This window comes from Pseudomonas sp. NY15435 (genome assembly GCF_048068295.1).
GTDB lineage: Bacteria > Pseudomonadota > Gammaproteobacteria > Pseudomonadales > Pseudomonadaceae > Pseudomonas.
This window is the reverse complement of record NZ_JBLUQA010000006.1, coordinates 171,289-228,959: the sequence shown is the minus strand read 5'-3', so window position 1 is coordinate 228,959 and position 57,671 is coordinate 171,289. Positions and strand designations below refer to the sequence as shown.

51 protein-coding genes (1 of these 51 running past the window's edge) are annotated in these 57,671 nt (G+C 60.2%); 31 read left to right on the top strand and 20 right to left on the bottom strand.

Annotation, left to right across the window (positions count from 1 at the left end):
* From dnaE to rpsB, 16 genes are all read right to left on the bottom strand, one after another.
* Positions 1-3,348 carry the 5' portion of a DNA polymerase III subunit alpha gene (gene dnaE / locus ACNFH5_RS16430; protein ID WP_416747683.1) on the bottom strand. 183 nt of this gene lie to the left of the window's left edge, so only the first 3,348 of its 3,531 coding nucleotides appear in the window; its start codon is at positions 3,346-3,348; its stop codon lies beyond the left edge, outside the window.
* 154 nt (positions 3,349-3,502) lie between these two features.
* The gene (rnhB, locus tag ACNFH5_RS16425) at positions 3,503-4,114 is read right to left on the bottom strand and encodes a ribonuclease HII (RefSeq protein WP_416747681.1); all 612 of its coding nucleotides are present in this window, start codon (positions 4,112-4,114) and stop codon (positions 3,503-3,505) included.
* Entirely contained in the window at positions 4,114-5,256 is a 1,143-nt protein-coding gene (gene lpxB / locus ACNFH5_RS16420; protein WP_416747679.1) for a lipid-A-disaccharide synthase, read from the bottom strand. The genes rnhB and lpxB overlap by 1 nt, the downstream gene beginning before the upstream one ends.
* 2 nt (positions 5,257-5,258) lie before the next feature.
* On the bottom strand, positions 5,259-6,035 hold the full coding sequence (gene lpxA / locus ACNFH5_RS16415) for an acyl-ACP--UDP-N-acetylglucosamine O-acyltransferase (RefSeq protein WP_416747677.1): 777 nt from the start codon (positions 6,033-6,035) through the stop codon (positions 5,259-5,261).
* Positions 6,032-6,472 (bottom strand): 3-hydroxyacyl-ACP dehydratase FabZ, encoded by a 441-nt coding sequence (fabZ, locus tag ACNFH5_RS16410; RefSeq protein ID WP_138522697.1) that lies wholly within the window; start codon positions 6,470-6,472, stop codon positions 6,032-6,034. Before fabZ ends, lpxA begins: the two co-directional genes overlap by 4 nt.
* Before the next feature lie 48 nt (positions 6,473-6,520).
* Positions 6,521-7,582 (bottom strand): UDP-3-O-(3-hydroxymyristoyl)glucosamine N-acyltransferase, encoded by a 1,062-nt coding sequence (lpxD, locus tag ACNFH5_RS16405; protein WP_416747675.1) that lies wholly within the window; start codon positions 7,580-7,582, stop codon positions 6,521-6,523.
* On the bottom strand, positions 7,582-8,085 hold the full coding sequence (locus tag ACNFH5_RS16400) for an OmpH family outer membrane protein (protein ID WP_138522701.1): 504 nt from the start codon (positions 8,083-8,085) through the stop codon (positions 7,582-7,584). The genes lpxD and ACNFH5_RS16400 overlap by 1 nt, the downstream gene beginning before the upstream one ends.
* 48 nt (positions 8,086-8,133) lie before the next feature.
* Positions 8,134-10,521 (bottom strand): outer membrane protein assembly factor BamA, encoded by a 2,388-nt coding sequence (bamA, locus tag ACNFH5_RS16395; protein ID WP_416747673.1) that lies wholly within the window; start codon positions 10,519-10,521, stop codon positions 8,134-8,136.
* A gap of 73 nt (positions 10,522-10,594) precedes the next feature.
* A complete protein-coding gene (gene rseP, locus ACNFH5_RS16390) occupies positions 10,595-11,947 on the bottom strand; it encodes a sigma E protease regulator RseP (protein ID WP_416747671.1) in 1,353 nt (450 codons plus the stop codon).
* Between the two features lie 16 nt (positions 11,948-11,963).
* Positions 11,964-13,154 (bottom strand): 1-deoxy-D-xylulose-5-phosphate reductoisomerase, encoded by a 1,191-nt coding sequence (ispC, locus tag ACNFH5_RS16385; RefSeq protein ID WP_416747669.1) that lies wholly within the window; start codon positions 13,152-13,154, stop codon positions 11,964-11,966.
* On the bottom strand, positions 13,151-13,966 hold the full coding sequence (locus ACNFH5_RS16380) for a phosphatidate cytidylyltransferase (protein ID WP_416747667.1): 816 nt from the start codon (positions 13,964-13,966) through the stop codon (positions 13,151-13,153). Before ACNFH5_RS16380 ends, ispC begins: the two co-directional genes overlap by 4 nt.
* Positions 13,960-14,715, bottom strand: a complete 756-nt coding sequence (gene uppS, locus ACNFH5_RS16375; protein WP_416747665.1) for a polyprenyl diphosphate synthase — start codon at positions 14,713-14,715, stop codon at positions 13,960-13,962. Before uppS ends, ACNFH5_RS16380 begins: the two co-directional genes overlap by 7 nt.
* Before the next feature lie 16 nt (positions 14,716-14,731).
* Positions 14,732-15,289: a ribosome recycling factor gene (frr, locus tag ACNFH5_RS16370; protein ID WP_045210004.1), complete on the bottom strand. Its 558-nt coding sequence runs from the start codon at positions 15,287-15,289 to the stop codon at positions 14,732-14,734.
* Between the two features lies 1 nt (position 15,290).
* Positions 15,291-16,028, bottom strand: coding sequence for a UMP kinase (gene pyrH, locus ACNFH5_RS16365; protein ID WP_017521181.1), 738 nt, complete (start codon positions 16,026-16,028; stop codon positions 15,291-15,293).
* Between the two features lie 206 nt (positions 16,029-16,234).
* Positions 16,235-17,104, bottom strand: coding sequence for a translation elongation factor Ts (gene tsf / locus ACNFH5_RS16360; protein WP_416747662.1), 870 nt, complete (start codon positions 17,102-17,104; stop codon positions 16,235-16,237).
* A 125-nt stretch (positions 17,105-17,229) separates the two neighbouring features.
* A complete protein-coding gene (gene rpsB / locus ACNFH5_RS16355; protein ID WP_054908326.1) occupies positions 17,230-17,970 on the bottom strand; it encodes a 30S ribosomal protein S2 in 741 nt (246 codons plus the stop codon).
* Positions 17,971-18,273: 303 nt separating this feature from the next.
* On the opposite strand from rpsB, the gene map reads away from it, so the two are divergent.
* The 3 genes from map (at position 18,274) to dapC (ending at position 23,156) form a co-directional block, all read left to right on the top strand.
* Positions 18,274-19,071, top strand: a complete 798-nt coding sequence (map, locus tag ACNFH5_RS16350) for a type I methionyl aminopeptidase (protein ID WP_416748080.1) — start codon at positions 18,274-18,276, stop codon at positions 19,069-19,071.
* Positions 19,072-19,214: 143 nt separating this feature from the next.
* Positions 19,215-21,914, top strand: coding sequence for a [protein-PII] uridylyltransferase (locus tag ACNFH5_RS16345; protein WP_416747660.1), 2,700 nt, complete (start codon positions 19,215-19,217; stop codon positions 21,912-21,914).
* Positions 21,915-21,953: 39 nt separating this feature from the next.
* Complete coding sequence (dapC, locus tag ACNFH5_RS16340) at positions 21,954-23,156, top strand: succinyldiaminopimelate transaminase (protein ID WP_416747658.1); 1,203 nt, start codon at positions 21,954-21,956, stop codon at positions 23,154-23,156.
* 93 nt (positions 23,157-23,249) lie between these two features.
* On the opposite strand, the gene ACNFH5_RS16335 is transcribed toward dapC, so the two are convergent.
* Positions 23,250-24,911, bottom strand: coding sequence for a Na+/H+ antiporter (locus tag ACNFH5_RS16335; protein ID WP_416747656.1), 1,662 nt, complete (start codon positions 24,909-24,911; stop codon positions 23,250-23,252).
* A gap of 170 nt (positions 24,912-25,081) precedes the next feature.
* Between ACNFH5_RS16335 and ACNFH5_RS16330 the strand changes: the two genes are divergently transcribed.
* The 5 genes from ACNFH5_RS16330 (at position 25,082) to ACNFH5_RS16310 (ending at position 28,851) form a co-directional block, all read left to right on the top strand.
* The gene (locus ACNFH5_RS16330) at positions 25,082-25,432 is read left to right on the top strand and encodes an ArsC family reductase (RefSeq protein ID WP_205339634.1); all 351 of its coding nucleotides are present in this window, start codon (positions 25,082-25,084) and stop codon (positions 25,430-25,432) included.
* A gap of 11 nt (positions 25,433-25,443) precedes the next feature.
* Positions 25,444-26,070, top strand: a complete 627-nt coding sequence (locus ACNFH5_RS16325; RefSeq protein ID WP_416747653.1) for a LysE family translocator — start codon at positions 25,444-25,446, stop codon at positions 26,068-26,070.
* Between the two features lie 41 nt (positions 26,071-26,111).
* On the top strand, positions 26,112-27,146 hold the full coding sequence (gene dapD / locus ACNFH5_RS16320) for a 2,3,4,5-tetrahydropyridine-2,6-dicarboxylate N-succinyltransferase (RefSeq protein WP_416747651.1): 1,035 nt from the start codon (positions 26,112-26,114) through the stop codon (positions 27,144-27,146).
* 95 nt (positions 27,147-27,241) lie between these two features.
* A complete protein-coding gene (locus tag ACNFH5_RS16315; RefSeq protein ID WP_416747649.1) occupies positions 27,242-28,447 on the top strand; it encodes an aminotransferase class V-fold PLP-dependent enzyme in 1,206 nt (401 codons plus the stop codon).
* Positions 28,444-28,851, top strand: coding sequence for a SufE family protein (locus ACNFH5_RS16310; RefSeq protein ID WP_416747647.1), 408 nt, complete (start codon positions 28,444-28,446; stop codon positions 28,849-28,851). Before ACNFH5_RS16315 ends, ACNFH5_RS16310 begins: the two co-directional genes overlap by 4 nt.
* Before the next feature lie 100 nt (positions 28,852-28,951).
* On the opposite strand, the gene tcdA is transcribed toward ACNFH5_RS16310, so the two are convergent.
* Positions 28,952-29,758, bottom strand: coding sequence for a tRNA cyclic N6-threonylcarbamoyladenosine(37) synthase TcdA (tcdA, locus tag ACNFH5_RS16305; protein WP_416747645.1), 807 nt, complete (start codon positions 29,756-29,758; stop codon positions 28,952-28,954).
* Positions 29,759-30,041: 283 nt separating this feature from the next.
* Here tcdA and ACNFH5_RS16300 point away from each other — a divergent pair, with 283 nt between their 5' ends.
* The 5 genes from ACNFH5_RS16300 to ACNFH5_RS16280 all read left to right on the top strand — a co-directional run bounded on the left by ACNFH5_RS16300 (position 30,042) and on the right by ACNFH5_RS16280 (position 35,348).
* On the top strand, positions 30,042-32,639 hold the full coding sequence (locus tag ACNFH5_RS16300) for a glycosyltransferase (RefSeq protein ID WP_416747643.1): 2,598 nt from the start codon (positions 30,042-30,044) through the stop codon (positions 32,637-32,639).
* A 184-nt stretch (positions 32,640-32,823) separates the two neighbouring features.
* On the top strand, positions 32,824-33,981 hold the full coding sequence (gene dapE, locus ACNFH5_RS16295; RefSeq protein ID WP_416747641.1) for a succinyl-diaminopimelate desuccinylase: 1,158 nt from the start codon (positions 32,824-32,826) through the stop codon (positions 33,979-33,981).
* Positions 33,978-34,157 carry a hypothetical protein gene (locus ACNFH5_RS16290; RefSeq protein WP_416747639.1) on the top strand — a complete coding sequence of 60 codons (180 nt, stop codon included), beginning with the start codon at positions 33,978-33,980 and terminating at the stop codon, positions 34,155-34,157. The genes dapE and ACNFH5_RS16290 overlap by 4 nt, the downstream gene beginning before the upstream one ends.
* A complete protein-coding gene (locus ACNFH5_RS16285) occupies positions 34,157-34,966 on the top strand; it encodes a putative RNA methyltransferase (protein ID WP_416747637.1) in 810 nt (269 codons plus the stop codon). The genes ACNFH5_RS16290 and ACNFH5_RS16285 overlap by 1 nt, the downstream gene beginning before the upstream one ends.
* Before the next feature lie 10 nt (positions 34,967-34,976).
* The gene (locus ACNFH5_RS16280; protein ID WP_416747635.1) at positions 34,977-35,348 is read left to right on the top strand and encodes a hypothetical protein; all 372 of its coding nucleotides are present in this window, start codon (positions 34,977-34,979) and stop codon (positions 35,346-35,348) included.
* A gap of 68 nt (positions 35,349-35,416) precedes the next feature.
* On the opposite strand, the gene ACNFH5_RS16275 is transcribed toward ACNFH5_RS16280, so the two are convergent.
* Both ACNFH5_RS16275 and ACNFH5_RS16270 read right to left on the bottom strand, forming a co-directional pair.
* Positions 35,417-35,626, bottom strand: a complete 210-nt coding sequence (locus ACNFH5_RS16275) for a cold-shock protein (protein WP_015476243.1) — start codon at positions 35,624-35,626, stop codon at positions 35,417-35,419.
* Positions 35,627-36,181: 555 nt separating this feature from the next.
* Positions 36,182-36,652 (bottom strand): hypothetical protein, encoded by a 471-nt coding sequence (locus ACNFH5_RS16270; RefSeq protein ID WP_416747633.1) that lies wholly within the window; start codon positions 36,650-36,652, stop codon positions 36,182-36,184.
* 168 nt (positions 36,653-36,820) lie between these two features.
* Here ACNFH5_RS16270 and plsB point away from each other — a divergent pair, with 168 nt between their 5' ends.
* The 18 genes from plsB to ACNFH5_RS16180 all read left to right on the top strand — a co-directional run bounded on the left by plsB (position 36,821) and on the right by ACNFH5_RS16180 (position 57,630).
* Positions 36,821-39,331: a glycerol-3-phosphate 1-O-acyltransferase PlsB gene (gene plsB / locus ACNFH5_RS16265; RefSeq protein ID WP_416747631.1), complete on the top strand. Its 2,511-nt coding sequence runs from the start codon at positions 36,821-36,823 to the stop codon at positions 39,329-39,331.
* 88 nt (positions 39,332-39,419) lie between these two features.
* A complete protein-coding gene (locus tag ACNFH5_RS16260) occupies positions 39,420-39,866 on the top strand; it encodes a low molecular weight protein-tyrosine-phosphatase (protein WP_416747628.1) in 447 nt (148 codons plus the stop codon).
* A 150-nt stretch (positions 39,867-40,016) separates the two neighbouring features.
* On the top strand, positions 40,017-41,075 hold the full coding sequence (locus ACNFH5_RS16255) for a glycosyltransferase family 4 protein (protein WP_416747626.1): 1,059 nt from the start codon (positions 40,017-40,019) through the stop codon (positions 41,073-41,075).
* A 301-nt stretch (positions 41,076-41,376) separates the two neighbouring features.
* Positions 41,377-41,823, top strand: a complete 447-nt coding sequence (locus ACNFH5_RS16250) for a low molecular weight protein-tyrosine-phosphatase (RefSeq protein ID WP_416747623.1) — start codon at positions 41,377-41,379, stop codon at positions 41,821-41,823.
* A 23-nt stretch (positions 41,824-41,846) separates the two neighbouring features.
* Positions 41,847-44,081 (top strand): polysaccharide biosynthesis tyrosine autokinase, encoded by a 2,235-nt coding sequence (locus tag ACNFH5_RS16245; RefSeq protein WP_416747621.1) that lies wholly within the window; start codon positions 41,847-41,849, stop codon positions 44,079-44,081.
* A 40-nt stretch (positions 44,082-44,121) separates the two neighbouring features.
* Positions 44,122-44,622, top strand: a complete 501-nt coding sequence (rfaH, locus tag ACNFH5_RS16240) for a transcription/translation regulatory transformer protein RfaH (protein WP_416747619.1) — start codon at positions 44,122-44,124, stop codon at positions 44,620-44,622.
* 185 nt (positions 44,623-44,807) lie between these two features.
* Complete coding sequence (locus ACNFH5_RS16235) at positions 44,808-46,106, top strand: oligosaccharide flippase family protein (protein ID WP_416747617.1); 1,299 nt, start codon at positions 44,808-44,810, stop codon at positions 46,104-46,106.
* Positions 46,107-46,176: 70 nt separating this feature from the next.
* Positions 46,177-47,277: a polysaccharide pyruvyl transferase family protein gene (locus ACNFH5_RS16230; protein WP_416747615.1), complete on the top strand. Its 1,101-nt coding sequence runs from the start codon at positions 46,177-46,179 to the stop codon at positions 47,275-47,277.
* 25 nt (positions 47,278-47,302) lie between these two features.
* The gene (locus tag ACNFH5_RS16225) at positions 47,303-48,307 is read left to right on the top strand and encodes a glycosyltransferase family 2 protein (RefSeq protein ID WP_416747613.1); all 1,005 of its coding nucleotides are present in this window, start codon (positions 47,303-47,305) and stop codon (positions 48,305-48,307) included.
* Positions 48,304-48,963 (top strand): glycosyltransferase family 32 protein, encoded by a 660-nt coding sequence (locus tag ACNFH5_RS16220; protein WP_416747611.1) that lies wholly within the window; start codon positions 48,304-48,306, stop codon positions 48,961-48,963. Before ACNFH5_RS16225 ends, ACNFH5_RS16220 begins: the two co-directional genes overlap by 4 nt.
* Complete coding sequence (locus ACNFH5_RS16215) at positions 48,941-50,128, top strand: hypothetical protein (protein ID WP_416747609.1); 1,188 nt, start codon at positions 48,941-48,943, stop codon at positions 50,126-50,128. The genes ACNFH5_RS16220 and ACNFH5_RS16215 overlap by 23 nt, the downstream gene beginning before the upstream one ends.
* Position 50,129: 1 nt before the next feature.
* Positions 50,130-50,825 carry a WecB/TagA/CpsF family glycosyltransferase gene (locus ACNFH5_RS16210; protein ID WP_416747607.1) on the top strand — a complete coding sequence of 232 codons (696 nt, stop codon included), beginning with the start codon at positions 50,130-50,132 and terminating at the stop codon, positions 50,823-50,825.
* A 93-nt stretch (positions 50,826-50,918) separates the two neighbouring features.
* Positions 50,919-52,334: an undecaprenyl-phosphate glucose phosphotransferase gene (locus tag ACNFH5_RS16205; RefSeq protein WP_416747605.1), complete on the top strand. Its 1,416-nt coding sequence runs from the start codon at positions 50,919-50,921 to the stop codon at positions 52,332-52,334.
* A 163-nt stretch (positions 52,335-52,497) separates the two neighbouring features.
* Positions 52,498-53,604: a polysaccharide biosynthesis/export family protein gene (locus ACNFH5_RS16200; protein WP_416747603.1), complete on the top strand. Its 1,107-nt coding sequence runs from the start codon at positions 52,498-52,500 to the stop codon at positions 53,602-53,604.
* Positions 53,605-53,613: 9 nt separating this feature from the next.
* Positions 53,614-54,270, top strand: a complete 657-nt coding sequence (locus ACNFH5_RS16195) for a YjbF family lipoprotein (RefSeq protein WP_416747601.1) — start codon at positions 53,614-53,616, stop codon at positions 54,268-54,270.
* Positions 54,267-55,040 (top strand): capsule biosynthesis GfcC family protein, encoded by a 774-nt coding sequence (locus ACNFH5_RS16190; protein WP_416747599.1) that lies wholly within the window; start codon positions 54,267-54,269, stop codon positions 55,038-55,040. The genes ACNFH5_RS16195 and ACNFH5_RS16190 overlap by 4 nt, the downstream gene beginning before the upstream one ends.
* The gene (locus tag ACNFH5_RS16185) at positions 55,037-57,136 is read left to right on the top strand and encodes a YjbH domain-containing protein (protein ID WP_416747597.1); all 2,100 of its coding nucleotides are present in this window, start codon (positions 55,037-55,039) and stop codon (positions 57,134-57,136) included. The genes ACNFH5_RS16190 and ACNFH5_RS16185 overlap by 4 nt, the downstream gene beginning before the upstream one ends.
* Positions 57,137-57,231: 95 nt before the next feature.
* A complete protein-coding gene (locus ACNFH5_RS16180) occupies positions 57,232-57,630 on the top strand; it encodes a YbaY family lipoprotein (RefSeq protein ID WP_416747595.1) in 399 nt (132 codons plus the stop codon).
* Positions 57,631-57,671: the final 41 nt, after the last annotated feature.

The following is a 57,671-nucleotide window of genomic DNA, read 5'->3' as shown; positions in this document are numbered from 1 at the left end:
GCGCAGGCGGTCACCCTTGAGTGCATCGGCATGCACGCGCACGCGCAGGCTTTCCGCCAGCGAGGTGCGGGCCTCTTCCAGCCCCATTACGCGCTTGGCACGCAGACGCAGGCCGCCGGAGAAATCGTCCTGGCTGACTTCGCCCTCGATCACCACCAGCGCGTCAGTCTGCAGCAGCGCCTGGTTGGCGGCGAAGGCTTCGGCGAACAGCGAGGCCTCGATACGGCCGGAGCGGTCGTCCAGCGTCACGAAGCCCATCTTGTCGCCACGCTTGTTCTTCATCACCCGCAGGTTGACGATCAGGCCAGCAACGGTCTGGGTATCACGCGCAGGCTTCAGCTCGACGATGCGCTGGCGGGCAAATCGTCGCACCTCGCCCTCATACTCATCGATCGGGTGACCGGTCAGGTACAGGCCGAGGGTGTCCTTCTCGCCTTTCAGGCGCTCCTTGAGGTTGAGTTCCTTGACCTTGCGGTGGTTGGCGTAGACGTCCGCCTCAGGCTCGGCGAACACGCCGCCGAACAGGTCCATGTGGCCGCTGTCATGGCTGCGCGAGGTCTGCTCTGCGGCTTTCACGGCTTCTTCCATGGACGCCAGCAGCACGGCACGGTTGATGTCGACGTGGGCGTGGTAGGCCTTCTGTTCCTCATGGAAGTGCGGGCCGAGGCGGTCCAGCGCACCGGCGCGGATCAGCGCTTCCAGGGTGCGCTTGTTGACGCGCTTGAGATCGATACGGTCGCAGAAGTCGAACAGGGTCTTGAACGGCCCGCCTTCGTTGCGGCATTCGGTGATGGCTTCCACCGGGCCTTCACCGACGCCCTTGATCGCGCCCAGGCCGTAGACGATCTGGTTGTCCTCATCGACGGTAAAGCGGAATTCGGAGTTGTTCACATCCGGCGCCAGGATGCGCAGCTTCATGTGGCGGCACTCTTCGATGAGCGTCACCACCTTGTCGGTGTTCTGCATATCCGCGGTGAGTACCGCGGCCATGAACGGGGCTTTCCAATGGGTCTTCAGCCAGGCGGTCTGGTACGACACCAGGCCGTAGGCAGCGGAGTGCGACTTGTTGAAGCCATAGCCGGCGAACTTTTCCACCAGGTCGAAGATGTTGCCCGAGAGGTTGGCGTCGATGCCGTTGTTGGCACAACCTTCGATGAAACCGCCGCGCTGCTTGGCCATTTCCTCGGGCTTCTTCTTACCCATGGCACGACGCAGCATGTCCGCGCCGCCGAGGCTGTAGCCCGCCATCACCTGGGCGATCTGCATCACCTGTTCCTGGTACAGGATGATACCGTAGGTGGGCTTGAGCACCGGTTCGAGGCCAGCGTACTGATAGTCAGGGTGCGGATAGGAGATTTCTTCACGACCGTGCTTACGGTTGATGAAGTCATCCACCATGCCCGACTGCAGCGGGCCGGGACGGAACAGCGCCACCAGTGCGATAAGGTCTTCCAGGCAGTCCGGCTTGAGCTTCTTGATCAGCTCCTTCATGCCGCGCGATTCAAGCTGGAAGACCGCGGTGGTCTCCGCCTTCTGCAGCAGGTCGTAGGTCTTCTTGTCGTCCAGCGGGATGCGGTCGATATCGACCAGCTCGGTCTCGCCATTCTTCTGCTGGATGCGATGGATGATCTCCATCGCCCATTTGATGATGGTCAGGGTACGCAGGCCGAGGAAGTCGAACTTCACCAGGCCGGCGGCTTCCACGTCGTCCTTGTCGAACTGGGTCACCAGGCCGGCGCCCTCTTCGTCACAGGCGATAGGAGCGAAGTCGGTCAGCTTGGTCGGCGCGATCACCACGCCGCCGGCGTGCTTGCCGGTACCACGGGTGACGCCTTCCAGCTTGAGCGCCATGTCCCAGATTTCCTGGGCTTCCTCGTCGGTCTTGAGGAAGTCGCGGAGCATTTCCTCCTGCTCGAAGGCCTTCTCCAGGGTCATGCCCACTTCGAAGGGAATCATCTTCGACAGCTTGTCGGCCAGGCCGTAGGACTTGCCCTGCACCCGCGCCACGTCGCGTACCACCGCCTTCGCGGCCATGGAGCCGAAGGTGATGATCTGGCTCACCGCATTGCGGCCGTAGGCGCCGGCCACGTAGTCGATCACCCGGTCACGGCCTTCCATGCAGAAGTCGACGTCGAAGTCGGGCATGGAAATACGTTCGGGGTTCAAGAAACGTTCGAACAGCAGGTCATAGGCCAGCGGGTCGAGGTCGGTGATCTTCAGCACGTAGGCGACCAACGAACCGGCACCCGAGCCCCGACCGGGGCCCACGGGCACGCCGTTGTTCTTGGCCCACTTGATGAAGTCCATCACGATCAGGAAGTAGCCGGGGAAGCCCATCTGGATGATGGTGCCCAGTTCGAACTCCAGACGATCGACGTAGATCTGCCGCTTCTCTTCGTAGTTCGGCGTGGTGTCCTTCGGCCAGAGCACCGCGAGGCGCTCTTCCAAGCCTTCGTAGGAGACATGGCGCAGGTAGTCGTTGATGTCCATGTCGTCGTAGGGGATCGGGAAGTTGGGCAGGAAGTACTTGCCCAACTGCACGTCGATGTTGCAGCGCTTGGCGATCTCGACGGAGTTTTCCAGAGCCTCGGGAATGTCGCTGAACAGCTCGGCCATTTCTTCCGGGCTCTTCAGGTATTGCTGGTCGGAATAGTTGCGCGAACGGCGCGGATCATCCAGGGCGCGGCCTTCGCCGATGCATACACGGGTCTCGTGGGCTTCGAAGTCCGCTTCCTTGATGAAGCGCACGTCGTTGGTCGCCACCAGCGGCGCGCCGCTGCGCGCGGACAGGGCCACGGCGGCATGCACATGCTCTTCATCATTGACCCGATTGGTGCGCTGGATGTCGAGGTAGAAGCGATCGGGGAAGACCTCCAGCCACTCAGCCAGCAGAGAATCGGCCAGGGCGTCGTCACCTTCGAGCAGAGCCATGCCGATCTCGCCTTCCTTCGAGCCGGACAGCGCGATCAGGCCTTCGGCGGCCTCCTTGACCCATTGACGCTCGATGATGATCTCGCCGTTGCGCTGGCCTTCCTGCCAACCACGGGAAATCAGCTCAGTCAGGTTGCGGTAGCCCTTGGCATTCATCGCCAGCAGGGTCAGGCGCGTCAGCGGGCCGTCCTCGTCGCGGTTGGCCAGCCAGATATCGGCCCCGCAGATCGGCTTGATGCCGCCGCCCATGGCCGTCTTGTAGAACTTCACCAGCGAGCACATGTTGCTCAGGTCGGTCACCGCCACCGCCGGCATGCCCGCCCCGCCGACCGCCTTGATCAGCGGCTTGACCCGCACCAGGCCGTCGACCAGGGAGAATTCGGTGTGCAGACGCAGGTGAACGAAGGTGGCGGTCATGGTGGTCCTTGGCAAACGCGAAAAACGGCAAGCCCCGGATTGTACCGGGGCTGTCCGCAAAGCTACAGGGATCAATGGGCCAGCCGTCGCACCGGGTGATTGAAGTCACCGGCGGCCCGCTGACCGAAAGGAATTCCAGAGTAATAACAGGGTGTTACAGGATGCCGACGGGGTTTTCCAGCAGATCGCGCACTGGGCCGAAGGAGCGCCGGTGGATGGGCGTCGGCCCCAGGCGCTTGAGCGCTTCGAGGTGCACTGGAGTGGGATAGCCCTTGTGCCCGCCGATACCGTAACCGGGGTACAGAGCTTCCATTTCCTGCATTTCGCGATCGCGGCTGACCTTGGCCAGGATCGAGGCAGCAGCGATGGCCGGCACCTTGGCGTCGCCCTGCACGACCGGCGCAGAGGGCACCTGCAGTTTCGGGCAGCGGTTGCCGTCGATCAACGCCAGCTTCGGCGTGACACTCAGGCCTTCCACCGCGCGCTGCATGGCCAGCATGGTGGCGTGGAGGATATTCAACTGATCGATCTCGTGCACATCGGCACGCGCGATGCACCAGGCCAGGGCCTTCTCGCGGATCTCGTCGAAGAGTTTTTCACGCTTGGCTTCGGAGAGCTTCTTGGAGTCGTTCAGCCCGCTGATCGGGCGCGCCGGATCGAGAATGACCGCTGCCGTGACCACGGGGCCGCACAGCGGGCCACGGCCGACTTCGTCAACGCCAGCTACCAGCTCTTCCACCAGCGTAAAGTCCAGGCCCATCTGCATCAGTGTTTCTCCACCAGGGCAAGGACCGCTTCGGCGGCCTGCGCGGACGCATCCTGGCGCAAGGCGCGATGGATGGCGTCGAAGGATTCAGTCTGCACGCTGCCATCATCAAGCAGCGGCAACAGCGTAGTGGCAAGCGCCTCGGGCGTGGCCGCATCCTGGATCAGTTCCGGCACCAGCAGTCGCCCGGCCAGCAGGTTCGGCAGGGAGATATAAGGGCTCTTTACCAGGCGTTTGAGAATGCGATAAGTCATGGGCGCCACCTTGTAGGCAACGACCATCGGGCGCTTGTACAGCAGCGCTTCCAGCGTGGCGGTGCCGGAGGCAATCAACACGGCGTCGCAGGCGGCAAGCGCCTCGTGGGAAGCGCCGTCGAGCAACTGCACCGGCAAGTTGCGGCCGGCCAGCATCGCTTCGATCTGTACGCGACGCTCAGGGCTCGCGCAGGGCAGCACGAAACGCAGGCCGGGGCGATCCTGCAGCAGGCGCTGGGCGGTATCGAGGAACAGCGCGCCAAGCTTGCCGACCTCGCCTCCCCGGCTACCGGGCAGGAGCGCGACAACGCTGGCATCGTGCGGCAGGTCGAGACGCTCGCGCGCACCGGCTCGGTCGGCTTCCAATGGGATGGTGTTGGCCAGCGGGTGGCCGACGAAACGCACCGGCACCGCATGCTCTTCGTAGAAGCGCGCCTCGAACGGGAAGAGCGCGAGCATCAGGTCGCAGGCTTCCTTGATCTTCAGCACGCGTTTCTGCCGCCAGGCCCAGACCGACGGACTGACATAGTGCACCGTGCGGATGCCCGCGCGGCGCAGCTTCAATTCGATGTTGAGGTTGAAGTCCGGCGCATCGATACCGATGAACACGTCCGGCTTCGCCGCGATCAGCATCTGCACCAGGTCCTTGCGGCGGCGCAGCAGTTCGCGCAGGCGCCCCAGGACTTCGAACAGCCCCATGACCGCCAGGCGCTCCATAGGGAAATGCGTCTTCAGCCCTTCAGCTTCCATGCGTGGACCGCCGACGCCGATGAACTCGATGCCGGGGTGGCGCTGCTTGAGCGCCTGCATGAGGCCGGAGCCAAGGATATCGCCGGACGCCTCGCCCGCGACCAGGGCGACGCGCAGCTTGCGTGCGGTCGGTTGCATGGTCAGCGGGTGATGCCGCGGGTGGAGCTCTGGATGGAATCGCGGAATACCGCGACTTCCGGGAACTGCTCGGAGACTTCGGCCAGTTCGGCCAGCGCCTCGTCCACCGTCAGACCCTGGCGATAGACCACTTTGTAGGCGCGGCGCAGCGCCTGGATCGATTCGGCGCTGAAACCACGACGGCGCAGCCCCTCGAAGTTCATGCTGCGCGCCTCGGCGGGGTTGCCGAAGACTGTGACATAGGCCGGAACGTCCTTGCCGATGGTGGTCCCCATGCCAGAGAAGGCGTGGGCACCGATGCGGCAGAACTGGTGCACCAGGGTGTAGCCGGAGAGGATCGCCCAATCATCCACGTGAACATGGCCCGCCAGCGCGGTGTTGTTCACCAGGATGCAATGGTTGCCGATCACACTGTCGTGGCCGATGTGCACATAGGCCATGAGCAGGTTGTGATCACCGATAGTGGTTTCCGAGCGATCCTGGATCGTGCCGCGATGGATGGTGACACCCTCGCGGATCACATTGTGGTCGCCAATCACCAGGCGAGTCGGTTCGCCCTTGTACTTCAGGTCGGGGGTATCTTCACCCACGCTGGAGAACTGGAAAATCCGATTGTGCTTACCGATCTTCGTGGGGCCTTTGACCACCACGTGCGGACCGATCACCGTACCTTCGCCGATCTCCACATCCGGCCCGACCATGGACCAAGGGCCCACTTCTACGTCGTCAGCCAGCTTTGCGCGCGGGTCGATGATGGCGCGAGGATCGATCAAACTCATAGTTTGCGTTCCGCACAGATGATTTCAGCCGAGCATACCGGCTTGCCGTCCACGGTGGCATTGCAGTCGAACTTCCAGATGCCGCGCTTGACGCTGATGAACTGGGCGTTCAGCTGCAGCTGGTCACCCGGCAGCACCGGCTGGCGGAAGCGCAGCTTGTCGGAGCCGACAAAGTAGTACAGGGTGCCATCGGCCGGCTTCACGTCGAGCATCTTGAAACCGAGGATACCGGCAGCCTGGGCCATGGCCTCGATAATCAGGACGCCCGGCATGATCGGATGCTGTGGGAAGTGGCCATTGAAGAACGGCTCGTTGATGCTGACATTCTTGTAGGCGCGAATGCGCTTGCCTTCAATGTCCAGCTCCACCACCCGATCCACCAGCAGGAAAGGGTAGCGATGAGGCAGGTATTCGCGAATCTCGTTGATGTCCATCATGTTCAGGGGAGCCTGTTCAGAAAAGGGAAACGCCAAAAAATGCGTGGATCACGCATCTGATGGAGCGTCTCCGCTTGGGGTCACGGCGGCCAGGCGCTTTTCCAGCTGCTGCAGACGACGGGCCATGTCATCCAGCTGACGAATGCGCGCGGCACTCTTCTTCCATTCAGCCGCAGGCTGCATGGCGGTACCGGAGGAGTAGGAGCCCGGCTCGGTAATCGAGCGGGTCACCATGGTCATCCCGGTGACGAAGACGTTGTCGCAGATCTCGATATGGCCAACCAGGCCCACGCCACCAGCGAGCATGCAATGCTTGCCGATCTTGGCACTGCCGGAAATCCCGCAGCAGCCGGCCATGGCGGTGTGATCACCGATCTGCACGTTGTGGGCAATCATGATCTGGTTATCCAGCTTCACCCCATTGCCCACCAGGGTATCGGACAGCGCACCACGGTCGATGGTGGTATTGGCGCCGATCTCGACGTCATCCCCCAGGGTTACGCCGCCAATTTGCGCGATCTTCTGCCAGACGCCTTTATGGTTGGCGAAGCCGAAGCCCTCACCACCAAGCACGGCGCCGGACTGGATCACCACGCGCTTGCCGATGCACACATCGTGGTAGAGGGTCACACGCGGCGCCAGCCAACCGCCCTCGCCGATCACGCTGCGCGCGCCGACGAAGCAATGGGCCCCAATGGTGACATTCGCGCCGATCTGCGCGCCTGCCTCGATCACGGCATAAGGACCGACACTGGCAGTCGCGTCGACCTGGGCACCTTCATCGACCACCGCAGTGGGATGAATGCCCACCGGCGCCTTGGGCTTGCGATCGAACTGGTGGGACAAGCCGGCGTAAGCCAGGTAGGGATTGGGAACGATCAGCGCATTGCCGGTATAGCCCTCGGCATCAGCGGCAGTCAGCAGGATGGCGCTGGCTTTGCTGCCTTCGAGGAACTTGCGGTACTGCGGATTGGCCAGGAAGCTCAGTTGACCGGCGCCTGCATCCTGCAGGGTAGCCAGCCCACTGATGACCTGAGCGGGATCGCCGCGCAACTCGGCATCGAGTTGCGCGGCCAGTTCGGCGAGGGTAAAGGACAGCTCGGTCATCATCAGCGCAGTTGGTTCATGCGCTCGATGACTTGACGGGTGATGTCGTACTGCGGCTTCACGTCGACCACGGCACCACGCTCGACCACGAGGTCATAACCACCTTTCTTGATGGTTTCCTCGACGGCCTGGTCCAGCTTCGGCTTGAGCTTCTTGAGCATGTCGCGGTCAGCGACGGCCTTGGCTTCGTTCAGTTCCTTGGACTGGAACTGGAAGTCACGGGCCTTCTGCTTGAAGTCGCCCTCGGCCTTTTCACGCTCGGCGTTGGACATTTTGCTGCCGCCGTTGACCAGCTTGTCCTGCAGGGACTTGGCGTCGGTTTCCAGCGCCTTGAGCTTGGTCAGTTGGGGGCCGAACTTCTTCTCGGCGTCCACGGCGTACTGCTTGGCCGCGTCGGACTCGAGGAGTGCCATCTGATAGTTGAGCACCGCGATCTTCATGTCGGCGAACGCGGGACTCGCCGCCAGGGCTGCGGTGATCAGGACGAACTGGGTCAACTTACGCACAATGCACTCCTGCACAAAGCATGGTTGTCATTACAACGATACGGCCAATTAGAAGGTCTGTCCCAGGGAGAACTGGAAGATCTGGGTTTCGGCGTTGTCCGGTTTCTTGATCGGAGTCGCCAGGCTGAAGCTCAGCGGGCCCAGAGCGGTGATCCAGGTCAGACCCACACCCGCGGACATGGCCATGTCCTGGAATTTGACGCCGTCACAACCCTGAGTGGTCGATGTCGGGCAATCGGTGTCGAACACGTTACCGATGTCGTAGAACAGGACGGTACGCAGCTGGCGCTGATCCTTCACGAACGGCAGCGGGAACAGCAGTTCGGCGCCACCGGTGATCAGGATGTTACCACCGAAGGCCTCGCGATCCTGATCCGGGTCGGTGTAGCGGCCTTTGCTATCCGGGCCGGGAATCTGATTGCCGTTGGCGTCGCGAGCGATACTCGGGGTACTGCGCGGACCGAGGGAACTATCCTTGAAGCCACGGACCGAGTTGAAGCCGCCGGCGTAGTAGTTCTCGTAGAACGGCAGGCGATCGGTATCGCCATAGGCACCGCCATAACCAAGCTCGGTATGGAAGCGCATGGTGTAGTTCTCGGTCAGCGGCGCAAAGATCTGGCCGCGGTAATCGAGCTTGTAGAACGACAGGTCGCTGCCCGGAATGGTAGTTTCCAGCACCAGGCTCTGCGAGTGGCCACGGTTGGCCAGCACGCCCTTGTTCAGGGTCGATTCGGACCAGCCGATGGACGCCTTGAAGTTGGTGAAGCTGTCGCCTTCCTTGTCGATGAAGTCGAAGATTTCGTCGACGGTGTAGACGCCGGTATCGATATCGTCGCGCTGAACGGTCAGACCATAGGTCAGGCGCGAGGTCTCGCTGATCGGGTAGCCGATGCTGACGCCGGCGCCCAGGCTGTTGACCGAGTAGCTGGATACGTCGGTGTCGAGCTCGTCGTAGTCGGTCTTGCGGTAGAAGGCGTTGTAACCCAGGCTCACGCCGTCGACGGTCCAGTAGGGGTCGACGAAGCCGAAGTTGTAGCGAGTCTGGTAGTCGGACTTGGTCAGGCCGATGCTGACCTTGTTACCGGTACCCAGGAAGTTGTTCTGGCTGATCGAGCCACCGAGGATCAGACCGGCGCTCTGGGCGAAGCCCACGCTGGCGGTGATCGAGCCGGACGGCTGCTCTTCCACGCTGTAGTTGACGTCCACCTGGTCGTCGGTGCCCGGTACGGCCGGAGTCTCGACGTTGACTTCCTTGAAGTAGCCCAGGCGCTCCAGGCGCTGCTTGGACTGGTCGATCAGGTAGGTCGAAGCCCAGCCGCCCTCCATCTGGCGCATTTCACGACGGAGTACTTCGTCCTCGGTCTTGGTGTTGCCGCGGAAGTTGATGCGGTTGACGTAGGCGCGCTTGCCCGGATCGACCACGTAGGTGATCGATACGGTCTTGTTCTCGTCGTTCGGCTCAGGAACGCCGTTGACGTTGGCGAAGGTGTAACCCTCGTTACCCAGGCGGCGGGTGATCAGGTCGGAGGTGGTGGTCATCACCTTGCGGGAGAACACCTGGCCTTTCTTCACCAGCAGCAGTTTCTTCACTTCATCTTCCGGCACCTTCAGGTCGCCGGAGAGCTTAACGTCGCTGACGGTGTACTTCTCGCCTTCATTGACGTTGACGGTGATGTAGACGTGCTTCTTGTCCGGGGTGATGGATACCTGGGTGGAAGCGATATCCATGTGGATGTAGCCACGGTCCAGGTAGTAGGAGCGCAGGCGCTCCAGGTCACCGGAGAGTTTCTCGCGGGAGTACTTGTCGTCGTTCTTGAAGAAGGACAGCCAGTTGGTGGTCTTCAGCTCGAACAGGTCGGTCAGGTCTTCCTCGGAGAAGACGGTGTTGCCCACGACGTTGACATGGGCGATGGCCGCCACAGTGCCTTCGTTGATGTTGATCTTCAGCGCGACGCGGTTGCGCGGCTGCGGCACCACTTCAGTTTCGATCTCGGCGGAGTAGCGACCCTGGGCCACGTACTGGCGCTGCAACTCGTTGCGCACGCCTTCAAGGGTGGCGCGCTGGAAGATTTCACCTTCGGACAGGCCGGACTGCTTCAGCCCCTTCATCAGGTCTTCGGTGGTGATGGCCTTGTTGCCCTCGATCTCGATGCTGGAGATGGACGGACGCTCGACCACATTGACGATCAGCACATTGCCATCACGGCTGAGCTGGATGTCCTGGAAGAAACCGGTCTTGAACAGCGAGCGGGTCGCTTCGACCAGGCGGCGATCGTCGATCTGCTCGCCTACGTTCAGCGGCAGGGCCGCGAACACGCTACCGGCAGACACGCGCTGCAGGCCGTTGACCCGGATATCGGAAACAGTGAAGGACTCGGCGTGAACCTGGGCGATCATCAGCGCGGAAAGGGCCGCGGGAAGCAGAAAGCGTTTCATGGAGTCCTTTTATTCCAACTGACAAATAGAGAATCTGCCGCAAGTGGCGGCAGATCCGAAAACCAATGGACGGTTACAGTCGACTCAGATCGTTGACCAGGGCCAACAACATGACCCCGACTACCAGGCTGATGCCAATCTGCATCCCCCAAGCCTGGACCCGCTCCGACAGTGGGCGACCTCGCACCCACTCGACCATGTAGAACAGCAGATGCCCGCCATCGAGGACGGGAATCGGCAACAGGTTGAGAACCCCCAAACTGATGCTCAGATAGGCGAGGAAATGGAGAAAATCCCCTACGCCGGACTGGGCTGAAGCGCCCGCCACTTTAGCAATGGTTATCGGCCCGCTCAAGTTTTTTACCGAGAGCTGCCCGACCACCATTTTCTTTAGAGAATCCAGAGTTAGCAGGCTCATGGACCAGGTTCGGGAGAGCGCCTGCCCCACCGCCGCCACCGGTCCATAGCTCACTTCTCGAAGCATTTCCGGCGGCCACTGGCCGCCAGCGACGCCTGCGCCCAGGTATCCGGTACGGGCCTTGCCCTCGCCTTTGGCCGCCAGGGTCAGGGCCAACTCCTCACGCTGGCCTGCGCGCTCGATGCCCAGGATCACTTTGCCGTCGGGCATGGCGCGGATACGCGAAACGACTTCTTGCCAATCCGTGACCGATTGGGCATCCAGGCTAACGATTCGGTCACCGATCTTCAGGCCGGCAGCCTTGGCCGGGCCCTTTTCGTCCAATTCGGCGATCACCGGTGCAACAGCGGGTCGCCAGGGCTGGATACCGAGACCGCCAATGGGATCGGGGTTGTCTTCGCTCTTCAGCCAGGACTTGATGCTCACCTGGTGCACAGCAGGCACTGTGGAGCCCTGTTCCAGCACCGAAACACTCAGCTCGCCAGTTTCACCAAGGCGACGCACCAGCTGCAGGTTGACACCACTCCAGCCGTCCACGGCCTCGCCATCCACCGCGATCACTTCCTGGCCGGCCGCCAACCCCGCCTGGGCCGCTGGGCTATCCGCCACCACCGAGCCGATGATCGGCTTGATCTGCTGGCTTCCGAGCATCGCCAGCACCCAGAAGAACAGAATGGCGAGCAGGAAGTTGGCAATCGGGCCCGCCGCTACGATGGCGATTCGCTGGAATACGGTCTTGCGATTGAAGGCGCGGTCGAGCAGCTCGGCAGGGACGTCACCTTCGCGCTCGTCCAGCATCTTTACGTAGCCACCCAAAGGAATAGCGGCGACTACAAATTCAGTGCCCTGGCGGTCATGCCAGCGCACCAGGGGGGTGCCGAAGCCCACGGAGAAGCGCAGGACCTTGACCCCGCAGCGGCGGGCAACCCAGAAGTGTCCGAACTCATGGAAGGTGACCAGTACGCCAAGGGCGACAATCAGTCCCACCACCATATAAAGGGCGCTCATCGCTACCTCCTCGGGCTCAACGCCCGCGTTCCTGCAACCACGCCTGCGCGGCGGCTCGTGCACGCTGGTCAGCTGCCAGCACCGCATCGAGCGATTCGACTGGCGAGCGCGCCTCGCGGTTCAGCACGTCGTCGATGATAACCGGGATATCGGTGAAGCGGATGCGTCGCTCAAGGAACGCCGCAACGGCCACTTCGTTCGCCGCATTGAGCATCGCCGGCACGCTCCCCCCGGCTTCTGCCGCCTGACGCGCCAGCCGCAGACAGGGAAATCGCTGCTCATCCGGTGCAGAAAAGTCCAGGCGGGCAATGGAAAACAGATCCAGCGGAGAAACGCCGGAATCGATCCGTTGCGGCCAGGCCAGCGCATGGGCGATGGGGGTGCGCATATCGGGATTGCCCAACTGGGCCAACACCGAACCATCGACGTAATCCACCAGGGAATGGATCACGCTCTGCGGATGGATCACCACCTCGACCTTCGAGGGCTGCGCGTCGAACAACCAACAAGCCTCGATCAGCTCCAGGCCCTTGTTCATCATGCTCGCCGAATCGACGGAGATTTTCCGCCCCATCGACCAGTTGGGGTGAGCACAGGCCTGCTCGGGCGATACATCGACCAACTGCTCCAGCGGTGTCTCGCGGAAGGGACCGCCCGAAGCGGTCAGCAGGATGCGCCGAACGCCAACCTCGCCGAGACCGCGAGCGTAGTCCGCCGGCATGCACTGGAAGATCGCGTTGTGCTCGCTGTCGATCGGCAGCAGGACGGCGCCACTGGCACGCACGGCGTTCATGAACAGCGCGCCGGACATCACCAGCGCTTCCTTGTTGGCCAGCAGCACACGCTTGCCGGCTTCGACCGCCGCCAGCGTGGGCTTCAGGCCGGCGGCACCGACAATAGCCGCCATCACCGCATCCACTTCGGGATGGGCGGAAATCTCGCAGAGACCGGCTTCGCCAGCCAGCACGCGAGCATCGAGGCCGGCAGCATTCAGGCGATCTTGCAAGGCACGCGCCTGCTCGAGCTCAGGCACCACGGCAAAGCGTGGACGGTGGCGCAGGCACAGCGTTTCAAGCTCAGCCAGACGAGAGAAGCCACTGAGCGCGAAAACGCGATAACGGTCCGGGTGACGCCCGATGACATCGAGGGTGCTGAGGCCGATCGAGCCGGTTGCCCCCAGCACGGAAATCCACTGCGGATGACTCACGGCGTACCCCAACCCACGGCCCAGAGCAGCGCCGTGAAGACCGGAATGGCTGCGGTCAAGCTGTCGATGCGGTCCAGCACACCGCCATGGCCCGGCAGCAGGTTACTGCTGTCCTTGAGGCCCGACTGGCGCTTGAACATGCTCTCGGTGAGGTCGCCGATGACCGACAGGGCTACCACGATGGCCGTACAGGGCAGGGCCAGCAGCAGCTCACGGACGGTCCAGTCACGGTAGATGGAGACAGCGACGGTGATCACCAGGCACAGCGCCATGCCGCCAAAGAAACCTTCCCAGCTCTTGCCCGGGCTGACGCGCGGGGCCAGCTTGCGCTTGCCGAAAGCCTTGCCGGAGAAGTAGGCGCCGATATCCGCAGCCCAGACCAGCACCATCACGGCGACGATCAGCCAGTTGGAGAGCGGCCACTGCTTGAGCAGGACCAGGCCCTGCCAGGCCGGGAGGAGGATCAGCAGGCCGATCAACAGGCGGCGCCAGCGGCCACCCCAGCTCGACGCGCTATCCGGATAGGTCAGCACCATGACGATAGCCAGAGCCCACCAGAGCAGGGCCAGCACCAGCACGGCCCCCGCCAGCTGCGGCAACCAGGCCAGCACCAGCATCAGCGCAGCGACCACAGCGGCATAGCCGATACGGGCGGGCTGCTCGTTGTAACCGGCCAGACGCGCCCATTCCCAGGCGCCAAGACTCACCACCAGACCGATGAACAGCGAGAACGCCGCACCGTCGAGCAGGAAGAAACCACCCAGCGCGATCGGCAACAGGATCAGCGCCGTGATGATTCGTTGTTTCAACATGACGGGGGTGCCTCGGCCTCGACCTGCTCACTGGTCTTGCCGAAGCGGCGCTGACGAGAGGCGAAGTCCTGCAACGCAGCCTGCATGGCTTCGTGCTTGAAGTCGGGCCAGTAGAGATCGGAGAAATACAGCTCGGCGTAAGCCAGCTGCCAGAGAAGGAAGTTGCTGATGCGGTGCTCGCCACCTGTGCGGATGCACAGGTCGGGCAGCGGCTGGTCACCGGTGGAGAGGCAACCCTGAATCAGCTCCGGGGTGATCTCCTCCGCCGCCAGGTGGCCGGCCTGCACTTCACGGGCGAGACGCTGGGCCGCCTGGGTGATATCCCACTGGCCGCCGTAGTTCGCCGCCACCTGCAGCAGCATGCTGCTGCCACCGGCGGTGAGCGCCTCGGCCTCGCGCATCGCCGCCTGCAATTCCGGGGCGAAGCGACTGCGGTCGCCGATGATGCGCAGGCGGATACCATTGGCACTGAGCTTGCGCACCTCACGGCGCAGGGCCATGAGGAAAAGCTCCATCAGCGCGCCGACCTCATCGGCCGGGCGCTGCCAGTTCTCGCTGGAGAAGGCGAACAGCGTCAGCACTTCGACGCCCGCCTCGGCGCAGGTCTTGATCACTGCACGAACGGCGTCCACGCCGGCCTTGTGCCCGGCAACGCCAGGCATGAAGCGTTTCTTCGCCCAGCGATTGTTACCATCCATGATGATCGCCACGTGCCGGGGCACGGGCGTCACCTGCTTGGTCTTTTCCATGACGAAAGCCCGGCCGTCAGACGGCCATCAGGTCCGCTTCCTTGGCCTCGAGGGCCTTTTCGATCTCGGCGACGAACTTGTCGGTGATCTTCTGCACGTCGTCACCGGCGCGGCGCTCTTCATCCTCGCTGATTTCCTTCTCTTTCTGCAGGTCTTTCAGCTGTGCCAGCGCATCGCGACGGATATTGCGCACGGATACGCGAGCCTGCTCCGCCTCGGCGCGAGCCTGCTTGGTGAAGCCCTTGCGGGTCTCCTCGGTCAGGGCTGGCATCGGGACGCGGATGGTAGTACCGGCAGTGGCCGGATTCAGGCCCAGGTCGGAGGTCATGATGGCCTTTTCGACCGCCTGGATCATGCTCTTGTCGAAGACGCTCAGAGCCAGGGTACGGGAATCTTCCACGGTGACGTTGGCTACCTGACGCAGCGGAGTGTCGGAACCGTAGTAGGACACCATCACGCTATCCAGGATGCTCGGGTGTGCACGGCCGGTACGAATCTTGGCGAAGGCATGGCCCAGGGCTTCCAGGGTTTTGCCCATACGATCCTGCGCTTCCTTCTTGATCTCGTTGATCATCTCAATCCTCCTCGATCAGGGTGCCTTCAGCACCACCTACAACAATATTCAGCAGCGCGCCGGGCTTGTTCATATTGAACACACGCAGCGGCATTTTCTGGTCCCGGCACAGGCAGATGGCGGTAAGGTCCATCACACCCAGCTTGCGATCGAGCACTTCGTCGTACGTCAGACGTTCGAATTTCTCGGCATTCGGGTCCTTGAACGGGTCGGCAGTGTACACGCCGTCCACCTTGGTCGCCTTCAGTACTACGTCAGCATCTATTTCGATGGCGCGCAGGCAGGCGGCGGAGTCGGTGGTGAAGAACGGGTTGCCGGTACCGGCGGAGAAGATCACCACTTCGCCACTCTTCAGGTGGCGCATGGCCTTGCGGCGGTCGTAGTGATCGGTCACGCCGACCATGGAAATGGCGGACATGACGATGGCGGTGATATTGGAGCGCTCCAGGGCGTCACGCATGGCCAGGCCGTTCATCACGGTGGCGAGCATACCCATGTGGTCGCCGGTGACACGATCCATGCCGGCTGCGGACAGCGCCGCGCCACGGAACAGGTTGCCGCCACCGATAACCAGGCCGACCTGCACGCCGATTCCGACGAGCTGACCGATCTCCAGCGCCATGCGGTCCAGCACCTTGGGATCGATGCCGAACTCCTCGGAGCCCATCAGGGCTTCGCCGCTCAGTTTTAGAAGAATGCGTTTATAGCGAGGTTGACGAGCGCTCAGCTGCTGAGCCATGACCTTTTTCTCCTGCGGCGATTGAATGCTGTGCGCCTTGTGGGCGCCTGGTGGAAAGCTTGGACCAGCCAGCCTTACGGCGCCTTTAAACCCGCCTTGCGGGCCTGCGCCGTGGAAACCGCCCCTTTTGGTTTCCCCAGTTTGGCAAAGAGGCCGCGCGCGTTAGCGGGCAGCCTCTTGCGGGGCGACAGTCGTGAGACTGTCTATTACTGCTTGGAAGCGGCTACTTGAGCAGCAACCTCGGCAGCAAAGTCAGCTTCGACTTTCTCGATGCCTTCGCCTACTTCATAACGAATGAAGGAAACGATTTCAGCGCCGGCTTTCTTGGCCAGGTCGCCGACCTTGACTTCCGGATCCTTGACGAACGCTTGCTCGACCAGGCTGGCCTCGGCCAGGAACTTCGAGATACGGCCTTTGACCATGTTCTCGACGATGTTTTCCGGCTTGCCAGCGATCTTGTCGGCGTTCAGAGCGAGGAAGATTTCCTTCTCTTTGGCGATGGCTTCTTCGGAAACCTGCGACGGATTCAGGAACTGCGGGTTGCTGGCAGCGATGTGCATGGCGATGTCGCGAGCCAGTTCAGCGTTGCCGCCCTTCAGGGTGACCAGAACGCCGATGCGGTGGCCGTGCAGGTAGGCGCCAACCACGTCACCTTCGGCGCGAGCCAGACGACGGATGTTGACGTTTTCACCGCACTTGGCGACCAGAGCTTCACGGGCCGGCTCTTGCTCGGCGATCAGCGGAGCAGCGTCGGTCAGCTTCTGGGCAACAGCCTTGTCCAGGCTGGCAGCCACGAAGTTCTTGAAGTCGTCCTGCAGGGCCAGGAAGTCGGTCTGCGAGTTGACTTCGATGATGGTGGCGGCCTTGTTGTCGTCAGCCACTTTAACGGCGATGGAGCCTTCGGCGGCGATGTTGCCGGCCTTCTTGGCTGCCTTGATGGCGCCGGAAGCGCGCATGTCGTCGATGGCTTTCTCGATATCGCCTTCGGCGGCTACCAGTGCTTTCTTGCACTCCATCATGCCCTGGCCGGTACGCTCACGCAGTTCCTTGACCAGTGCTGCAGTAATTTCTGCCATTTCGAAATCCTCTTGAGTTGCTCTCAAAACCAGATCGCCCGGCTGCCCGGGCGGAATTTACAAGGTGGCAAAAAGGGGGCCTAGCCCCCTTTCCGCGCACCGCAGGACGTCTGGACGTCCTGGAATCAGCCTTCGGCGGATTCGGCCGGCGCTTCTTCTACGAACTCGTCAGCAGTCACGCCACCGGCGTTCTTGCCACGCAGTACGGCTTCGGCCATGGAGCCCAGGTACAGTTGTACGGCGCGGATGGCGTCGTCGTTACCCGGGATAACATAGTCAACACCTTCCGGGCTGCTGTTGGTATCGACGACGCCGATAACCGGGATGCCCAGCTTGTTGGCTTCGGTGATAGCAATGCGCTCGTGGTCAACGTCGATCACGAACAGAGCGTCCGGCAGGCCGCCCATGTCCTTGATGCCGCCCAGGCTGCGATCCAGTTTTTCCAGATCACGGCTGCGCATCAGGGCTTCTTTCTTGGTCAGCTTGGCGAAAGTACCGTCCTGGGACTGAACTTCCAGCTCGCGCAGACGCTTGATCGACTGACGGATGGTCTTGTAGTTGGTGAGCATGCCGCCCAGCCAACGGTGGTCGACGTACGGCATACCGCAACGGGCGGCTTCTTCGCGAACGATCTTGCCGGCGGAACGCTTGGTGCCGACGAACAGGATCTTGTTCTTGCCCTGTGCCAGGCGCTCAACGAAGGTCAGGGCCTCGTTGAACATCGGCAGGGTTTTTTCGAGGTTGATGATGTGGATCTTGTTGCGCGCGCCGAAAATGAACTTGCCCATTTTCGGGTTCCAGTAACGGGTCTGGTGGCCGAAGTGCACACCGGCCTTCAGCATATCGCGCATGTTGACTTGGGACATGATAGTTCCTCGATAAGTCGGGTTAGGCCTCCATGCATCCCAACGGCCAACCCTTCGACTGTGTCGAAAGGCACCCAGGCCATCGTGTCGATGCATGTGTGGGTTAATGCTCGGGAATGGCCGTAGCCTCCAGAGCGGGGCGCTTTATACCACAACCTCGACCAGAACAAAACCCGAAAGGACGCCTGGCATCTCCCCCGCGACCTCATCCGACTACCCCGACGGACGCTCCGCCCTTAATAGAAGGACGCCAAATCTGATAGACTTGCGTATTCCTCTCATTTACCCGCGCGTACGCAGCGCCTGAAGAGAAGTCGCATGACCGTCACCATCAAGACGCCCGAAGACATCGAGAAAATGCGCGTCGCCGGCCGTCTGGCCGCCGAAGTGCTGGAAATGATCGGCGAGCACGTCAAGCCCGGTGTCACCACCGACGAGCTGGACCGCCTCTGCCACGACTACATCGTCAACGTGCAGAAAGCTATTCCCGCACCGCTCAACTACAAGGGCTTCCCCAAGTCCATCTGCACCTCGATCAACCACGTGGTGTGTCACGGCATTCCCAACGAGAAGCCGCTCAAGGAAGGCGACATCGTCAACATCGATGTCACCGTGATCAAGGACGGCTACCACGGCGACACCAGCAAGATGTTTTCGGTTGGCAAGACACCGGAATGGGCTGACCGCCTGTGCCAGATCACCCAGGAATGCATGTACAAGGGCATCGCGCTGGTCAAGCCAGGCGCGCGCCTGGGCGATGTGGGCGAAGTGATCCAGAAGTACGCCGAGAAGAACGGCTTCTCCGTGGTGCGCGAATATTGCGGCCACGGCATCGGCAAGGTGTTCCACGAGGAGCCTCAGGTGCTGCACTACGGCCGCGCCGGCACCGGCCTGGAGCTCAAGGAAGGCATGATTTTCACCATCGAGCCGATGATCAACCAGGGCCGCCCGGAAACCCGCCTGCTGGGCGACGGCTGGACCGCCATCACCAAGGACCGCAAGCTGTCTGCGCAGTGGGAGCACACGGTGCTGGTCACCGCCGATGGTTACGAAATCCTGACCCTGCGCAACGACGAAAGCTTCCCGCGCACCTCGGCCTGAGGAGCGGTTTGCAATCTCGCCGACGGCTGGGTAGAACATACAAATCCCGGCCCGGCACAGCCATCGGGCCTGTCGCCATGTGCGCAGGCCCGGTTGCCCTCTAGCCCCTGCCCTCCCCTAAGCCATTGATCAGGAAGGCCGCCATGCCGCAGGTGGATCCCGAGTTGTTCGACCGTGGGCAGTTCCAGGCGGAACTGGCCCTCAAATCCAGCCCCATCGCCGCCTTCAAGAAGGCCATTCGCCAGGCCAACGAGGTGCTCGACGCCCGCTTCAACGGCGGCCGCGACATCCGCCGGCTGATCGAGGATCGCGCCTGGTTCGTCGACCAGATCCTGCAGCAGGCCTGGAACCGCTTCGACTGGGGCGACGACGCCGACATCGCGCTGGTCGCCGTGGGCGGCTACGGACGCGGCGAGCTGCACCCGCACTCGGACATCGACCTGCTGATCCTGCTCGACAGCGAGGACCAGGAGAGCTTCCGCGAGCCCATCGAAGGCTTCCTCACCCTGCTCTGGGACATCGGCCTGGAGGTCGGCCAGAGCGTGCGCTCGGTGGCCGAATGCGCCGAGGAAGCGCGCGCCGACCTGACCGTGGTCACCAACCTGATGGAGTGCCGGACCATCTCCGGCCCGGACAGCCTGCGCCAGCGCATGCTCGAAGCCACCAGCGCGAAGCAGATGTGGCCCAGTGGCCAGTTCTACCTGGCCAAGCGCAAGGAACAGATTCACCGCCACACCAAATACAACGACACCGAATACAACCTCGAGCCCAACGTGAAGGGCTCGCCCGGCGGCCTGCGCGACGTCCAGACATTACTCTGGGTCGCCCGCCGCCACTTCGGCAGCCTCAACCTGCATGCCCTGGTGCGAGAAGGTTTCCTGGTCGAAAGCGAATGCGCGGTGCTTGCCTCCAGCCAGGAGTTCCTCTGGAAGGTCCGCTACGCCCTGCATATGCTCGCCGGCCGCGCCGAAGACCGCCTGCTGTTCGACCACCAACGGCGCATCGCCGGGCTGCTCGGCTACGAAGGCAACGACGCCAAGCTGGCCGTCGAACGTTTCATGCAGAAGTACTACCGCGTGGTGATGGCCGTTTCCGAGCTCAACGACCTGATCATGCAGCACTTCGAGGAAGTGATCCTGCGTGCAGGGGAGAACGGCCAGATCCAACCGCTCAACAGCCGCTTCCAGCTGCGCGACGGCTACCTGGAAGTCACCCACGCCAACGTCTTCAAGCGCACCCCGTTCGCCCTGCTGGAAATCTTCGTCCTGCTGGCCCAGCACCCGGAGATCAAGGGCGTGCGCGCCGATACGATCCGCCTGCTGCGCGACAGCCGGCACCTGATCGACGACGACTTCCGCCACGACATCCGCAACACCAGCCTGTTCATCGAGCTGTTCAAGTGCCAGGAAGGCATCCACCGCAACCTGCGGCGGATGAACCGCTACGGCATCCTCGGCCGCTACCTGCCGGAGTTCGGGCTGATCGTCGGGCAGATGCAGCACGACCTGTTCCACATCTATACGGTGGACGCGCACACCCTCAATCTGATCAAGCACCTGCGCAAGCTGCGCCGTCCGGACATGGCGGAAAAGTACCCGCTGGCCAGCAAGATCATGGAGCGCCTGCCCAAGCCCGAGCTGATCTACATTGCCGGCCTCTACCACGACATCGCCAAGGGCCGCGGCGGCGACCACTCGGAACTGGGCGCGGTGGACGCCGAGCACTTCTGCCAGCGTCACCAGTTGCCGCCATGGGACACCAATCTGGTGTCCTGGCTGGTGCAGAACCACCTGATCATGTCCACCACGGCCCAGCGCAAGGACCTCTCCGACCCGCAGGTGATCTACGACTTCGCCCAACTGATGGGCAACCAGACCTACCTGGACTACCTCTACGTGCTCACCGTGGCCGACATCAACGCCACCAACCCGACGCTGTGGAACTCCTGGCGTGCCAGCCTGCTGCGCCAGCTCTACACCGAGACCAAGCGCGCGCTGCGCCGCGGCCTGGAAAACCCGGTGGACCGCGAGGAGCAGATTCGCCAGACGCAGAGCGCGGCAATCGACATCCTGGTACGCGGCGGCATCGACCAGGACGACGCCGAACAACTCTGGAGCCAACTGGGCGACGACTACTTCCTGCGCCACAGCGCCGCCGACGTGGCCTGGCACACCGAAGCGATTCTCCAGCACCCGGACGACGGCACCCCGCTGGTGCTGATCAAGGAAACCGCCCAGCGCGAGTTCGAGGGCGGCACGCAGATATTCATCTATGCCGGTGACCAGCACGACTTCTTCGCCGTGACCGTGGCAGCCATGGACCAGCTCAACCTGAACATTCAGGACGCGCGGATCATCACCTCCACCAGCCTGTTCACCCTCGACACCTACATTGTGCTCGACGCCGATGGCGGCTCGATCGGCAACAATCCCAGCCGAGTCGAGGAAATTCGCCAAGGCCTGGTCAACGCCCTGAAGGACCCGGACGAGTATCCGACCATCATCCAGCGCCGCGTCCCGCGCCAGCTCAAGCACTTTGCATTCAACCCGCAGGTGACCATCTCCACCGACGCGGCCCGCCAGGTCAGCGTGCTGGAAGTGATAGCGCCAGACCGCCCCGGCCTGCTGGCGCGCATCGGCGGGCTGTTCCTGGACTTCGACCTGTCGGTGCAGAACGCCAAGATCGCCACCCTGGGCGAGCGCGTGGAGGACGTGTTCTTCGTCACCGATGCGCACAACCAGCCGCTCTCCGACCCGGAGCTGTGCAAGCGCATCCAGACCGCGCTGGTGGATATTCTCTCGGACGGCGGCCAGCCGAGCATGCCGGTCCGCATCAGTATCTAGTCCCTATTTTTGTAAGCATCAGAACGAAAGAGCCTTGCCATGAACCCTGCCCTCGACTCGCTCCAGCCCTACCCCTTCGAGAAGCTCCGCGCCCTGCTGGCTGGCGCCCAGCCGCCGGCTGAGCTGAAGCCCATCGCGCTGTCCATCGGCGAGCCCAAGCACCGCTCGCCGGAGTTCGTCGCCAAGGCCCTGGCCGACAGCCTCGACCAACTGGCCGTGTACCCCACCACCTTGGGCATTCCCGCGCTGCGCGAAGCCATTGCCGACTGGTGCGAGCGCCGCTTCAAGGTGCCCGCCGGCTGGCTCGACGCTGCGCGCCACGTGCTGCCAGTGAACGGCACCCGCGAAGCGCTGTTCGCCTTCACCCAGACCGTGGTCGACCGCAACGCCAAGGGCCTGGTGATCAGCCCGAACCCGTTCTACCAGATCTACGAAGGCGCAGCCCTGCTGGCCGGCGCCGAGCCGCACTACCTGCCGTGCCTGGAAGACAACGGCTTCAATCCGGACTTCGATGCCGTGCCGGCGGACGTCTGGGCGCGCTGCCAGATTCTCTTCCTCTGCTCGCCGGGCAACCCCACCGGGGCGCTGGTACCGCTGGAAACCCTGAAGAAGCTGATCGCCCTGGCCGACGAGCACGACTTCGTGATCGCCGCCGACGAGTGCTACAGCGAGCTGTACTTCGACGAGCAGAACCCGCCGGCCGGCCTGCTGACCGCCTGCGCCGAATTGGGCCGCGCGGACTTCAAGCGCTGCGTGGTATTCCACAGCCTGTCCAAGCGCTCCAACCTGCCTGGCCTGCGTTCGGGCTTCGTCGCCGGCGACGCCGACGTACTGAAGAAATTCCTCCTGTACCGCACCTACCACGGCTGCGCCATGCCGGTTCAGACCCAACTGGCCAGCGTCGCGGCCTGGAAGGACGAAGACCACGTGCGCGCCAACCGCGACCTGTACCGCGAGAAATTCGACGCGGTGCTGGACATCCTCGGCGGCGTACTCGACGTGCAGCGCCCGGATGGCAGTTTCTACCTGTGGGCAAAGACCCCGGTGGCGGACACCGAGTTCTGCCGTGCTCTGTTCGATCAGCAGCACGTCACCGTGGTACCGGGCTCCTACCTGTCCCGCGAAGTGAACGGCGAGAACCCCGGCGCCAACCGCGTGCGCATGGCGCTGGTGGCTCCGCTGGCCGAGTGCGTTGAAGCGGCCGAGCGCATCAAGCGTTACGTGCAGAACCTGCAAGTCTGATAGCTGTAGGAGCGAGCTTGCTCGCGAACAGAGCGATCCGGCAGCTCCAGAGCCCAGCGGTTCGCGAGCAAGCTCGCTCCTACAAGAGCACCATTACACCCAGCGCCCCGCCTTGCTGGTGACCCAGGCTTCCTGGCTATCCAGCTCGCCCAGCACCTCGCGCATGGTCTCGTCGTCGATCTCGTGCTCCCGGCGCATGCGATACAACTCCAGCCGCTGCGCCCGCAGCGCCTTGATGCGCAGAGCCTGATCGGCCAGCTCCAGGCCCCGGGCACGCTCGCGGGCTTCCTGGGTATCAGGCGCCGGGTCCAGTTCATGGCGGTACTCGGCCATCAGCCGCGCCTTCACCTCCGCCAGCCGGGCCGCTTCGTCAGCATCCGCGCCATCGCGAGCAGGCATTTCCTCCCCCTCCAGCATGTGGATGGCCGCCGCTGCGGTCTTGCGCCAGACCGACTGCACCTCGCGCTCGCGCTGATCATTGCTGGCCGCTGGCAGCCCCCGAAGCAGGATGGGCAGGCCGATGGTGGCGGCGATCAGCGACACCAGGATCACCCCCGTGGCAATGAAGATGATCAGGTCGCGCTGCGGGAACGCCGAACCATCGAGCAACAGCAAGGGCACCGAAAGTACACCCGCCAGGGTCACCGCCCCGCGCACCCCACCCAGCGCCGAGATCGCCGACAGCCGCAGCACCGGCTCGCCGGATCGGCCGCCCAGCTCGATCCCCCACCACTGCTCGAAGCGCACGGACACCTTCCAGTAGCACCAGACCCAGCCGAAGCGCAGCAGGAGCAGCACGGCAAACACCGCCAGCACGTAGAACAGCAGCAGCGACGAGCGCCACATCACGTCATCGGCATGGTGGGAGACCGATTTCAGGATGTCCGGCAACTGCAGGCCCAGCAGCAGGAACACCACGCCGTTGAAGGCGAACTCCAGCATCGACCAGACGCTGCGATTGAGCAGGCGGGTGTTGGTTTGCCGTGGCAGCAGGTCGGTCCAGCTCTGCATCATGCCGGCCGCCACCGCCGCCAGGATGCCGGAGACGCCCAGCTCCTCGGCGATCATGTAGCAGGCAAAGGGCAACAGCAGCATCAGCACCACGTGGGTCGCCGGATCATCCCAGCCGCGGCGGATCATCCAGGCGCGAATCCGCCCCAGCAGCCAACTGATGAACACACCACAGGCCAGCCCGCCGATCGCCACCAGCAGGAAGCTCAGGCTGGCATCCATCAGCGAGAAGGTGCCGGTCATGGCCGCCGCGATGGCGAACTTGAACGCCACCAGGCCGGAAGCGTCGTTCATCAGTGCCTCGCCCTGCAGCACGTGCATCAGGCGCCTGGGCAGGCGGTCCTGGGCGATGGCCGATACCGCCAGCGCATCGGTCGGCGATAGCACCGCCGCCAGGGCGAAGGCCGCCGCCCAGGGAATCTCGGGGATCAGCAGGTGGATGAAGACGCCGCCGCCGAGCACGGTGAACAGCACCAGGGCGAAGGCCAGGGTGAGGATCGGCCAGCGCATCTTCCAGAACTCGCCCTTGGGCATGCGCCAGCCATCGGCGAACAGCAGTGGCGGGATGAACAGGAACATGAACAGCTCGGGGTCCAAGCCAACATGCAACCCCAGGCTCGGCCAGGCCAGAGCGGCACCGGCGACGATCTGGATCAAGGGCAGCGGCAGCGGGATCAGCTGCGCGGCGAGTCGGGTTCCCCCCACGACCAGCAGCAGGATCAATACGGTGTAAACGGTTTGCATCGACGAACTCCAGCACAACCATCCATTGAAGCACCTGGTGCAGGCCGGATCAGCCCCGCATCGGGCAAAAAACTGTTGCAATACGCCGGCCTCCCGGCGGCGTCCCGCAAGGCGCTGGGAAATGGCATAATCCCGCGCCTGAAAAAAGCATCGAAAAGGAGTAGCGCCCCGTGAGTGAGCGGACGCTGTATGGAATCAAAGCCTGCGACACCATGAAGAAGGCCCGTACCTGGCTGGAAGAACATGGCGTCGACTACGCCTTCCACGACTACAAGACTAGCGGAATAGACCGCGCGCACCTGGAGCAATGGTGCAACGAGCATGGCTGGGAGATCGTCCTGAATCGCGCCGGCACCACTTTTCGCAAGCTCGACGACGCACAGAAGGCCGATATCGACCAGGCCAAGGCCATCGAACTGATGGTCGCGCAGCCGTCGATGATCAAACGTCCGGTGCTCGACCTGGGTGATCGCACTCTGGTCGGCTTCAAGCCCGACCTCTACGCCGCCGCCCTGGCCTGAGTCGCAAGACGATGAGCATCGCCTGGGCCCTGTTCCTCCCCGCCTGCTTCGCCCTGAACCTGGCGCCGGGACCGAACAACCTGCTGTCGCTGAACAATGCCGCACGCTTCGGTCTGCTGCGCGCCACCCTCGCGGGCGGCGGCCGGCTGGTAGCCTTCGCCGGCATGCTGGCCTTCGCCGCCTCCGGCCTGGCGCTGGTGCTGCAGGCCTCGGCCTGGCTGTTCCTGGCGATCAAGCTGGTGGGCGCCGGTTACCTGCTGTGGCTGGCCGTGCAACTGTGGCGCGCGCCGACAGCGGACCTGTCCGTCGATGGCGCCCCGGCTACCGCCACCAGCCTGTGGCGCCTGGCCCGCCAGGAGTTCTGGGTAGCCGCCGGCAATCCCAAGGCGATCCTCATCTTCACCGCTTTCCTGCCGCAGTTCGTCGACCCGCGTCAGGCCGTGGGCGCCCAGGTCGCCCAACTCGGCGCAGCCTTCCTGCTTCTGGAATGGCTGGCCATCGCCCTTTACGGGCTCGCCGGGGTCCGCCTCGGCAAGCTGCTCGCCGGCGCACGCGCCCGGCGCCTGTTCAACCGTGGTTGTGCCGCGCTGCTGGGCAGCGCCGGGCTGGGCCTGCTGCTCAGCCGCCGTCCGGCCTGACCGAATCCGTTATTCGAGAATCTCTTTCAAGGAATCCCCACATGTCGAAATCCCTGTTCAGCATCGCTTTCGGTGTCGGCACCCAGAACCGCCAGGGCAACTGGCTGGAAGTTTTCTACGCGCAGCCGCTGCTCAACCCCAGCGCCGAACTGGTCGCTGCCATCGCCCCGCTGCTGGCCTATGAAGGCGGCAACCAGGCGATTGCCTTCACCGCTCACCAGGCCTACCAGTTGGCCGACGCCGTCGAGACCGTGGACGCCGCCCAGGCCGCCCTGCTGAACCGCCTGGCCGAGAGCCAGAAGCCGCTGGTCGCCACCCTGCTGGCCGAAGACGCCGCCCCCAGCTCCACCCCGGAGGCGTACCTGAAGCTGCACCTGCTGTCCCACCGCCTGGTCAAGCCGCACGGCCTGAACCTGACCGGCATCTTCCCGCTGCTGCCGAACGTGGCCTGGACCAACCAGGGCGCCGTCGACCTCGCCGAGCTGGCCGAGCTGCAACTGGAAGCGCGCCTGAAGGGCAAGCTGCTGGAAGTCTTCTCCGTCGACAAATTCCCGAAGATGACCGACTACGTGGTTCCGGCTGGCGTGCGCATCGCCGACACCGCCCGCGTGCGCCTGGGCGCCTACATTGGTGAAGGCACCACCGTGATGCACGAAGGCTTCGTCAACTTCAATGCCGGCACCCAGGGCCCGGGCATGATCGAAGGCCGCGTGTCCGCTGGCGTGTTCGTCGGCAAGGGTTCCGACCTGGGCGGCGGCTGCTCCACCATGGGCACCCTGTCCGGCGGCGGCAACATCGTCATCAGCGTCGGCGAAGGCTGCCTGATCGGCGCGAACGCCGGCATCGGCATCCCGCTGGGCGACCGCAACATCGTCGAAGCCGGCCTTTACGTCACCGCCGGCACCAAGATCGCCGTGCTGGACGACCAGAATGCCCTGGTAAAAGTGGTCAAGGGCCGCGACCTGGCCGGCCAGGCTGACCTGCTGTTCCGCCGCAACTCCCAGACCGGCGCGGTCGAGTGCAAGACCAACAAGACTGCCATCGAGCTGAACGAGGCGCTGCACGCGCACAACTAAGCTGGGCGCCCCGCTCGCGCGGGGTACGCACTAAGCTTGGAGAAGCGGGGGCTGCGGCCCCCGTTTTACTTTCTTCCGCAACCGGCCGCACGCCTATGTCCATTCCCTCGCCCTGGCGCTCCGACTTCCCGGCCCTCGCCGCCTTCGAGGCCGAAGGCCAGACCTACCTCGACAGCGCCGCCACCGCGCAGAAACCGCGGGCCATGATCGACGCCCTCGCCGGCTACTACGCCAGCGGCGCTGCCAATGTGCACCGCGCCCAGCACCTGCCCGGCGAGCGCGCCACCCGTGCCTTCGAGGCGACCCGCAGCCTGGCCGCCAACTGGCTCAATGGCGGCAGCCCGGCGCAGATCGTCTTCACCCGCGGAGCCACCGAAGCGCTGAACCTGCTTGCCTACGGGCTGGAAAGCCAGTTCCAGGCGGGCGACGAGATCGTCGTCAGCGCGCTGGAACACCACGCCAACCTGCTGCCCTGGCAGCAACTGGCGCAGCGCCGAGGGCTGAAGCTGGTGGTGCTGCCGCTGGACGCCGACGGCAGGATCGACCTGAATCGCGCCGCCGGCCTGATCGGCCCACGCACCCGCCTGCTCGCCATCAGCCAGCTGTCCAACGTGCTCGGCACCTGGCAACCGCTGCCGGAACTGCTGCAGATGGCCCGCCAGCAGGGCGCACTGAGCGTGGTCGATGGAGCGCAAGGGGTGGTTCACGGCCGGCACAACCTGTCGGCGCTGGGCTGCGACTTCTACGTCTGCTCCAGCCACAAGCTCTACGGCCCGGAGGGCCTCGGCCTGCTCTGGGGCCGCCCGGAGGCGCTGGAACGCGTAACGCATTGGCAGTTCGGCGGCGAGATGGTGCGCGTGGCGGACTACTTCGATGCGCAGTTCCACAGCGCGCCCATGGGCTTGGAAGCCGGTACTCCGCCGATCGGCCAGGTGATCGCCCTCGGCGCCACCTTGGAATGGCTGGCTGCCCAGGACAGCGCCGAAGTCAGCGCCCACGAAGATTTTCTCCACGCCCGCCTGCTGGCCGGCCTGCGCGCCCGTGACGGCGTGCGCGTGCTGGGCGAGCCGGAAGTGGCGCTGGCCAGTTTCGTGGTCGATGGCGTGCACGTCTCCGACCTTGGCCACCTGCTCACCGAGCAGGGTGTCGCGGTGCGTGCCGGGCACCACTGTGCCATGCCGCTGATGAAGACCCTGGATGTTGCCGGCGCCCTGCGCGTTTCCCTCGGCCTGTACAACGACGGCGCCGATCTGGAGCGTTTCTTCACAGCGCTGGACGGTGCTCTGGAGCTGCTGCGATGAGCCTCCCCGCCGCTGCCGCCGAGGCGCTGCAGGCCTTTACTGTCCTGCAGGGCTGGGAGCAACGCGCGCGATTGCTGATGCAGTGGGGCGAAAAGCTGGAGCCGCTAAGCGAGGCTGAACTAGGCGACGAGCAACGCGTGCAGGGCTGCGAGAGCAACGTCTGGCTGGTGGCGGATCGGCGTGACGAGCGCTGGCACTTCCGCGCCTATAGCGATGCGCGCTTGCTGCGCGGCTTGCTGGCCCTGCTGCTGGTGCGGGTGGACGGTCTGCCGGCGGAGGAGCTATCCGCGCTCGACCTGCCGGGCTGGTTCGAGCAATTGGGGCTGGGCCGGCAGCTGTCGCCGTCGCGTAGCAATGGCTTGAATGCCGTGCTGAAACGGATGCGGGAACTGACCGCCGCCTGAACCTCCGGCTTTTCGTAGGAGCGAGCTTGCTCGCGAAAGCTTTGGCGGAATGCCACGGTGTCGGGCGGGTTCGCGAGCAAGCTCGCTCCTACAAGAGCATTCAGCCTGCGGAACGCTCCGAAGGCCGCCGCGCGCCGGCAACGATCTTGTCCACCGCCCGCGCCGCCGCGACCATGCCGAAGGTCGCGGTAACCATCATCACCGCACCGAACCCTCCAGCGCAGTCCAGCTTCACGCCCTCGCCGACGAAGCTCTTGGATTGGCACACGGTGCCGTCCGGCTTGGGATAGCGCAGCTGCTCGGTGGAGAACACGCACTGCACGCTGTAGTGGCGGCCGGGCGTACGCGAGAAGTTGTAGTCACGGCGCAGCGTGGAGCGGACCTTGGCAGCCAGCGGGTCGTTGAAGGTCTTGTTCAGGTCGGCCACCTGGATCTGCGTCGGATCCACCTGCCCGCCCGCGCCACCGGTGGTGATGATCTGCAGCTTGCGGCGCTTGCACCAGGCGATCAGTGCGGCCTTGGCGGCGACGCTGTCGATGCAGTCGATCACGCAGTCCAGTTCGGGAGTGATGTAGTCCGCCATGGTTTCGCGGGTGACGAAGTCGGCTACGGCGTGTACGACAATGGCTGGGTTAATCGCCTTCAGTCGCTCAGCCATGACGTCGACCTTGGGCTTGCCCACGGCTCCCTGGATGGCATGCACCTGGCGATTGGTGTTGGTAACGCAGACGTCGTCCAGATCGAACAGCGAAATCTCGCCCACGCCGCTGCGCGCCAGGGCCTCGGCCGCCCAGGAACCCACGCCGCCGATCCCGACCACCGCCACATGGCTGGCCGCCAGCCGCTCCAGGCCCTCGCGACCATAAAGCCGCGCGATTCCGCCGAAACGCTGTTCATCCAGTTGCATCGCCCACACCTCATCTCGAAACGGCCGGCATTCTATAACGACCGAGCTCCCGTAAGGAGCAACCCTGGCACGCCTGCAACAAAGCCCGATTGCCGCAGTCTCAGTCACGCACCTACAGCACATTCTAAACTGTCGGAAAATACCCACGGACGCCTACGCGGCGGACGGCGCCGGCAACCTGTACAGCCCCGGAAGTGCGGGGTAGGATGCGCCCCGACCGAGCCATCCCCACAGAGATTGTCCCGGCCCCTCCCCGTTCCACCCTTTGGAACCCGATCGCACCATGCCTGCACGCAAGTTCGGCCTCAACCTGGTGGTGTTCGTCGCTCTCGCGGCACTCTTCACCGGCTTCTGGGCTCTCTATAACCGCCCCGTCAGCGTTCCTGACTGGCCGGAAAGCATTTCCGGATTCTCCTTCTCGCCCTTCCGCCTGAACCAGAATCCCCAGAAGGACCAGTTCCCCAGCGACGACGAGATCCGTTCGGACCTGGAGCTGGTCTCCAAGCAGACCGACAACATCCGTACCTATTCGGTGAAGGGTTCGCTGGCCGATATCCCGCGCTTGGCCGAAGAGCTCGGCATGCGCGTCAGCCTCGGTATCTGGATCGGCCCGGACGAAGCCGATAACGAAGCCGAGATCGAACGCGGCATCGAAATCGCCAACAACTCGCGCAGCGTGGTGCGGGTCATTGTCGGCAACGAGGCGCTGTTCCGCCGCGAAGTCACGGTGGAGCAACTCAACGCCTACCTGGACCGCGTGCGCAAGGCGGTGAAGGTCCCAGTGACCACCGCCGAGCAGTGGCACATCTACGAGAAGTACCCGGAGCTGGCCAAGCACGTCGACCTGATCGCCGCCCACGTACTGCCGTACTGGGAATACACGCCGATGGACGACGCCGTGCCGTTCGTCCTCGAACGCGCCAAGGAGCTGCGCGCCAAGTTCCCGCGCAAGCCGCTGCTGCTGGCCGAGGTCGGCTGGCCGAGCAATGGCCGCATGCGCGGTGGCGCCGACGCCACTCAGGCGGACCAGGCCATCTACCTGCGTACGCTGACCAACCTGCTGAACAAGAAGGGCTACAACTACTTCGTCGTCGAGGCCTTCGACCAGCCGTGGAAAGTCGGTGACGAAGGTTCGGTGGGCGCCTACTGGGGCGTCTACAACGCCCAGCGCCAGCCGAAGTTCAACTTCGACGGCCCGGTGGTGAACATCCCGCAATGGCGTGCCCTGGCGGTTGCCTCGGTGGTGATGGCGCTGCTCGCCCTGACCCTGCTGATGATCGACGGCAGCGCCCTGCGCCAGCGCGGACGGACCTTCCTCACCGTGGTCGCCTTCGCCGGCGGCTCGGTGCTGGTGTGGATCGCCTACGACTACAGCCAGCAATACAGCACCTGGTTCAGCCTGACCGTCGGCGGCCTGCTGGGTATCGGCGCGCTGGGCGTGTTCATCGTCCTGCTGACCGAGGCCCACGAACTGGCCGAGACCGTCTGGGTACGCAAGCGCCGCCGGCCGTTCGACCCGGTGCTCACCGATACCGGCTACCGCCCCAAGGTCTCGGTGCACGTGCCCTGCTACAACGAACCGCCGGAGATGATGAAAAAGACCCTGGATGCGCTATCCAGGCTCGACTATCCGGACTTCGAAGTCCTGATCATCGACAACAACACCAAGGACCCGGCGGTCTGGGAACCCGTGCGCGATTACTGCGAGATCCTCGGCCCGCGCTTCCGCTTCTTCCACGTCGCACCGCTGGCCGGTTTCAAGGGCGGTGCGCTGAACTACATCCTGCCGCACACCGCACCGGACGTCGAAGTCGTGGCGGTGATCGATGCCGACTACTGCGTCGAGCCCAACTGGCTCAAGCAGATGGTGCCGCACTTCAGTGACCCGAAGATCGCCGTGGTGCAGTCCCCGCAGGATTACCACGACGGCGAGGAAAACGTCTTCAAGAAGCTCTGCTACGCCGAATACAAGGGCTTCTTCCACATCGGCATGGTCACCCGCAACGACCGCGACGCGATCATCCAGCACGGCACCATGACCATGATCCGCCGGACCGTGATGGACGAGCTGAAGTGGGCCGACTGGACCATCTGCGAGGACGCCGAACTGGGCCTGCGGGTGTTCGAGAAAGGCTATTCGGCCGCCTACTCGCACCAGAGCTTCGGCAAGGGCGTGATGCCCGACACCTTCATCGACTACAAGAAGCAGCGCTTCCGCTGGGCCTACGGCGCCATCCAGATCATGAAGGGCCACGCCCGTGCGCTGTTCCAGGGCAAGGACAGCAAACTGACCCTCGGCCAGCGCTACCACTTCATCGCAGGCTGGCTGCCGTGGATCGCCGACGGCATGAACATCTTCTTCACCGTCGGCGCGCTTCTCTGGTCCTCGGCGATGATCATCGTGCCCAAGCGGGTCGACCCGCCGTTGCTGATCTTCGCCATCCCGCCGCTGGCGCTGTTCTTCTTCAAGTTCGGCAAGATCATGTTCCTCTATCGCCGCGCGGTGGGCGTCGACCTCGTGCGCTCGTTCCAGGCGGCAGTGGCGGGCCTGGCGCTATCGCACACCATCGCCAAGGCGGTGCTGTACGGAACGTTCACCAAGACCATCCCGTTCTTCCGCACACCGAAGATGGCCTCCAATCACGGCCTCCTGGTGGCGCTGGCCGAGGCTCGCGAAGAAGTGTTCATCATGCTCCTGCTGTGGGGCGCGGCGCTGGGTATCGTGCTGGTGCAGGGCGTGCCAAGCCGCGACATGATGTTCTGGGTGGCCATGCTGCTGGTGCAGTCGCTGCCCTACCTCGCGGCATTGGTGATGGCGCTGCTGTCCGCGGCACCCAAGGCTCAGGAGGCGCCGGCAGCGGACGCCGCACCGGCCAACTGATGCAGCCCCTGTAGGAGCGAGCTTGCTCGCGAACGCTGTGGCCTGATGCTCTTGCGTCAGGCGGGTTCGCGAGCAAGCTCGCTCCTGCAAGGTGAAACGCACCGCTGATCCGCTCCCAAGAACGCCGGCCATTCGCCGGCGTTTTTGCTTTAAGATGGGCGCCTTTTTCCGTTCCACCCCCAGGATGCCCTCAATGTCCCTCTCGCCGACACTGGCCCTCGCCTGCGAGCTGATTCGCCGTCCCTCCGTCACACCGGTCGATGCCGACTGCCAGCAGTTGATGATGCAACGCCTGGACGCCTGCGGTTTCGCCCTGGAGCCCATGCGCATCGAGGATGTGGATAACTTCTGGGCCCTGCGCCAGGGGCGCGACGGCGCCAGCGCTCCGGTGCTGTGCTTCGCCGGTCACACCGACGTGGTCCCCACCGGCCCCGAGCAGGCCTGGCAGCACCAGCCGTTCGACGCGCTGATCGACGCCGACGGCATGCTCTGCGGCCGTGGTGCGGCAGACATGAAAGGCAGCCTGGCATCGATGATCATCGCCACCGAGCGTTTCGTCGCCGACTACCCGGACCATCGCGGCAGCATCGCCTACCTGATCACCAGTGACGAGGAAGGCCCCGCCCATCACGGCACCAAGGCCGTGGTCGAGCTCCTGAAGGCCCGCAACGAGCGCCTGGACTGGTGCATCGTCGGCGAACCGTCGAGCACCACTCTGGTGGGTGACATCGTCAAGAACGGCCGTCGCGGCTCCCTCGGCGCCACCCTTACCGTGCGTGGCAAGCAAGGCCACGTGGCTTACCCGCACCTGGCGAAGAACCCGATCCACCTCGCCGCCCCGGCCCTGGCGGAACTGGCCGCCGAGCACTGGGACAACGGCAACGACTACTTCCCGCCGACCAGCTTCCAGATCTCCAACATCAATGGCGGCACCGGCGCGACCAACGTGATCCCCGGCGAGCTGAAGGTGATCTTCAACTTCCGCTTCTCCACCGAGTCCACCGTCGAAGGTCTGCAGCAGCGCGTCGCAGCCATCCTCGACAAGCACGGCCTGGAGTGGCACATCGACTGGGCGCTGTCCGGCCTGCCGTTCCTCACCCAGCCGGGCGAACTGCTCGATGGCGTGGCCGCGGCGATCCGCGCGGTCACCGGTCGCGAGACCACCCCCTCGACCTCCGGCGGCACCTCCGACGGCCGCTTCATTGCCACCATGGGTACCCAGGTGGTCGAACTCGGCCCGGTGAACGCCACCATCCACCAGGTGGACGAACGCGTACTGGCCAGCGACCTCGATGTGCTGACCGAAATCTATTACCAGACCCTGGTGCGACTGCTGGCATGAGTGGACCGAACAAAGGCTTCTGCCTGGGCGCCGTGCAGCCCGATACTCCTCCGCCCGCGCCAGCCGCCGAGCGCCGCTATTCCCTGCGCGTGTACCAGATCGCCCAGCGCCGCCGCTCCCTGCCCACCGTGCTGCGCAACGACCTGCCGCAGCCGCTGGCACCGGGGAAAAAGTGATGCTGATCTGTCCGCTGTGCCGCGAGGCGCTGACCGAGGTCGACAACGGCGTCGCCTGCCCTGCTGGCCACCGCTTCGACCGCGCCCGCCAGGGTTACCTGAACCTGCTGCCGGTGCAGCACAAGAAGAGCCTCGATCCGGGCGACAACGCCGCCATGGTCGAGGCGCGCCGGCACTTCCTCGGCGCCGGTCACTACGCTCCATTGGCCAAGCGCCTGGCGGAACTGGCCGCCGAGCGCGCTCCCGGTCGCTGGCTGGATATCGGTTGTGGCGAGGGTTACTACACCGCGCAACTGGGTGAAGCCCTGCCCAAGGCCGACGGCTATGCGCTGGATATCTCCCGCGAGGCGGTCAAACGCGCTTGCAAGCGCGCCCCGCAACTGACCTGGATGGTCGCCAGCATGGCCCGCGTGCCGCTGGCTGATGCTTCCTGCCAACTGCTGGCCAGCGTGTTCAGCCCGATCGACTGGAAAGAAGCCTCGCGCCTGCTGACTCCAGGCGGCGGCGTGCTGCGCCTGGGCCCGGCTCGCGATCACCTGCTCGAACTGCGCCAGCGCCTGTACGACGAAGTGCGCGAGTACGTCGAGGACAAGCACCTCGCCGACCTGCCCGAAGAGCTGGAACTGGCGCACACCGAGCAACTGAGCTTCACGCTTGCGCTGGAAACCCGCGAAGCCCGCGAGCACCTGCTGGCGATGACGCCCCACGGCTGGCGCGTCAATCCCGAACGGCGCGAGCGCATCCTCGCCGAACCCTTCGAGGTGACGGTCGCGGTACGCTACGATTGGCTGCAACGCCAAGAACCCTGACGAGGACGCCATGCGCCAACCGGATATCGAGATCTACATCAAGGATGCCGACCAGGCCGCCGTCAGCGCCTGGCTGGAAAAGGCACTTGGCCCGTGCAGCGAATGGCGCGCCCAGGGCGAAACCCTGAAGTGCACCGCCGGCAGCATTCCCGCCACCTGGCTGCCCAAGGCCGTGGGTAAGTGGAACAGCCTGTTCCTGGACAGCGACAAGACCCCATGGGACGACGATGTCGCCTGCGCCCGCGACGCCTGCGCTGCGCTGGAAGTCGAGGTGCGCTGCGCACCGGGGAGCTGGAGCGAGGATCAGGGCGAGGAAGACGCGGACCGCTGGCTGAAAGTGACCGCGGCAGGCATCGAAGAGATCACTTGGCGCACGGGCTGAAACCGACTTGCGCAAGGCTTGAAAAACAAAGGCCCGTCCAATGGACGGGCCTTTGCTGTTTCGGGGGCTCAGACCTTGGCGACGTCTTCCGCCTGGAGGCCTTTCTGACCCTGGATCACCGAGAACTCCACTTTCTGGCCTTCGACCAGGGAGCGGTGACCATCGCCACGAATGGCACGGTAGTGAACGAAAACGTCCGGACCGCTATCGCGTTGAATGAATCCATAACCTTTGGCGTCATTGAACCACTTGACGGTTCCGACCTCACGATCAGCCATTACCACACTCTCCAACTTGCCTATTATTTTTGGATGGCCCCCGGGAATGAGGACTTCGGCAGTCGCCAGGTGAACGCTTTCCTTATCATCCAACCCGCGCCGAATGGCACGTAGAAGGTAATTCGAATAACGCCCAAGGACGACAGCGCTCCCGAGTATATAAATCAAAAGTTACAGCTGAAAAGCACTTTTTCATCAACGCCGCGCCCCTATGACCAAACAGGCCAAAGTGCCATTTTTCGGGGCCTGCAGAGCCATTTTGGTGCTCGTTACCCAGCGTAACGAAAGTGTTTCGAACGTGGACCCTTTCGCACTTTTGCGCATTTACGGCGGGTAGTTTCGTTCCCGTTCATCCGCTTTTGGCGCTGTGCGGATATGTCTTTCAAACGCTGCGAGAACGCGCCCTGCAGTTCAAGCTGCGGCAATATGCCCAATCATCTATCTGATGAATTCGCAATCCGCCAATCCATTCAGCTCGATGGATAACCGCCACAGCTTCCCCTCCTGAGTGCACCTGGGCGCGCCAGTCGTGCACCATCAAAGGACCACCGTCGATCAGGGGCTGACCTGATAACCGCGTCCCTGCAGGCAACCGCTGTAAGCGCTGGCACTGGCCGAGCTTTGGGCTTCATTCTGCGTGCGGCGATCCTGCCGACGATCCTGCCGCTGCCGCGAAGCACCCACCACGGCCCCGGCAGCGGCGGCATCGCCGGCGCGATTCTGCCGGTACTGCTGCTTGGCATCGTCACTGGCGCGGTCATAGATCTCGTCATGCCGCTGCCCACGCACCTCGGCCGCCACAGCACCCGCTGCCGCGCCCCTGGCCGCTCCGCGAACCCGGCCACCGACATTCGGGTCGGAGCTGGTGGTGGCGCTGCTCGCCGCATTGGCAGCAACGCTATTGCACTCGCTCATGTCCTGCTGCATCTGCTGGCTGCTCTGGCCCTTGAGCGGGACGACGGTCTGAGCCTCGGCGGGCAGCACAACCGACAAGGCGAGCAGGCATCCCCAAGTGAATGTACGCATCGCGGAACCTCCACAGAATGTCATCCCCTAAATGGCAGGATAGCCGCAGTCCATGGGCTGTCCGCGTGCTCCGACCAAGCGTTGGTGGCTTTGCTGGCGGGGCCTAATCCGGCAAACTAGCCGGCCTGAGCAATCGCTCGTTTTACCTACGCCAGCCATAGGGCCTGTATGCCTCGTTACCCGTTCCGCCGCTTCGGTTTTGGTGCCCTGCGCCGCCTGCTGTACCTCTGGGTGCGCTCGGAAACCATCAACCAGTCGGCCTTCAGCCTGAAGATCGACCGCAGCAAACCGGTCCTCTACGTCCTGCAGCAGCCCTCGGTGAGCGATCTCGCGGTGGTCGATACCGAGTGCCGCAAGGCTGGTCTGCCGCGCCCGGTGATGCCGGTGGCAGTAGGTGAATCCATCGAGCCTGCGGCCTTCTTCTACCTGACGCCGGAGCCCGACTGGCTCGGCCGCCAGGACAAGCGCGGCGCGCCGCCGGCGCTGGTACGCATGCTCGGTGCCATCGGCCAGAACGGCATCGATGACGCGCAGATCATCCCCGTCAGCGTGTTCTGGGGCCAATCCCCGGACAGCGAAAAGAGCGCCTGGAAGCTGCTGTTCGCCGACAACTGGGCCGTCACCGGCCGCCTGCGCAAGCTCGCGCGCATCCTCATCCTTGGCCGCAAGACCCGCGTGCAGTTCTCCGCGCCTATCCACCTGCGCGAGCTGGTGGAACAGAACAAAGGCCACGAACGCACATTGCGCATGGTCCAGCGCATCCTGCGCGTGCACTTCCGCAACCAGAAGACCGCGGTGATCGGCCCGGATCTCTCCCATCGGCGCACCCTGGTCAAGGGTCTGCTGCGCGCGCCACTGGTGCGCCAGGCGATCCAGGAAGAATGCGAGACCCAGAAGATCTCCCAGGACAAGGCTGAGGCCGCCGCCCTGCGCTACGCCAACGAGATCGCCGCCGACGTTTCCTACCCGGTGATCCGTTTCCTCGAAGTCACCCTGACCTGGTTCTGGAACAAGCTCTACGAGGGCGTGAAGGTCAACCACATCGAGCGTGTGCAGGAAGTCGCCCAGGGCCATGAGATCGTCTACGTGCCCTGCCACCGCAGCCACATCGACTACCTGCTGCTGTCCTACCTGCTGTTCCGCAATGGCCTGACCCCGCCGCACATCGCCGCCGGGATCAACCTCAACATGCCGGTGGTGGGCTCGATCCTGCGCCGTGGCGGTGCCTTCTTCATGCGCCGCAGCTTCAAGGGTAACCAGCTGTACACCGCGGTATTCAACGAGTATCTGCACACCCTGTTCAGCCGTGGGTTCTCCACCGAATACTTCGTGGAGGGCGGCCGCTCCCGCACCGGGCGCATGCTGCACCCCCGCACCGGGATGCTGGCGATCACCCTGCGCAGCTTCCTGCGCGACTCGCGCCGGCCCATCGTCTTCGTCCCCGTGTACATCGGCTACGAGCGCGTGCTCGAAGGCCGTACCTACCTGGGCGAACTGCGCGGCGCGGCGAAGAAGAAAGAATCGATCTTCGACATCTTCAAGGTCGTCGGCGCACTGAAACAGCGCTTCGGCCAGGTCTGGGTGAATTTCGGCGAGCCGATTCACCTCGACGACTTCCTCGACCAGCAACAACCGGACTGGCGTGAGCAGGACCTGGGCCCGGAGTACCGCCCGGCCTGGCTCTCGGAAACGACCAACCACCTGGCTCGCGACGTCGCCCGCCACCTCAACGACGCCGCCGCGATCAACCCGGTGAACCTGGTGGCCCTGGCACTGCTGTCCACCACCCGCCTGGCCCTGGACGAAACCGCCCTGGCACGGGTCATCGACCTTTATCTCGACCTGCTGCGCAAGGTCCCGTACTCGCCCAGCGCCACGCTGCCCGAGGGCGACGGCCAGCAACTGATCGAGTACGTGAAGAGCATGAACCTGCTCAGCGAGCAGAAGGACGCGCTCGGCCGTATCTGCTACCTCGATGAGCAGAACGCGGTGCTGATGACCTACTACCGCAACAACGTGCTGCACATCTTCGCCCTGCCGGCGCTGATCGCCAGCTTCTTCCAGAACAGCGGACGGATCAGCCGCGAGCAACTCCTGCGCTACACCCGCGCGCTGTACCCGTACCTGCAGGCCGAGTTGTTTATCCGCTGGAGCCTCGACGAACTGGATGCGGTGGTCGATCAATGGCTGCAGGCCATGGTCGCCAGCGAATTGCTCAAACAGGAAAACGACACCTTCATCCGCCCGGCGCCCAGCTCTCGCCAGTACGTACTGCTGACCCTGCTGGCCCGAGCCATCACCCAGACCCTTCAGCGCTTCTACATGTCCATCTCCCTGGTGCTCAACGCAGGGCAGAAGCAGCTCACCGCCGAAGAACTGGAAAACCTCTGCACCGTGATGGCCCAGCGCCTGTCGGTCCTCCACGGCCTCAACGCGCCGGAGTTCTTTGACAAGAGCCTGTTCCGCCACTTCATCCAGACCCTCCTGGACGAAGGCGTGCTGCGCAAGGACGAGAACGGCAAGCTGAGCTACCACGAGCTGCTGGGCGAACTGGCTGAAGGCGCGGCCAAACGCGTGCTGCCTGCGGAGATTCGCCTGTCCATCCGCCAGGTCGCCCTGGAGCGCCCGCCCCAGGAAGAAAGCGCCGTCGCCGAGCAGCCTCCTGCCAATCAGGGCTGAGCTGCCCCCCCTGCCGGCGGCTTGACGCCTCTGCACTGCGACCGATAGATTTCTGACGATCCATCGGTCGCGGTCAGGGACGCTCCCCGTGTTCAACAGGATTCTGATCGTCTGCGTCGGCAACATCTGCCGCAGCCCCATCGCCGAACACCTGCTGCGCGAATTCCTGCAGGGCACTGACATCGCCGTGGGCTCTGCCGGGCTCAGCGCGCTGGTCGGCCACCCCATCGACAGCACCGCCCTCGCCATCCTCCGCCAACACGGCCACTCCCCCCACCCTCACCGCGCCCGTCAGCTCACCGCCGAACTGCTCCACGAAGCCAATCTGGTCCTGGTCATGGAGCAATCACAGATCCAGAGCGTGATCCGCCTCGCCCCCGAAGCTCGCGGCAAAACCTTCCTGCTGGGCAAATGGCAGGCCGACCAGGAGATCCCGGACCCTTACCGCCAAGGCCCGGAAGCCTTCGAACGCGCCTATACGCTGATCGAATCGGCCGTCGCCCCCTGGGGCGAGCGCTTGCGATTTCGCCGGTAATTTGACGAAAAATTACTTATCCGAAAAAGAGCGTCAGAAATCCTTACAAAGCCCTGATGAAAAAGGCTACGCTCTAGCCCAGCAAGACCATATTCAGCTGTTTGGTCTCCCAGTTACGACAAGTAATTTTCCAGGGGCCTACATCGCTTTATGAAGATCCTGCACATTACCGAGTCCTTCGGCGGCGGCGTCACCTCGGCCATCAACTCCTACATCCTCAACTCCCAGCAGCATGAGCACTACCTGCTGGCCTCGGTACGCAAAGGCGACACCACAGGAGAGGAAGGCAACGGCCTGTTCAAGCACATGGAACTGGTGCCACGACGCCTCACCAGCCTTGTGCGGGTGAAACCTTACATTGATCGCGTGCAGCCCGATGTCATTCATCTGCACAGCACCTACGCCGGTGCACTAATCCGCGCCCTGCCCTTCATCCCCGCACAGAAGATTGTCTACACCCCCCATGGTTTCGCTTTCCTTCGTGGCGACCATCCCATGATGCTCAAGGCCTATCGGACCATCGAATCGTTGCTGGCACGACGCACCGCCGTAATTGCAGGCTGCGGCCTGGACGAGCAGCGCATCGCCGGGGAGCTGATCGAACCGGGAAGTACCTTGGGGCTGGTCAACGTCTGCGATGAGCTACCCAACGTTCCGGCGATCAGAAGCCTCACCAGCAAGCCAGTAATCGGCATGGTCGGCCGCATCAGCCGGCAAAAGGGCTACGACTACTTCCGCAACGTGGCCGACGCCTGCCGGAATGTCGCGCATTTCAAATGGATCGGTGGTGGCGACATCCAGGCCATGGCCGAATTGGAGCGAGCCGGCATAGAAGTCACAGGCTGGCGCCCGCGCAACGAAGTGGTCGCCCACATGAAGGGCCTTGACCTGTATTTCCATAGTGCTGCCTGGGATGGATTTCCCATCTCAGTGTTAGAGGCTGCAAAACTGGGCCTTCCCATCGCATTACGTCGAATCGGTCCGTTTATCGCCGAAAACCTGACAACTGCCGACGACATGGACAACGCTTGCCGGCAGATAACGGCGTTCGTCAAAGGTGATCCAGAGACTCGGTACGCACTGAATCAGAACAGCCAGAACATCCAGAACCTACACAGTGGGGAGTACTTGCAGGCGTCCTTGGAAAGCCTCTACTCCCGATTCAACCAGCGTCTGGACGGTAAGCGGCTGGTCATGAGCGGCTCCTAGTACAGCTACCGATTACACGTCAGCCATTTCCCGAGAAACCAGAAGCAATCCGCTCAAAAAATATCACTCCAAAACTGACACTTACGCGTCGGGCAGCCTCCTGCGTACAAAGAAAACAGTGCCAATCTGCCACGATACTCAGTTGTCGGACTTTATCGATCCACCCTCCCAGCATCCGCCACACACCGAACCGGAATATTCCTAAAGATCCTATTCGGCCGGATAGCTCATTGAATCGCTTTCTAGCCCAGCTTAATTTCGCTTGCCCTTGGTCACAGCATTCACAACGGCGGAATTCAGCGTGTTCAATCAAGTGCTCATCGTCTGCATCGGCAATATCTGCCGCAGCCCCACGGCTGAGCACCTGCTGCGTCAAGCCACCCAAGGCACCGAAATCCAATGCAGTTCCGCCGGCCTTTCCGCTCTGGTCGGCCAACCGCTGGAGGCGAACGCTCTGGCCACGCTCGTTCAGCACGGCCAACAACCCGTCTCCCATCGCGCACGCCAGCTAACTCCGAAACTCCTGAAAGACGCCGAACTCGTTCTCGTAATGGAGCGCAAGCACCTGCGCGATATTCATAAGCAATCCCCGGAATCGCGCGGCAAAACCTTCCTGCTCGGCAAGTGGCAGCTTGATCGTGAGATCCCAGACCCGTACCGGCAAGGCACAGCGGCTTTCGAGCATGCCTATGCCCTGATCGATGAGGCAGTCACCACATGGTCGAGATACCTCCGATCCATTCGATAAGCGCTCACCGAGAAGTACCCTTCATGCAACAACTACAAGTTCCGGGCATTCAATCGTCCGCCGATAACGACGAAATCGACCTGCTCCAACTGTTCGGAGCTCTCATCGATCGCAAATGGATGATCGCGGGTATCACTGCTGGCTTCCTGGCGGCAGGCGCCGCCTATGCCGTCCTGGCCACACCAATCTACCGCGCCTCGGCCACCATCCAGGTAGAGCAAAAAACACCTGGTATTCCGGGCCTGACGGAAATGAGCGATCTGTTGGGTGGAACACAATCACAGGCCGTGACTGAGATCCAGTTACTCACCTCCCGCACCGTCATCGGCAAGGCCGTGGATACTCTGCACCTGGATATCGATATCCAACCCTCGTTATTCCCAGTGATAGGCGGCTTCATCAAGCGCCACTACAAACCGGAGCGACCAGACGATATTGCATCCGCTCCCTTGGGAATGAGCCGTTTTTCCTGGGGTGGTGAATCGCTGGAGATATTCCAACTGGAAGTCCCCGATGACGTTCTGGAGGAAAAGCTCACGCTGATTGCTGGCGAGAACGGTCACTTCCGCCTGCTTAACGACGATAACAACCTGCTCGTGGATGGCGCGGTCGGGCAAGCCTATGACCAACAAGGCATCAAGCTACAGGTCCAGAGCTTGCGCGCCAATCCCGGCACACACTTCCGCGTCATCAAGCACCGACGGCTGAGTACCATCCTGGACTATCAAGATGCTCTGAAGGTTTCGGAAACGGGCAAGGATTCCGGGATTCTTGATCTGACATTGGATGATGACAACTATTCGCGGGCACAGGCCGTATTGAATGAGATCAGCCAGCAATACGTCCGTCAGAACGTTCAGCGCGCATCTGCGGAAGCAGCCTCCAGCCTCGAGTTTCTCCGAGGCCAGTTACCCGAAGTCCGCCACGATCTGGAGAACGCCGAGAACGCACTCAGTAGTTACCAGACCAAAGCCAAGTCCGCCGACATCAGCCTGGAAACCAAAGCCCTTCTCGATCAAAGCGTCGCCCTGGACACCAGCATCTCCGAGCTGAAATTGCAGCAAGCGGAAATGGACCGCAAGTTCACCCGCCAACACCCCGCTTACCAGGCCTTAGCCCGGCAGATAGGCGAACTCACTGCCAAGCAGAACGGCCTGTCCAAGCGCGTCGAAGGCTTGCCGGAAACCCAGCAGGAGCTTCTGCGCCTGACTCGCGATGTCGAAGTCAGCACTACGATCTATACGCAGTTACTCAACAAGAGCCAAGAGCTCGATGTGGTGCGTGCCAGCGCTGTGGGTAACGTGCGCGTAATCGATAGCGCCGATGTGGATATCACTCTGCCGGTTAAACCGAAAAAACCATTGATCATCGCTATCTCTGCGCTGCTGGGCTTGTTCATGGCTGTCGCCTTGGCGTTGCTGCGCAAGGCTCTGCACCGCGGCATCGAAACAGTAGATGCCATCGAACAGTTGGGCCTCCCGGTCTATGCCTCCGTGCCATTCAGCGCACTTCACAAAGCAGCCGAAAACGAGCGCCAAATCAGCAAGAAAGACGGGAAGGTAGTCGCCCCATTGCTCGCCATGAGCCACCCGACCGACTTAGCCATCGAGTCGTTGCGTAGCCTGCGCACCAGCCTCCACTTCGCCATGCTGGAGTCAGGCGACAACCGGCTGATGATCTCCGGCCCGAGCCCTGAGGTAGGTAAATCCTTCGTCAGCTCCAACCTGGCTGCCGTGATTGCCCAAACCGGCCAGCGCGTACTGTTGATCGATGTGGACATGCGTAAGGGCTATCTGCACAAAACTCTTGGCGTGAGCGAAAAAAATGGCCTCTCAGACCTGCTCATCCGACGTTGCAGCTTCGAACAGGCCGTGCAACAGACCAGAGTGGAAAATCTCCATGTCATCTCCCGCGGCAAGATTCCCCCGAATCCCTCCGAACTGCTGATGCACCCGAACTTCACTCAGATGCTGGAAGCTGCGAGCAACGCGTTCGACCTCGTCATTCTGGACACTCCTCCCCTACTGGCCGTGACCGACGCAGCCATCGTCGGCCACCAGGCAGGCACCAGCATGATCGTTACCCGCTTCGGCATGAACGCCCCGCGCGAGATCGAGTTGACTATCCGCCGTTTCGCGCAAAACGGAATCCAGGTCAAGGGCGCCATTCTCAATGGTGTCGTGCGTCGTGCGGCGGATTACTACGGGAACGGAGCCTACAGCAATTACCAATACGAGTACCTCTCGGACAAGTCTTGACCTGCCCGGGAGCGCCCCCCCCCGTGAGGGGAGAGAAAAAATGCAAGCGACAGCGGAAAAGCGTTGGTACCTGGTGCAGTGCAAACCCAAGCAGGACTTCCGTGCGCTCGAACACCTGCAACGTCAGGGTTACGAAACCCTACTTCCCACGCATCAGATTGAACGACTGCGGAACGGCCGATGGGTACTTATGGAAGAGGCACTCTTTCCTGGTTACCTGTTCATCGAACTGGACACGCTACAAGACAACTGGATGCCAATTCGCTCGACACGTGGTGTCAGCCAGATTGTCCGATTTGGAGCCACCCCGCTATCGGTCCCCAATTCCGTTATTGATCGAATTCGAGCCATGCCTTGTCCAATAGAACAAGAGTTGAAGCCAGGCGACAAAGTGATAATCGATTGGCTCGGTACCAAAAGCATCGAAGCCATTTTTCTCGCCAAAGATGGGGCCGAGAGAGTGCTATTACTGCTCAAGCTATTGCAGAGAGAGATTCAAGTAAGCACTTCAATTAAACACTTGACAGTAGAAAGTTACTAATTCATCCATCTCATATTTACGCTTGCTTTTCCAACCCAGCTACACCTTGCAGAGAAATACCCAATGTTTTTCACCGTCTCAGGAGAAACACGAAAAATCCTGGGGCGGTAGCGTGTCCTTTCAATAGCCCCTAGACGAACTAAGCTCTTAAAAACACAAACCCAACCTTTCTGAAAGTCATCAAAATGAAACGAATGGCCTCTATTAAAATTATATCGTACCTATGGTTGGGTTCCATTCTCGGTTCAGGGTTTGCATTTCTGACCCAAGCAGTCCTAGCCAGAGAGCTTGGAGTATCAAATTTCGGAAAGTTTTCAGCAGCACTAGGAATAATAAATCTTGCAACACCGCTAGCGGGTTTTGGGGTTTCATCCTTTTGGCTTCAGGCATTTGGAAAAGAAGGATGGGGCGCAGTAAGATGGCTGAAAAGCTCCATACTTCTAATCACCAGCACTACATCAGCAACACTGATTATTGTATTGGCATGGGCATACATCGGCCCAAATGACAAAGCCACACAGAACATACTTTTTATATTATGCTGCTTCCTTGCCGGCCAAGCTATGCTTGAGCTATTCTGCACGCGCCTCCAACTAGAAGAAAGGTATATTTCGATTGCTATATGGCAGGTAGCCCCGCAACTGCTCCGACTAATTTTAATATTAATTACATTTCTTCTCTTCGGAAAAGAATCAACCCCAGAACTAGCAGCTTACATATATACCGCATCATCCATAGCAATACTAACATATGGAGCGCTCTCTCTTATAAAAATGGCAAATGGAGACTTAAAACTAAAAGGGCATGGAAAAAAGCCTAACCAAAGCTCAAATCAAAGACAGCCTCGCCCTCTTGATCTGGTCGTATTATCCTGGCCATTTGGCGCCTCCACTTATTTCCATATAATTTACTTCCAAAGCAATATAATAATTCTAAATTACATAGCTGGCAGCGAATCCGCCGGGCTCTATAACTCCGCCTTCCTAATCCTATCCGCGATATACATACTACCAAATACAATATATCAGAAATTCCTTCTTCCCAAGCTCCACCGATGGTCTGCACATCAACCAGAACTTCTTTACAGAGTGTACAAAACAGGAAACTTGTTAATGCTGGCGACGGGAACAATCGCCGCAACTGCATTAATAACTCTCTCTTCATCCATCATACCATTGATATTTGGGGATTCATTTCAGCCAGCCATCCTTCCTCTTAAAGTACTAGCTCTAGCAATTCCAATCCGGTTTGTGGCAACCAGTATTGGCGCAATGTTGACAAGCAGCCAAAGCATAAAGAAAAAAATCAAACTAATGCTAGTTACAGCAGTATTTAGCCTGACATTTAACACCATACTTATACCTAAATTTGGATTACTTGGTGCAGCTATAACCTCCTTAGCATCCGAGGTATTACTGTTGGTTTTATTTACCTACGCTGTAAAAAAAATAGTATTCTCTAAAAACCATCAACAAAACAAATAAACAGCACACAACATCGACCGGGCGCAAATTAGATTTTCCATCAAAACTCAGAAATCTATAAATCAAAGCCATGACAAATAAAGTAGGAATTCTGACCCTTCCTCTTCATAAGAATTATGGAGGCATACTTCAGGCCGTTGCACTTTACAAGCATTTAGAATCAATTGGATTTCACCCCACCCTTATTCAGAAAATGACATTTAAGCCGCTTTGGAAGCGGCTAGCCACTCTGGCTCTTGAAGCTATTCCAGGCCAAAACATTAAGAACATAAGAAGAAATTATTTAGACCGAAGAAGGCATCAACCTTTTATCAATTCGCAAATCAAAATAAAAACAAAAAAAATACATCGTCACTCTCAGCTAACCAAGATAAGCGAAAAAGAAAATTTTGACGCAGTCATAGTTGGAAGCGACCAAGTTTGGCGATTCGATTATATTGACGACGGACATTATTCGACATATTTCCTAGACTTTCTGAACAATCAGAAAACTAGAAAAATCTCTTACGCAGCGTCTTTTGGAAAAGATCATTGGCAATCACCCAAAGATATATCCAACGTGCGCAGACACCTATCTAAATTTAACTCAATATCTGTACGGGAGGATACGGGAGTCAATATCTGCAAGAACACATTCAACCGGAGTGACTGCATCCAAACCTTGGACCCTACCCTTCTTATTGACAGTCAGTTTTATAAATCCATTATCCCTACAAACTCAGGCAGCTCAATAGACAACTATCTACTTTCATACATTTTAGATAGTAATCAACTCAAAGAAGAAACCACGAAAAGCATTCATCTCGCACTCGATAAAAAAATACCCAGACGAGATCTGACGATGGATAGTCCGGCAACTGTCCCGGAATGGCTGCAAGCGTTTGAAAATGCTGATTTCGTAGTTACAGATTCATTTCACGGAATGGTTTTCTCCATAATTTTCAACAAGAATTTTATCGTGCTAATAAATGACGATCGAGGGCGCACGAGATTCGATTCTCTTTTGAGGCTGCTGAATCTGCAAGGAAGAATTTTGGAAAAGAAGTCCGACCAAACTATCGAAGAAATTATCAAAAAAGAAATAGACTATAATTCTGTGAACCTTCAGATAAATCACTTAAGAGAAGCGTCAGCAGAGTTTCTCGAAAACTCCATCTCTTGCAAGCACTAGCTTCCGCCCTAAAACACCCTTAACCATGAGAAAACCAAAGCTATCCATCATAATCGCAGTATGGAATGGCGAGTCCTATATCAAAAGACTCTGCGCAAGCTTAGACCAAGTATGTAACAACCCTTTCTTCGAAATAGTTCTCATCGACGATGGCTCGACAGACCGTACTCCTGCATACCTTCTAGAACTGAAAGAACAGTCGTCAAATGTAAAAATACTCCGCATCGACAACTGTGGGCAAGGCAAAGCTAGAAACTTAGGATTCAAGCTTTCTGTGGGTGAGTATGTTTACTTTGCCGACGCAGATGACACCTTATCATCTAATTTCTCCAAAACTATTAGAGAACATCTTGAAAAATATAATGATGACGTCTTTATATTTGGATTCAAGAAGGTATTAGACTCTCAACACCGCGAAAATATTGGAATATTCCCCTTTCCTTTTTTAGAGAGCAAGTCCATCCCCCCCCAAGAGCTTAAGACGTTATACCACCTAGGCCATAGCTCTTGGAACAAGATATTTAAAAGAAGCTTATTAGAAGAATCGAAATTAAATTTCCTAGAAGGACAAATTTATGAGGATATGGCAGTTGTTCCTTGTTGGGTTTCATTAGCAACGACCATCAGAACATCGCCCTTGGTAATATACGAGTATACAGTAAGATCTGGATCCAGCATAAACACTACCGCGGATCGATCAAAAGACGCCATTGTAGCTTTGCGACACATAATTTCAAATTGCAAAACACCTCACTTAAGTGCCTCTAGTATTGCCAGAGAAGTATATTTCTATCTATTACCGAAGGAAGCTGAAATTGCCACAAAAAGCGGAAATTTCAGAAGGTACTTCAATATTCAAAGTAACTATAAGAGGGTGATAAGACAGGAAATCGGCTGGAGCTTCATATTCAGTTGCAAGCAAAGAAAATTATCTGAGTGGTTATATGTGATCACAGCCCAATATGGACCAATCCCACTTCCATTCGTTCTTGTATTTTTGAAACGTCTAGTCAATCGGAAAAAACAATGATCCCAAAATTAATTCACTACTGTTGGTTTGGTGGAAATGAACTACCTCCAATGTATCAACGATGCATTGATAGCTGGAAGAAAAATCTTTCCGACTTTGAAATTATTCGATGGGACGAGTCTAACACTCTATTTGACACCCCTTTCTTGAGAGACTGCGTCAGAAAGAAACAATGGGCTTTTATTTCAGACTATATAAGAATGCGAGCCATATACAATCACGGCGGGGTGTATCTAGATTGTGACATGGAAATCATAAAGGACATATCACCGCTATTGAACAACGACTGTTTCATGGGGTATGAGGCAAGAAACCGCCCTAACAGTGGCGTTATTGGATGTACTCCAAAACATAGTTTTCCTGAAAGGTGCATGGACATACTAAACACACGTCACAAGGACAATAAAGCTTACTTAATTGCGCCAGAAGTCGTGATTCTTGCACTTAGCACGCAACCCAGCCATGAGCATACAACGATATATGACGAAAATTACTTCTACCCATATAACCCATATGACACTTATCGCAAATGTAATACACTTATGTTTTCAGATATAACCGAAGAAACTTACGCCATCCATCACTGGGGAAAAAGCTGGAATCAAAGCATTATTGAGCGCGCGATAAAGAAAATTGAAAAGATCATTAGAAACTGACGGTAAAACCCAGAATGCACGGACATCAAATAACTCCTGGGGCCATCGATATACATCTAGAGCAATCCTATTCCCATTCACCGCCATAGCATTAACTGGATTAATCTCCCCGCTAAGCTACAACTTACTTCCTGCTGATATTTTATTTGAAGCAGTTTTTTTAATCGCCACCATATCATTGCTTTCGCCCCCAAAGAAATCACAGATAAAATACGCACTGGCTGCTTCACTATATATAACCATCAGCTTTGGCTTGATGGAAATATTTCGTCCAGCCAATATCCTCGACTTCGCCCAAGCCTACAAGGCTTTCTTCTACATAGTTCCTCTCTCGTTTTATGTTGGAAGGAGCAAATTCAACAAACGCGAGATCATCTATCTTCTGCGGATCTTATTAACGATATTCTTGGTAAAGTACGGATACTCCCGAATCTTAAACCTAACTCCTCGCATGGGCGAGCGCCCCGGGATATTTGTCGAAAACAACTTTGAACTGATATTTATTATAATACTATTCTACATATCAGAAGAAAACCTAAAGAATTTAGAACGAGCTTTAAGCACAGCAGCAGTCATAGCAATAGTATTTCTTTCCGGATCAAGATCCGCACTAGCCGCGTTGATAGTAACTTTTCTATTCATACACGTTCGCAGCACTAACGCCAAGACTGTTATTGCAATAACAGTTACTCTAGCCTTGACCATTGGCGCCGCATTTATATTCATCAACAGAATGGATGGAAGCATAGAAACTATAGATAGAGTCTACTTCCTTCAAATATTCCTAGATGAAACTAAAGATTGGGATGCTTTAAAATACACACTAGGAAGCATGCCTCTAACACCACTAAGCGATCACTCATGCACCGCGCTATCTGCTTACAGCGCCCTATACAGCTACTCAGGAGATGACAGTTGCTATTCGGTAATACTTCACTCTTTTATTCTTAGAGTTATTTTCGACCATGGCGCGCTCGGCCTTGTATTTATCTTACACTTCGTACTACAGGCATTAAAAAGATCGAACTACTCACCAAAGAAAAGACTTTGCATTTCTCTGACAATCCTTATTTCCGCATTCTCCGTCTCTGCATTTAACAGTGTATTTACATCTCTAGCACTAGCAATAGCTTTTTCCTACCCTCAAACGCCAAATGAAAGTTAAAATGAATACCCCCCTTAAAACACCGGACAGCCCAAAGAAGCTAACTACATTTATAAACCCGTTCTCTTACTATATTATCCGAAACTCACCAAAGGCATCAGAGATATATGACAATTTTAAGATTCACTACGACGGAATATCACTATCAATAATAAGCAAACTATTCAGCCTAAAAGATTCTGAGCGAATAAGCTTTGATGACACCTCATTAGCGCCAACAGTATTCAAAACAATATCAAAGGACAACCTAAGCCTAGGCATAATTGGATCATCAACCAAAACAATACTCACAGTAAAGGATATTATAGAAAAAAAATACAACATAAAAATAAACAGCATAAATGACGGCTACTATTCAAACGCTGACATGCCGACCATACTTTCAAATTTCAAGTCATGCGACGTTGTAATAACCTCAATGGGAACCCCACTACAGGAAACTTTTCTACTTAAACTAAAAGATACTGGCTGGAATGGTGTCGGATTTACCTGTGGCGGCTATTTTGACCAACTAGCATCGAAAAATGGATCAAGTTACTACCCTTGCCTAGTCAACAAACTTCAAATTAGATGGCTGTATAGACTATACAAAGAACCACGCCGTCTATGGAGGAGGTATCTTATACAATACCCAATAGGCTTAATGTATTTCCTGTACGACAGGGTAATGCGCCACCCTCCATTCAACATTGAATAATCCTAATCAAACTGCACTACCGATAACTACGCATTACTTTTTACGGCCAGATCATTTAAATCTATTATCTAAAACAGAACTTAGGGATATGCAATGAATAGCACGGAACGTGGAGTCCTCCGTCCACATAAAGCCATGATATCTGTGCTTCAGAAGTTACTTGATCTCTGCATAGTCTGCACCAGCATGGCCGCTGTGCTAATCACCAATACGGCGCCCTGGGATTACTCAGCCATCATCGCGACCTTGTTTGCTCTGGTTATTTTCTATCTGCTTGGAGACTTCGGGCAGTTGTACACCTCGTGGCGAGGCGAACGAATTAGCGAAGAACTGTGCAAGGTCACCGGCATCTGGGCGGTCAGTTTTTCAGCTGTCGCAGTTACCGACTACCTCACGCCAGAGATGAGCCTGCTCGATGGTCCTGGCCAGCTCCAATGGTTCTGTCTCGTACTTCTAAGCCTTTGCGGTTATCGCATCCTGCTGCGTACGGGATTGCACGCGCTCCGGCGTCGAGGGTTCAATACGCGATCGGTAGCGATAGCAGGTGCAGGAACGCTGGGGCAACGTCTAGCCAACAATATAGCGAGTGCCCCCTGGATGGGACTGGAGCTGTCTGGCTTTTATGATGACGCACGCCGTGGCTCCGTCAGCATGGGCAGCGGGAAAGTAAAGCTACCCGTTTCAGGGAGTCTGAACGATCTGATTGAACAGGCGCGCGCCGGCAAAATGGACCGTATCTATGTCGCCCTGCCAATGCGCAGCGAGGCACGTATCAAATGGCTGGTCGAGCAATTGAGCGACACCACCGTCTCGGTGTGCATAGTTCCCGATGTCTTTGTTTTCGACCTACTTCACGCCCGCACCCAAAATATCGGCGGCATTCCCACCATCAGCATCTTCGACAGCCCCATGGTAGGCACCAGCGCATTTGTCAAGCGCCTAGAAGACCTCGTTCTTTCTTCGTTGATCCTCTGCTTAATCGCTATCCCCATGCTGTTCATCGCCGCAGCTATAAAGCTTACGTCTTCCGGCCCCGTGCTCTTCCGCCAGAAACGCTACGGCATCGACGGTCGCTCTATCGAGGTGTGGAAATTCCGCAGCATGCGAGCAATGGAGAACGGGGTGACGGTGACTCAGGCGACCCGCAACGACAGCCGTATCACGCCGGTAGGGGCATTCCTGCGCCGGACTTCGCTGGATGAGTTGCCGCAGTTCATCAACGTGTTCATGGGTGATATGTCCATCGTCGGCCCCCGCCCCCATGCCATCGCACACAACGAGGAATATCGCGGACAGATCAGCAGCTACATGCTGCGCCACAAGGTAAAGCCGGGGATCACAGGCTGGGCCCAGGTGAACGGCTGGCGAGGTGAAACCGATACGCTGGAAAAAATGCAAAAACGCGTCGAGTTCGACTTGGCCTATATCAACAACTGGTCCCTCTGGTGGGACCTGAAAATCGTCTTTCTGACCTTGTTCAAGGGCTTCGTGCACCAGAACGCGTACTGATCGAACCACTCCTCTGTTAGCGAAATTCCTGCTTTTACCTAGTCGCCTTTTCCTACATCCCCAACAGGCACGAGTTGCTACCGTGCGCTGCCTTCTGGCGCGTTCCCTTTGCCATCGAAACTGGCGCCTAGCGCCTTCCGATCCCTTCCGTTGTGTAGCCCTCATGATCCGTCCGTTATCGCTTGCCATCGTATCCGCCCTTGCGCTTCAGGGATGCATGTTCTCCCCTGGCCAGAACCTGGAGACAGGTAGGCTGGTGCAGGCAGATTCTGCCGAATCGAACCGCATCCAGCTGGTGCAGATCACCCCCAAGCTGTTGACCGTGGAAGCTGCAACGCAGCAGCAACGTTCGATTCCTCAGGAGCTGCTCGGCTACCAACCGGAGAGCTATCGAATCGGCGCGGGGGATCTGCTGTACATCACCGTGTGGGACCATCCGGAACTGACTTCCCCGGCCGGACAACAGCAGCAATTGGATGCCAACGGCCGCCTGGTGCGTCCTGACGGCACGCTGTTCTATCCCTACATCGGCCAAATCCATGTTGGCGGCCGAACCATCGAAGAGGTGCGCGGAAACATCACCAGCGCCCTGGCCGCCTATGTCGAGCAACCGCAGGTGGATATCGCCGTCATGCGTTACGGGAGCCAGCGCATCGTGCTCAATGGCGCCTTCTTGAAGGCGGGCCCGCAGGCCATTACTGCCACTCCGCTCTCACTGATGGAAGCCATCGGCACCGCCGAGCTGGACACTACTAATGCGGACCTCTCCGGCCTCACGCTCAAGCGCGATGGCAAGGTCTTCAGCTTGAATCTGGATGCCCTGAACACCGCACAGGATACGGACCTGTACAGCGTTTACCTCAAGGATGGCGACCGGCTCTACCTGCCCTACAACGATCGCAAGAAGGTCTACCTGATGGGTGAGGTCAATGCGCCGCGGGCGCTGACCTTCAAGACACGCGAGATGAACCTGGCCGATGCTCTGGGCAGTGTCGGCGGTCTCAACCAGACCACCGCCAACGGCAAGGCGGTGTACGTGATCCGTGGGGTGGAGAACCTCGAGCAGGAGCCCGCCAAGGTATTCCAGCTCGACGCTAACTCTCCTACGGCCTTCATCCTCGCCCAGCAATTCCAGCTGCAGCCGCAGGATGTGGTGTACGTCGGCCCGGCCGGGGTGACGCGCTGGAACCGTCTGATCAGCCAGTTGGTGCCCTCTGCCGGCATTCTGGGGACTGGCTCCTCCATTCAGCACAACCTCAACACCAACTGATCCGGCGTCATGAACCCCCTTCGCCTGATCGCGCTGACAGCGCTAGCCAGCTCTCTGTGCGCCTGTAATCCCTTGATGCAGGCCTCGTTGAATACTCTTGGCGGCAGCCTCAGCGGTCCCGATGCGCTCGAGCTCACTCGTGCGCAAGTCGATGCGCTGCCCTATTACCAGATCGAAGTGACGAGCGAGTATGGTTCGGCGGTCATGGCATTGGTGCGGGTGCGAGGCGACCTGCAGTACTGGCAAGCCTCCTCACGCCAGCTGCTGTTGCTGCAGGACGGCGTGGTGGTGCGCACTCTGGGCTTTCCAGACGAGCTGCTGGGAACCCGCTTCCCTACGAACGCGCCCTTCCATGATGGACTGCAGCGCGTCATTGACGATCAGCCCAGCCAACGCTGGGTCGACCTCGGCCCCGGCTATCAATTGGACCTTCCGCTCACCGGCAGCTTCCACCGCGCTGGCGTGGAAACCGTGCGAATCCTGCATCGGGACTACGCCTTGCTGCGCGTTGACGAACACCTGAAATCCCCACTCAAGAACCTGTCCGCCACCAACAGCTACTGGGTCGACCCCAGCGACGGCTTCGTGATGAAGAGCCGACAACAAGTAACTCCCAGCCTGAGCGTTACCCTCACGCAGCTGCGTCCGTTCCGGGGGCAGCCATGAGGGTTGTCCGCGTCGGTCTATTGCTGATTGGCCTCTTTGCCAGCGCGGCAGTCTTGGCAAACACCCGAATCGAGCTGCTAGGGGACCTGCCTTCCCCAGGAGAAAAGGAAATCGTCGCAGGCTTGCGCCTGGGAGAACTGCTGCAACAGGCACAGATTAGCCCCGACGGCTATTGGTTGGGTGCATCGTGGTTACGCGAGAGCCTGAAGCAGGAACAGAAGCGGCTGAAGGCCGGCGTGCTATTCGACCTGATCCAGGTTCAGCGCCTTGCCCTCCTCCAACAGAAGCCAGAGCTTGCCGCGGCCGCGCAACATCTCGAGGAACAAGTCGCGGCACTTCCGGTGACGGGTCGTCGGTTCTATCACCTCGACCCGCTGGCCGTGGAACTGAACACAGCGCACTCCCCCCGGCTACAGGGCGGCGACCGACTGATCTTCCCTTACCGCCCGACCACCGTGGTCGTAAGAGGAGCCGTACGCGACAGCTGCGAGTTGCCCTTCGTGGCGCTGCAACAGGCGTATCGCTACGCGCAGCAGTGCCCCGCGCTGGTCGACGCGGATCCGGACTACCTCTACCTGATCCAGCCGGATGGGCGCGTTAGCCGTCTGGGCGTTGCCTTGTGGAATCGAGAAGAAGCGGCACCGCCCGCACCTGGCGCCACCTTGCTGGTGCCACTTGACGCCACGCAGATCAAGGACAGCGCCCCCAACCTGAACCAGGAGTTGGCCGAGTTCCTGGCGACTCAACCCTTGTCGTCGGAGTCACCATGAATCGCCGTCACGGCCTCTATCTGCTGCTGGCCGGCGCCAGCCTGGCCAGCGCAGAGCCACGCGTCACCCAGAGCGACTTCGGCGGCGCCGGCCTGCTGCAGACTCCCACTGCGCGCATGGCGCCGGCCGGCGAGATCAGCGTCAACGCGAACCGCACCGATCCCTACTCGCGCTACAGCTTTTCATTGCAGCCTTTCGACTGGATGGAGGGCACCTTCCGCTATACCTCGATCAGCAACCGCAAGTACGGCGCAGAGGACTTCAGCGGCAACCAGAGCTACAAGGACAAAGCCTTCGACGTCAAATTCCGCCTGCTCCAGGAAAGCCGCTGGATACCGGAAGTATCGTTGGGCGGCCGGGATATCGGCGGCACCGGCTTGTTCTCCAGCGAATACGTCGTGGGTAACAAGCGCGTTGGTGACGTTGATTTCAGCCTGGGGCTCGCCTGGGGTTACATCGGCAATCGCGGTGAGCTGGACAATCCGCTCGGATGGGTCGATGACCGGTTCAATAGTCGTCCTGTTCCCACCAGCGACGTAAACAATGCGGGCTCCGTTGACGCCAATTCCTACTTCCGCGGTCGTCCCTCCCCGTTCGGTGGCATCAACTGGCAGACACCCTGGGAACCGCTCTCGCTCAAGCTCGAGTACGACGGCAACGACTACCAGCACGAGCCGCTGAGCGACAACCAGAAACAGAGCTCGCCCTTCAATATCGGCCTGGTCTACAAGGCCGCGGACTGGGTCGACCTCACCGCCGCCTTCGAGCGTGGCAACACCGCCATGTTCGGCATCACGCTGCACACCAACTTCGTGACCCGCACAACACCGGCGAAGGTTCGTGATCCTGCACCGGAGCCCCTGGCTGATACCTCATCTGGAAAGCCGCTCGACACCGTGGACTGGGCCGACGTCTCCCATCGCATCGAGGAGAACGCCGGCTACAAAGTGCAGCGCATCACCCGCAAGGACAGCGAAGTCGTGGTCTATGGCGAGCAGACACGTTTCCTCTACCCGCCCGAAGGTGTAGGCCGCACCGCGCGAATACTCGACAACAGTACCGATGAAGACATCCGCTGGTTTACCGTGGTCGATACCCGCTACGGCCAACCCATGGTCGAAACCAGCGTACCGCGACAGGTATTTCGCGACGTGGCGAACCAGGAGCGCCCGCTGGACGACCTGCGCAGGAGCACCGAGCAGAATCAACCGCTGCCGCAACGCGAAGAACTGCTTTACCAGCAGCGACCGAACCCGTTCAGCTACAACCTGGGCCTGGGCTACAACCAGAGCATTGGCGGGCCCGATAACTTCCTGCTGTACCAGTTCACCGCCGACCTGGAGAGCGAGTACCGCTTCACCCCGAGCCTTTGGTGGAACGGCCTTCTCAGCGTGAACCTGTTCAACAACTACGACAACTTCACCTACGACGCGCCCAGCAACCTGCCACGCGTGCGCACTGACATCCGCCAGTACATGACCACTTCCAATGCCATGCTGCCGACCTTCCAGTTGAACAAAACCATACGCCTGGATCAGGACCTGTACGGGATGGTCTATGGCGGCTACCTGGAAACCATGTACGCCGGCGTGGGCGGTGAATTGCTGTACCGGCCGATGGGCCAGGACTGGGCACTGGGCGCCAACCTCGACCTGGTGCGCCAGCGCGACTTCGACCAGCATGTCGGCCTACGCGACTACCAGACCGCAACCGGCTTCGTCACGCTTTACTGGCAGACCGGCTTCGAAGGCGTGCTCGCGCAGATCAGCGCAGGCCGCTACCTCGCCCGCGACTGGGGCGGCACGCTCGACCTCTCGCGCCAGTTCCACAACGGCGTGCGCTTCGGCGCCTGGGCAACCCTCACCACCGCCAACAAGGAAGCCTACGGCGAAGGCAGCTTCGACAAGGGCATCTACGTCTCCATACCCTTCGATGAATTGATGAGCAGCTCCACCATGCGCCGCGCCAACCTTTCCTGGGACCCGCTGACCCGTGATGGCGGCGCGCGACTCAACCATGACTACTCGCTCTATGACCTCACCGATACTCGCGATCCGGTGATGTTCCAGAACTTCTTCGGGCGCATTGTCGAGTAGCACGAAGCGACGCCAAACATTGCGTGAATCATGGTGAGGAAACCAAAGTCATCCACAATGGTCAGACGCCCTTCGTGTTAAAGGAGAGTCTCACCATGAAAGCCCTGCCCCTACTGCTGATGACCGGCCTGCTCGCCGCCTGTGGCACCACTGCCTCCGGCGACAAGGCGTCGCTGGATGGCGAAGTCTTTTACCTGCAGCGCATCGCCCTGCCGCCGAGCGCGCAGGTTACCGTCAGCCTGCAGGACGTTTCCCTGGCGGACGCTCCGGCCGTCGATCTGGCGCAACAGCAGTTACAGTCCGGACGCCAGGTCCCACTCGCATTCCACCTTGACTACGACCGCAGCCAGGTCAAACCGGGGCACAGTTATGCGGTCAGCGCGCGCATCGAAGACAACGGTCGCCTGCTGTTCATCACCACCGAGCGTCACAGCGTCAAACTCGACGGCAGCGATCCGCAACCGCTGCGAGTGCGCGTCGACCCCGTGCGCTGATTCACCGCGCCGCCGGGTTTTCCCTGGCGGCCTTCCTCCGT

Bases quoted from the DNA above. Each gene is read 5' to 3' on its own strand.
- ACNFH5_RS16280 (WP_416747635.1), top strand. From the start codon at position 34,977: ATGCGCCAACCGGATATCGAGATCTACATCAAGGATGCCGACCAGGCC.
- lpxB (WP_416747679.1), bottom strand. From the start codon at position 5,256: ATGCAACCGACCGCACGCAAGCTGCGCGTCGCCCTGGTCGCGGGCGAG.
- ACNFH5_RS16195 (WP_416747601.1), top strand. From the start codon at position 53,614: ATGAACCCCCTTCGCCTGATCGCGCTGACAGCGCTAGCCAGCTCTCTG.
- ACNFH5_RS16210 (WP_416747607.1), top strand. From the start codon at position 50,130: ATGAATACCCCCCTTAAAACACCGGACAGCCCAAAGAAGCTAACTACA.
- dapE (WP_416747641.1), top strand. From the start codon at position 32,824: ATGCCCTCAATGTCCCTCTCGCCGACACTGGCCCTCGCCTGCGAGCTG.
- fabZ (WP_138522697.1), bottom strand. From the start codon at position 6,472: ATGATGGACATCAACGAGATTCGCGAATACCTGCCTCATCGCTACCCT.
- ACNFH5_RS16235 (WP_416747617.1), top strand. From the start codon at position 44,808: ATGAAACGAATGGCCTCTATTAAAATTATATCGTACCTATGGTTGGGT.
- rpsB (WP_054908326.1), bottom strand. From the start codon at position 17,970: ATGTCCCAAGTCAACATGCGCGATATGCTGAAGGCCGGTGTGCACTTC.
- rnhB (WP_416747681.1), bottom strand. From the start codon at position 4,114: ATGCAGATGGGCCTGGACTTTACGCTGGTGGAAGAGCTGGTAGCTGGC.
- ACNFH5_RS16345 (WP_416747660.1), top strand. From the start codon at position 19,215: ATGCCGCAGGTGGATCCCGAGTTGTTCGACCGTGGGCAGTTCCAGGCG.
- dapD (WP_416747651.1), top strand. From the start codon at position 26,112: ATGTCGAAATCCCTGTTCAGCATCGCTTTCGGTGTCGGCACCCAGAAC.
- lpxD (WP_416747675.1), bottom strand. From the start codon at position 7,582: ATGATGACCGAGCTGTCCTTTACCCTCGCCGAACTGGCCGCGCAACTC.
- ACNFH5_RS16270 (WP_416747633.1), bottom strand. From the start codon at position 36,652: ATGCGTACATTCACTTGGGGATGCCTGCTCGCCTTGTCGGTTGTGCTG.
- ACNFH5_RS16275 (WP_015476243.1), bottom strand. From the start codon at position 35,626: ATGGCTGATCGTGAGGTCGGAACCGTCAAGTGGTTCAATGACGCCAAA.
- ACNFH5_RS16285 (WP_416747637.1), top strand. From the start codon at position 34,157: ATGCTGATCTGTCCGCTGTGCCGCGAGGCGCTGACCGAGGTCGACAAC.
- ACNFH5_RS16200 (WP_416747603.1), top strand. From the start codon at position 52,498: ATGATCCGTCCGTTATCGCTTGCCATCGTATCCGCCCTTGCGCTTCAG.
- ACNFH5_RS16335 (WP_416747656.1), bottom strand. From the start codon at position 24,911: ATGCAAACCGTTTACACCGTATTGATCCTGCTGCTGGTCGTGGGGGGA.
- ACNFH5_RS16205 (WP_416747605.1), top strand. From the start codon at position 50,919: ATGAATAGCACGGAACGTGGAGTCCTCCGTCCACATAAAGCCATGATA.
- ACNFH5_RS16325 (WP_416747653.1), top strand. From the start codon at position 25,444: ATGAGCATCGCCTGGGCCCTGTTCCTCCCCGCCTGCTTCGCCCTGAAC.
- uppS (WP_416747665.1), bottom strand. From the start codon at position 14,715: ATGGAAAAGACCAAGCAGGTGACGCCCGTGCCCCGGCACGTGGCGATC.
- pyrH (WP_017521181.1), bottom strand. From the start codon at position 16,028: ATGGCTCAGCAGCTGAGCGCTCGTCAACCTCGCTATAAACGCATTCTT.
- bamA (WP_416747673.1), bottom strand. From the start codon at position 10,521: ATGAAACGCTTTCTGCTTCCCGCGGCCCTTTCCGCGCTGATGATCGCC.
- dapC (WP_416747658.1), top strand. From the start codon at position 21,954: ATGAACCCTGCCCTCGACTCGCTCCAGCCCTACCCCTTCGAGAAGCTC.
- ACNFH5_RS16315 (WP_416747649.1), top strand. From the start codon at position 27,242: ATGTCCATTCCCTCGCCCTGGCGCTCCGACTTCCCGGCCCTCGCCGCC.
- frr (WP_045210004.1), bottom strand. From the start codon at position 15,289: ATGATCAACGAGATCAAGAAGGAAGCGCAGGATCGTATGGGCAAAACC.
- ACNFH5_RS16380 (WP_416747667.1), bottom strand. From the start codon at position 13,966: ATGTTGAAACAACGAATCATCACGGCGCTGATCCTGTTGCCGATCGCG.
- ACNFH5_RS16190 (WP_416747599.1), top strand. From the start codon at position 54,267: ATGAGGGTTGTCCGCGTCGGTCTATTGCTGATTGGCCTCTTTGCCAGC.
- rfaH (WP_416747619.1), top strand. From the start codon at position 44,122: ATGCAAGCGACAGCGGAAAAGCGTTGGTACCTGGTGCAGTGCAAACCC.
- ACNFH5_RS16230 (WP_416747615.1), top strand. From the start codon at position 46,177: ATGACAAATAAAGTAGGAATTCTGACCCTTCCTCTTCATAAGAATTAT.
- ACNFH5_RS16310 (WP_416747647.1), top strand. From the start codon at position 28,444: ATGAGCCTCCCCGCCGCTGCCGCCGAGGCGCTGCAGGCCTTTACTGTC.
- tcdA (WP_416747645.1), bottom strand. From the start codon at position 29,758: ATGCAACTGGATGAACAGCGTTTCGGCGGAATCGCGCGGCTTTATGGT.
- ACNFH5_RS16245 (WP_416747621.1), top strand. From the start codon at position 41,847: ATGCAACAACTACAAGTTCCGGGCATTCAATCGTCCGCCGATAACGAC.
- lpxA (WP_416747677.1), bottom strand. From the start codon at position 6,035: ATGAGTTTGATCGATCCTCGCGCCATCATCGACCCGCGCGCAAAGCTG.
- ACNFH5_RS16225 (WP_416747613.1), top strand. From the start codon at position 47,303: ATGAGAAAACCAAAGCTATCCATCATAATCGCAGTATGGAATGGCGAG.
- plsB (WP_416747631.1), top strand. From the start codon at position 36,821: ATGCCTCGTTACCCGTTCCGCCGCTTCGGTTTTGGTGCCCTGCGCCGC.
- rseP (WP_416747671.1), bottom strand. From the start codon at position 11,947: ATGAGCGCCCTTTATATGGTGGTGGGACTGATTGTCGCCCTTGGCGTA.
- ACNFH5_RS16300 (WP_416747643.1), top strand. From the start codon at position 30,042: ATGCCTGCACGCAAGTTCGGCCTCAACCTGGTGGTGTTCGTCGCTCTC.
- ACNFH5_RS16290 (WP_416747639.1), top strand. From the start codon at position 33,978: ATGAGTGGACCGAACAAAGGCTTCTGCCTGGGCGCCGTGCAGCCCGAT.
- ACNFH5_RS16255 (WP_416747626.1), top strand. From the start codon at position 40,017: ATGAAGATCCTGCACATTACCGAGTCCTTCGGCGGCGGCGTCACCTCG.
- ACNFH5_RS16220 (WP_416747611.1), top strand. From the start codon at position 48,304: ATGATCCCAAAATTAATTCACTACTGTTGGTTTGGTGGAAATGAACTA.
- ACNFH5_RS16180 (WP_416747595.1), top strand. From the start codon at position 57,232: ATGAAAGCCCTGCCCCTACTGCTGATGACCGGCCTGCTCGCCGCCTGT.
- ACNFH5_RS16185 (WP_416747597.1), top strand. From the start codon at position 55,037: ATGAATCGCCGTCACGGCCTCTATCTGCTGCTGGCCGGCGCCAGCCTG.
- tsf (WP_416747662.1), bottom strand. From the start codon at position 17,104: ATGGCAGAAATTACTGCAGCACTGGTCAAGGAACTGCGTGAGCGTACC.